The sequence below is a fragment of the Ursidibacter sp. B-7004-1 genome (genome assembly GCF_053654055.1).
Genome location: NZ_JBSIUP010000002.1, coordinates 57672 through 115342, shown reverse-complemented (window position 1 = coordinate 115342; position 57671 = coordinate 57672). Strand labels below are relative to the sequence as shown.

The window sequence follows — 57671 nt, the reverse complement described above, 5'->3', positions numbered from 1 at the left end:
CTATCAGTTTTCAGGTGGTTTAGAGCGTGAAGATCAGAATGATACCAAATTCACAGGGGCACATTTAGGTTTTCAACGTTTTTGGAATCACGAAACAGGTTGGGCTTTTTCCTTAGGGTTAAAAGCACGTTATGACGCTTTTGAGCAAGCTAGTCAGCCTAAAATTAAAACATTATTGCTTTATCCAACAGCATCGTTGAATCGCACTCGTAGTGATGGAAATCGTTTTCCACTTTGGGGGGACTCACAAAAAGTAACACTAAATTGGGGAAGTAAAATGTGGGGTTCTGATGTGAATTTTTACAGTGCGAAAGCCTCAACTGCGTGGGTAAGAACTTATTTTACAAACCACCGTTTTTACTTTAGAGCGGAAGTCGGCTATTTAAATGCCAGTGAATTTAAGCGTATTACACCTGCATTACGTTATTTTGCTGGGGGAGATATGAGTGTTCGGGGCTTTGGCTATAAAGATATTTCACCTAGAGATGAGCAAGGTAAATTGACAGGGGCATCGCATTTAATGACAGCCAGTGCAGAGTATCAATATCAAGTTTATCCGAATTGGTGGGCGGCAGCTTTTTATGATACAGGACTTGCAGCACGTCATTACAAAGGAAAAGAGTTACATTCAGGTGCAGGCGTTGGGGTTCGATGGGCATCACCAATCGGAGCGATTAAATTAGATATTGCAACCCCAGTAAGATCGCCAAATAATCAAAAAGGCATTCAATTTTATATTGGTTTAGGTTCAGAACTTTAAGAATTAAAACAAAATGGACGACAAAAAATTTGAAAAGCCCGATGTGGCAGAACAGACAGAAAATGTAGAACATCAGCCGAAAAAGCGTAAATGTCGAATTTTCGCTTGGTTTTTTGCAATTGTATTTCTCATCATTGCAATTCCAGTGGCATTGTTAGCAACAGGAAAAGGTCAGCAGATGGCATTGGAGTTTGTTGCAAAACAGCTTCAAGGGCTATCGTTTAGTAAGGTAGAAGGCTCGTTACAAGAAGGGCTACGTTTATCTGACGCTCATTATCAAATGGACGGCGTTGATGTGCAATTAGGGCAAGCAGATTTACATATTGGCTTTCAATGCCTGCTAGATAGAAAAGCCTGTTTAGAAAATCTAGCGGTTAAAAATGCAATTATTGCAATTGATACGAGTAAACTTCCCGCTTCTCAGCCTAAAGAAAGTGAGCCTTTGGGCAAGATTGAGTTGCCTATTTCAGTTTCATTGAAACAAATTAGTTTGGATAATGTACAAGTTAAAGTAGATGAAATGGATATTGCATTGGAGCATTTCCACTCTGGGCTTAACGGGGAAGGCTCGAACTTGACACTCTCTCCAACTTTAGTAAAAGGGCTAACACTTTCCTTGCCAGCACAACAAGCGGTGGGTTCTGAACAAAAAAATACAAAAAAAGAGAATGAACCAACACAGCCTATAGATTGGCAAGAGATTAAGCAGAAACTCTCTCAACCATTATTAACTAAATTAGATCCTATTCAATTACCGATTGATCTGAATATTCCTGAATTTAACGCAGAAAATATTCATATTGAGCAGAAAACGAAAGAGCTTGATGGCAAGATACAAGAGCCAACTTCATTAGTTCATATCTCAGATGTTGAGCTTGTCGCTAAATCAGATAGTACTTCCGTAGATTTAACAACGCTTTCGGTAAAAACAGATAAAGGAAATATTTCAGGAAAGGGAATATTAACCTTATCAGAAAACTACCCATTATCTTGGCAACTTAATGCAAATTCTCCAGTACTAAAGGAGTATGGTTTACCAGCAAGTAAAGTCAGTGCAACTGTATCAGGGGAGTTATTTGGTAAAACAGAACTTGATATTCAAACTGAAGGTGCTGTTAATGCCAAAATCAATGGCTTTGTGAAACTAGCAGAGCCAAAAACGCCTTTGCAATTGCAGCTCCAAAGTGAACAGGTTACTTATCCGTTTATTCAAGAGAAAGGGAGTGAGCCTTTAAAACTTAAAAATGTCGCCCTGTTATTATCTGGAGATTTATTAGATTATCAGTTAGAAACTAGCCTAGCAATGAGCGGAATGAATTTACCTGCGGGGGATCTTGCTTTGAAAGGCAAGGGAGGATTAACGGAATTTACTTTGCAAGATCTGAATCTCAATGCTTTACAAGGCAAGGCTAATTTGAACGGTAAAGTTGATTGGTCGAATGGGGTTGAATGGCAATCGGCACTTAATCTGAATAATATCAATACGAAAACATTGTTACCTGAATGGGCGGCTGTATTATCGGGCGATCTTATTTCATCTGGTTATGCGGTAAGAGGTGAGAATGGTAAGGAATGGGCGGTTCAGCTCTCTGATATGAATATTCAAGGTAATTTGTTCCAAAAAACATTACAACTAAAAGGACAAATTACTTCAGATAACCAAACCTTGTTAAATATACCTAATGCCACGCTAGTTTATGGTGAGAATAACATTGCGTTAAAAGGTATATTAGGCGAAAAATCAGATTTTATTGCTGAGATTAAAGCCCCTAATTTACAAGGGTTAGTGCCAAATTTAAAAGCGAGTGTGAATGGTAATGTCAAATTACAAGGTAAAGTCACTGAGCCAGAGATAAATTTAGATTTAACCGCAAATAATGTGAGCTACGAGCAATTCGGTTTACAACATTTGACTGCCAAAGGAAAGGTTACGACTGAACAAACAATTCAAGGCGATGTTGAGATTGGTTTTCGAGGTTTTAAACAAGGCGATATTCGTATTGATGATGCAACGTTAGTTGCAAGTGGTAGTGAAGCAAATCATAGTCTAAAACTGACCGCTAAGGGCGAACCTGTTGGGGCAGCATTACAGCTCACAGGTAAATTTGATCGAACAGCACAACAGTGGCAAGGGCAATTAGCGGATATCGCAATTCAATCTCCTGTGGGCGAATGGAAGAACGATAAATCGTTACAAATTAGCTATGATAATCGCAAAATTCAAGCAGATATTTCTGCACATTGTTGGCATAATCTTAAAGTGAATATCTGTTTCCCACAACGTTTCCAAGCGGGTAAAGAGGGGAAAGTACCTTTTGAAATTAAGCAATTTGATTTAGCGACATTGCAGGAATTTTTAGAAAAAGAGAGCCAAATTTCGGGTATTGTTGCTGCAAAAGGCGATGCAGCTTGGTTTACGAATAAAGCACCACAGGTGAATGTAGAATTAACATCTAATGCGGTGAAATTTAGTCAAAAAATGGATTATCGAATTTTCCCGATTACGTTATCGCCAGTGAAAATTGTTGCGAATTTGGCGGATAACAATTTAAAGCTGAATACGGATATTAAAATTGAAAATAATGGGCGTATTGACAGTGAATTATTGATGAAAGATATTGCCAATGCTCGTTCTTTATCAGGAAAAATCAATATTGATCATCTTAATTTGTCTTTAGTTAAACCACTTTTGACCAATGGAGAAACGGTAACAGGAGATATCAATGCTAATTTAACTCTTGGTGGTAATGCGTTATCGCCATTGTTGTATGGTAATTTGAATTTAACAGGTTTGACTGCTCGTTCCGCAATGATGCCATTTGATGTAACGGGCGGGAATTTAGCCTTAAATTTCAATGGTGCATCTTCAAGTTTAAAAGGTAATGTTCAAACTAAAGAAAGTAACTTGCTTTTAGAAGGCGATGCAAATTGGAAAAAACTTGATGCGTGGCATACGCGTGTTACCGCTAAAGCGAATAAATTCCGCGTTGATATTCCAAGTATCGCAAAAGTAGATGTTAGCCCAAATATTGAAGTAAAAGCGACTCCTAAAGAGCTTACTCTAAGTGGTAATGTCGATATTCCTTGGGCAAGGATTGAAGTTGAAGAATTACCAGAAAGTGCGGTAAGCGTGAGTGCAGATGAAGTGATTATGGACGGTTCTGCTAGAAATAAACTCGCTAACAAAGTTGCTACTTTACCTAAAAATGTGCCACAAACAGGCTCAGGTATGGCAATTAAAGCTGATGTTACAATCAATATTGGTGATGATGTTAGACTAGACGCTTATGGCTTAAAAACAGCTTTATACGGTATTCTAAAAGTACGTCAAGGTAGCAAAGGGCTTGGTTTGTATGGGCAGGTAAATTTGAAAAATGGAACATTTGCTTCATTTGGACAAGATTTAGTGGTGCGTAAAGGGTTAATTTCCTTTACGGGATTACCTTCTCAGCCAACTTTGGATATTGAAGCAATTCGTAATCCTGAAGCAATGGAAGATTCTGGTATTATTGCAGGGGTTAAGGTAACTGGTATTGCAGACTCTCCAGATGTAAAATTATTTTCAACACCATCAATGTCACAAGATCAAATCCTCTCCTATATTTTAAGTGGGCGTAGTTTAGATAGTGAGGGGGGAAATGCGGGTAACTCCATTGCAGCTGCATTGATAGGTATGAGCTTATCAAAAAGTAGCAAAGTAGTTGGCGGTGTAGGGAGTGCCTTTGGGATCAGTGATCTTAATGTTACAACTGCAGGGATTGGTGATAACACAAAAGTTGTTGTCAGTGGTAGCCTTACGCCTAAATTTAAAGTCAAATATGGTGTGGGTATTTTCGCACCATTGACTGAATTAACGTTACGCTATCGTTTAGCTCCAAGCCTTTATTTGCAATGGGTATCAAGTGTTAATCAAGCAGTTGATCTGCTTTATCGTTTTGAATTTGACTAAACCGAACCTTTTCCAAAGGTAACAGATTTTATAGGAACATAAATTTTAATTATGGATAAGCAACGGCAAAAACAGCTACAAAAGTGGCTTAGACAACAACAAAAAATTGTCAAAAAATGGCTTTACTTAAATGTACTATTTGGAACATTTAGTGCATTGCTTATTGTGGGGCAGATGTGGTTTTTAGCATCAATGTTGCACAAGATGATTATGGAACAGCAATCGCCTACTGATTTTATCGGGGAGTTAGTTTTATTACTGGCTTGCTTTGTTGGTAGAGCATTGCTGTTTTGGTTGCGTGAGCGAACTGGTTTCCAAGCAGGGAAAACTCTACGAATCCATTTACGTCAGCAAATTTTAGATAAACTTGCTCAAGTAGGCCCAATGACTATTCAACAAAAACCAGCGGGAAGTTGGGCAGCATTAATGCTAGAGCAAGTCGAAAATATTCATAATTTCTATGCTCGTTATCTACCTCAGCAATTTTTATCGTTGATCTCACCGCTTGTTATTCTTTGCTTTGTTTTTCCATTAAATTGGGCGGCTGGTTTCATTTTATTTATTACCCTGCCACTACTACCGATTTTTATGGCTCTGGCAGGTTTTAAAGCAGCTGATGCTAATCAACGAAACATTGGGGTGCTTTCTCGTTTAAGTGGACAATTCTTAGATAGTTTAAAAGGGCTTGAAACCATTCGCCTGTTTGGGCAAGCTGAAGCTCAAACAGAGCAAATTTTCAAACGTACCGAAGAATTTCGTATCAGTACAATGGACGTGCTTAAAATGGCATTCCTTTCATCAGCAGTACTGGAATTTTTCACCGCAATTTCCATTGCGGTTATGGCGGTCTATTTTGGTTTTATCTATTTGGGTGAGTTAGATTTTGGCTATTATGATGTGGGTGTGAGCCTGTTTATTGGGTTCTTTTGCTTGATGTTAGCACCAGAATTTTACCAACCATTAAGAGAATTAGGCGTTTATTATCACGATAAAGCGGCTGCAATAGGGGCTGCTGATAGTATTGAAACATTCTTAACAAGTGATGTATCAACACAAACTAATGGCGCTGTTTCATTACCAAATCAGCCATTAAGTATAATTGCGACCGATTGTCAAATCTTATCACCGCAAGGGCAACCTTTAACAGCACCTTTAACTTTCTCTATTTTATCAGGACAACATATTGCGTTAGTTGGGCAGAGTGGGGCAGGTAAAAGTTCTTTAATGAATATGTTACTTGGTTTTTTACCTTATCAGGGAAGTATTAAAATTAATGGTGTTGAATTACGAGAGTTAGACATCACACAATGGCGAGCTTTACTGGCGTGGGTTGGGCAAAACCCTCAGTTGATAAAAGGGAGCTTACGAGACAACATTATTCTTGGTAATCCGCAAGCCACAGATGAACAAATTAGCGAAGCTCTGCGTTTATCTAAAGCGGATGAATTTGTTTATCGCTTAGGGCTAGAGCGTGAAATTCAAGATGCTAATATGGGGATTTCAGGTGGACAAGCACAGCGTATTGCGATTGCTAGAGCATTACTTCGCCCTTATCAATTTTTGTTGCTTGATGAGCCGACAGCAAGTTTAGATATGCAATCAGAACAACAAGTATTAGCTACATTGCATCATCTAAGCCAACAACAAACTACCCTAATGATTACTCACCGTATTGAAGACCTAAGACAATGCGATGAAATTTGGGTAATGAAACAAGGACAAATTATTCAGAAAGGTAAATTCTCAGAGCTTGAGAAAAAAGGTTTCTTTGCAGAATTATTAGGAAACCAAGAGCTGCTTGGAAATTAAGAAATAAGGTAAAATAGATGCGTTCACTTTTTCCATTTTTAGCGTTATATCGCAATCATTTTGGGCTATTAGCTTTAGGGATTATTTTAGCTATCACCAGTTTAGCCGCTAGTATCGGCTTATTAAGTTTATCAGGTTGGTTTCTTGCTGCATCTGCATTGGTAGGCTCAAGCCTATTTTTTAATTTTTTCTACCCTTCTGCAGGGGTGCGTGGATTGGCGATAGGACGAACGGTTTCTCGCTATTTTGAACGTTTAGTTACCCACGATGGCACCTTTAGGGTATTAGCTAATTTACGAGTAGAAATTTTCCGTAAGCTCATTCCGCTTAGCCCAGCTAAACTCAGTCGTTATCGCCATAGTGAGCTGTTAAATCGACTTGTGGCAGATGTTGATACACTTGATACCTTATATTTAAACTTACTATCGCCATTTATTAGTGCGGTAATGGTTATTCTTTTTATGGGGATCGGGCTTTCGTTTATTTCGACTTTATTAGCCTTAGTTATTTGCGGCACATTGACCGCTTTATTATTTGTATTACCTACCTTGTTTTATCATTTAGGACAAAAATTAGGCAAGGTTGCAATCTATTCACGAGCGAATTACCGTAGTCAATTTATTGAGTGGATACAGCTAAATGCAGAATTTTTACTTTTTGGTACGCAATCCCAAGCTAGTGAGAGGTTACGTCAAACAGAACAGCAATGGTTAAATGCACAGAGTAAAGAGAGCCAATTAAGTGGTTTATCAAATGCTATTTTAATTATCGCTAATGGTATTTTAATGACAGTGGTTATTTATCTTTCAGCCACTGCAATTAGTGTGCCAAGTGCAGAGCAACCAAAGGCTTTGATAGCACTTGTGGTATTTTGTGTTCTTGCATCGTTAGAAATTTTAATGCCGATAGGCATTGCTTTCTTGCATTTAGGGCAAGTGATTGCCTCGGCTGAACGCTTAACAGAAATTACGACTCAGCAACCGTTAGTCAAATTTACAGGTAATGCAAAATGGCAAAATATAGCAGAAAACCAACCGCTTATTCGTTTTGAACAAGTCGATTTTGCTTATCCTGAACAGGACGAACAAGTCTTACGACAAGTCTCATTTAGCATTGAAAAAGGGAAAAAGGTTGCGATTTTAGGCAAAACTGGCAGTGGGAAATCAACGATTTTCCAACTATTAGTTCGTAATTATGATGTAACAAGCGGTCAGATTTGGCTTAATCATTGCAAATTAAGCGAATTTTCAGAAAATACTTTAAGAGAAAAACTGGTGGTACTAAGCCAAAGAGTGCATATTTTTAGTAATACCTTGCGAGAAAATCTATTGATGGGAAACCCACAAGCAGATGATCAACAACTCACAGCAGTATTGGAGAAAGTCGGCTTGGTTTATTTGCTGGAGCAAGAAGGGCTAAATTTATGGCTTGGCGAAGGTGGGCGGCCATTATCAGGTGGCGAACAGCGGCGATTAGGGTTAGCTCGTTTACTTCTGAGCAAGGCAGAAATTGTATTGTTAGATGAGCCAACGGAAGGATTGGATCGAGAAACCGAGCAACAGATTTTACAAATTATCCTTACACATTGCCAACATAAAACGCTATTGATGATTACGCATCGCCTAAATGGTTTAACGCATTTTGATCACATTTATAAAATTGATAATGGGCGATTGTTATAACCATTTTCTAAGATAGAGTGGTATTTATCCACTCTATAAACCTTATTCCACTAATTATTAAGATTTAGCCATTTTCCTAATATATTTCGGTATAATGAGCCTAAATTGTTATTATAAAAAGAGATCTAAATGGCTACTATCGCACAAAACCCACTCGTTTTAGTGGACGGTTCGTCCTACCTTTATCGTGCATTTCACGCATTTCCACCATTAACCAATAAACAAGGTGAGCCAACAGGGGCAATGTATGGTGTATTGAATATGTTAAAAAGTTTAATTGCACAGGTTGAACCTAGCCATATTGCTGTCGTTTTTGATGCGAAAGGGAAAACATTTCGTGATGAATTATTTGAGCAATATAAATCCCATCGACCACCAATGCCTGATGAATTACGTTCCCAAATTCAACCTTTACACGCAATGATCAAAGCGTTAGGCATTCCTTTACTTTCAATTGAAGGTGTTGAAGCTGACGATGTTATCGGGACATTGGCGGTACAAGCCGCTCAAGCAGGTAAGAATGTGTTAATCAGCACAGGCGATAAGGATATGGCACAACTGGTGAACGATCATATTATGCTGATCAACACAATGAATAATACCTTACTTGATAGAGATGGCGTTATTGAAAAATATGGTATTCCACCAGAGTTAATTATTGATTACTTAGCCTTACTTGGTGATTCATCAGATAATATTCCTGGTGTAAAAGGGGTGGGCGAAAAAACCGCTATTGCTTTACTGCAAGGAATCGGCTCAATGCAATCAATCTATGCCAATTTAGATAAGGTTGCAGAACTCTCTTTTCGTGGTGCTAAAACCTTTGCACCGAAGTTAGCCGCAGAAAAAGAGACAGCAGATCTCTCATATCTATTGGCTACGATTAAAACTGATGTTCCCCTTGATGTTACTCACGATCAATTACTCACACAGCCACAACAGCGAGATCAACTTGTGGAATTGTTTGGTCGTTACGAATTTAAGCGTTGGCTAAATGAAGTAATGGATAATACTAACCCTGTTACCCAAACAGCACCCGAAAAAATACCGAATCAATATCAGGCAACACAGTTAGAGCAAGCGGTGAGTTCTGAACAGAAATTTGCAAAAATCGAGATTGATCGTACCGCTTATCAATGTGTCAAGACAGAAACACAGTTTGCTCAATGGCTTGAAAAGTTACAACAAGCGAAACTCATTGCAGTCGATACCGAAACCAATAGTTTAGATCCAATGTCAGCCGAATTAGTCGGGATCTCTTTTGGGCTAGAAAATGGCGAGGCTTGCTACATTCCCCTTGCCCATAAAGGTATTAGCACGCCAGCACAAACTGATTTATTTGGTGATGAAAGCCAATCCGAGCAGAGTGAATTTATTTTATTGCCTGAACAGCTTGATAAAAAACAGTGTCTTGCTCAGTTAAAGCCGATCTTAGAAAATCCAGCGATACAAAAAGTGGGACAAAATATTAAATATGATTTAACTATTTTTGCACGCAATGGTATCGAACTACAAGGTATCGCATTCGATACAATGTTAGAATCCTACACCTTAAATAGCACTGGCAGACATAATATGGACGCACTTTCCGAACGTTATTTAGGGCATCAAACCATTCCTTTTGAAGAGATTGCTGGTAAGGGCAAAAATCAGAAAACCTTTGATCTGATTTCGTTAGAGCAAGCCACAGAATATGCCGCCGAAGATGCGGATATTACAATGAAATTACATCAAGTACTTCATCAAGAACTGAGCAAAGAACCTGAATTACTGAAACTATTTGAACAGATTGAAATGCCATTAGTTGCGGTATTATCTCGTGTTGAACGTAATGGTGTACTGATTGATCCTCAATTACTTCACACACATTCTATTGAAATTGAACAACGTTTAGCCGAATTAGAACAACAAGTACATACGGAAGCTGGCGAAACTTTCAACCTAGCTTCAACCAAACAGCTACAAGAAATTCTGTTTACTAAGCTAGGCTTGCCGGTATTGAAGAAAACCCCGAAAGGTGCACCATCGACTAATGAAGAAGTGCTTGAAGAATTAGCACAAATGGGGCATCAAGTGCCAGTATTATTGATGGAGCATCGTGGTTTAAGTAAATTGAAATCAACTTATACCGACAAATTGCCACAAATGATTAACTCTACTACAGGACGAGTACATACTTCTTATCATCAAGCGGTAACAGCAACAGGGCGACTTTCTTCTAGTGATCCGAATTTACAAAACATTCCTATCCGTAATGAACAAGGCAGACGTATTCGCCAAGCCTTTATCGCTCGAGAAGGCTATGTAATTTTAGCCGCAGACTACTCACAAATTGAATTACGCATAATGGCTCATTTAGCAAAAGATGCCAATATGATTAAAGCCTTTGCGGAAGGTAAAGATATTCACCGTTCCACTGCAGCAGAAATTTTTGATGTACCATTAGAACAAGTAACAAGTGAACAACGCCGTAGTGCTAAAGCGATCAACTTCGGTTTGATCTATGGAATGAGTGATTTTGGTTTATCTAACCAACTGGGTATTGGGCGAGCAGAAGCGAAAAAATATATGGAACGCTATTTCCAACGCTATCCTGCTGTACAGCAATTTATGATGGATATTCGTGAAAAAGCTGCTGAAAAAGGCTATGTCGAAACCTTATTTGGACGCCGTTTATATTTACCCGATATTCAATCGAGTAACCAAATCCGCCGTAAAGCTGCCGAACGTGTGGCAATTAACGCTCCAATGCAAGGAACCGCAGCAGATATTATCAAAGTGGCAATGATCGGCATTGATAACGCAATTCGACACTGTGATGATATAAAAATGATTATGCAAGTACACGATGAACTTGTATTTGAAGTCAAAGCAGACAGAGTAGAGCATTACAGCGAGCTTATTAAAACTGAAATGGAAAAAGCGATTGTTTTAGAAGTCCCTTTAATCGCAGAAGTTGGCATCGGGAAAAACTGGGACGAAGCACATTAAGCCTTAAATAGCGGTAAGATTGTAAGAAATTAAGTTGAACTTACCGCTTTTATGATTAAAAAATTCAGTTTGATTTACGATGCAGTCTTAAATTAAACTGAATTTTTCTTTACTTTTACCAATTTTTCTAGTTTAATTTACGATGTTATCTGAAATTGAACTGGAAAATAGAATGTTTTATGCTCGTCAAATGCAACCACTGCTGCAAAATCTCATTACACAATTTCCTGCGATATTGATTACTGGTCCTCGGCAAGTTGGAAAATCAACTTTGTTGCAGCATATTGGGGAAAATTATCAATATGTTACTTTTGATGATCCTATTTTATTGGCTCAGGCTCGCAATGATCCGACCTTATTTATGTTAAACCACAATGGCAGATTGATTTTAGATGAAGTGCAATACGTTCCTGAACTATTTTCTAGCTTGAAATTAGCCATAGACAAACAAAAAACATCAGGGTTATTTTTGCTGTCAGGTTCTCAAGCATTTCAGTTAATGCAAAATGTGACGGAAAGTTTGGCAGGTAGAGTTGCCGTATTGAAATTACAAGGTTTCTCTCTGCGAGAAATTCAGCAAATTGATTTTTATTTGCCTTTTATTCCAACACAAGATTACATCATTGAAAGAACGAAGCAGAGTAAACCTCTTGATGATATTTGGAAAATTATTCATCAAGGTTATATGCCACGCTTGTATGAACAAGAAGTGAACTGGGAAATTTATTATGCGTCTTATGTTTCCACTTATATTGAGCGAGATGTGAGAGCATTAACAAATATCAGTAATATTAGTGATTTTACACGCTTTATGGTGGCGATTGCTGCTCGAAGTGGGGAACTATTGAATTATAGTAATGTTGCACAAGAAGTTGGTGTTTCAGTAGATACGATTAAACGTTGGACGACAATTTTAGAAACATCAGGGATTATTTATTTGCTTAAACCATATAGTAATAATCACTTAAAACGAGCAATAAAAACCCCGAAAGTTTATATGCTTGATACAGGTTTAATGGCTTGGCTAACTAAGTGGCTAACACCAGAAACGATTTCACAAGGGGCGAAAAATGGTCAGTTTTTTGAGACCTTTGTCGTGAGTGAAATTATTAAATCGTTCTACAACAATGGTCTTGAGCCACCGCTCTATTTTTATCGAGATACCAATCAAAAAGAGATTGATTTATTGATTGAATACGATCGTACACTTTACCCGATTGAAATTAAAACCAGTGCAGCTCCTGATAAAAAAATGGCAAAATCTTTTTCGATTTTGAAAGATAATTTGCCCGAACAAGAGATTAAATTGGGTAATGGAGTCATTCTAAATCAATATCCGCAACCATTATGGTTGGCAGAAGACTTAATTGCATTACCCATTTCAATGATTTAATGTTGTGTCGGATTAACTAAACTCGTAGAAAAAATGGCTAAATTAACAATCAATGATATTGCTCGCTTAAGTGGGGTTGGGAAATCGACCGTTTCTCGTGTATTAAATAATGACCCTAAAGTGCGTGAAGAAACAAGGCAGAGAGTTGAACAAATTATTCAGCAATATGGCTTTCAACCGTCTAAATCAGCAAGAGCAATGCGTGGTGTCGGTTCTCGTACCATTGGGATCATTGTTACTCGCTTGACATCAAGTGCAGAAAATCAAGCATTATCTAGCATTTTGCCATTGCTTTATGCTGCACAATGCGAACCGATTATTGTAGAAAGCCAGTTTAAACCGCAGTTAGTTCAGGAACATTTAGATTTTTTTCAGAAACGCGGTGTTGATGGGGTAATTTTATTTGCCTTTACGGAATTAGAAGAGCAAACATTGCTTGCGTGGCAGCATAAAATGGTAGTTATTGCTAAAGATTATCCAAGTCTTTCTTCTGTCTATTATCACGATCATAAAGCGGTTACGTTGTTAATGGATTATCTCTATCAGCAAGGACATCACAATATCTACTATCTTGGTGTAAAGGATAATGACCGTACAACAGGCTACATTCGCCATCAAGCCTATTTAGAATTTTGTCAAAAATATCAATTGGTTGCACATTCTATTCAAGGGGAGCTTGGTTATGATTGGGCTTATCATAATGCACAAGCGGTCATTTCAGCCCAAACTTCTGCAATTATTTGTGCCACAGATACCCAAGCAATCGGTGTGGTGAAGTATTTACAGGAGAAACAGTATCAGCATATTCAAGTATGCGGCGTAGGTAATAATCCGTTGTTGCACTTTCTATTTCCAAGTGTGATCAGTGTCGATCTTGGTTTCTCAAAAATTGGGAATATAGTGGTAGAACAGCTGTTTGCCGTATTAGATGGAATGCCGATTAAGCATATTATGGTGGAATGTGAGCTAGTATGAAATTTACAAGATCCGACCGCTTGTTACACTATTCTCATTGGAAATAAGTAATATCGGAGATTTGATTGCATATACAATTGCTACACACTATAATTTGTATATCAATTGTATATGTCAAGTAAGGAGATAATTATGCGTACTGCCGCAATTAACCTACGGGTTGAGCCAACACAACGTGATCTGATTGATTATGCAGCGTCATTACTTGGAAAAACACGCTCTGATTTTATGTTAGATGCTGCTTGTAGTTATGCACAAAATGTGATTTTGGATAGAACTGTATTCCAATTAGATGAGAATAACTTCAATCGTTTTATCCAAGTACTAGAACAACCTAACTTATCGAACCAAGGGCTAGAAAAATTGATGGCGGTAAATGCACCTTGGGAGTCATAAGATGTATTCAGCCCCTGAATTATTAGCTGCTCATCATAATGTAGATTTATTTGATTGTGGTGAAGATATATTGAACACTTGGCTTAAGCGAAATGCACTTAAAAATCAGCAAAACCAAGCTAGCAGAACATTTGTCATTTGCCAAGAAAACCAAGTTGTTGGTTTTTATGCTTTGGCTGCTGGTTCTGTCAGTCATCAATTTACATCAGGTGCGTTGAGACGAAATATGCCAGATCCAATACCCGTTATTATTTTGGGGCGACTAGCGATAGATAAGCAACATCAAGGAAAAAAATTAGGAGCAGCTTTACTTAAAGATGTTGTATTACGAGCAAAAGCAGTGTCTGATCAAGTTGGTGTACGAGCCTTGTTAGTACACGCACTTAACGAGAAAGCAAAACAATTCTATTTGAATTATGGTTTTCAGCCCTCTCCAATTGATGATATGTTGCTAATGCTAAAATTATGATTACATAGAACATTTTTTATCAGCAATAAGTCTGAAATCCAAACTAGAAATTTGTAAAAATAATCATAGATCCGACCGCTTATAAGCGGTCAGATATTAAGATCATTTTGCAAGTTTATTTATTCCAAGGCATTTTGGCTAACAAACGAGCCATTCCGCAAAATCCTGTTACTCCTGCAAAGATTAAACCAGCTCCAATAAATGCTGAAATAGAATAGAACAAAGGGTGGATAAATGTACCGAGTATCGTACCCAACAATACGAATGAACCTGCCGTAATCTGTACTTGTCGCATTAAACCAATAGGTTGAGAACGATCTATTATGGTTTCTAGTCCAGCTTGTTTCCAGCCATCAATACCGTTTTCAAGCAGATACACATCAAAATTATTTGTTTGAGCAAACTCATTGAGTTGTGCTTCTGCCTGTTTGGTTCTTACACCAGATTTACAGTGAAAAATAACTGTTGTATTTGGGGTTAAATCAAACTGATTCTTTTCTTGTAATTGTGATAGGGGAATAGAAATAGCATTAGATATATGTTCACGTCTATATTCGGCGGTTTCACGAATATCAATCAATATTGCTCCTTGCACACACATTTCTTTTGCTTCTTGCGGTGAGATAATTTTCATATTTATTCCTATATATTAACTTGTTATTTAAGGTGTATTTTATTTGTTATTTTGGAATAAGAAAGGTTAAATGTTGGTTAGGTGGCTTATTATTTTTCTGTTTTGTGATCTTCTTCACATTTTTCTTTTATTTTATGGGAACGTTCCCATTGATTAGATAATAGACCTATTTATAATACGCAATAAATTTATTCCTTCATTTTATAAAGAGGCTATTTATGGCAAAGAAAATTGATCCGAGCAGTGTAACTCAGTTGATCGAATTACTCGGTGGTAAAGAAAATATCGCAACCTTAACACATTGTATTACTCGTTTGCGTTTTGTACTAAATGATGAAAGTAAAGTTGATGGCAAAGCAATTGAAGAGCTACCAATGGTAAAAGCTAACTTTTCAACAGGTGGGCAATATCAAGTCGTTATCGGACAAGAAGTTGGCGATTACTATAAATTAGTATTAGAGCAAGCGGGCTTAGAAGGTGGCGTAAGTAAAGATCAAGTGAAAGCTGCTGCTCGTAAAAATCAAAAATGGTATGAAAGTGCCATTTCGCATATGGCGGATATTTTTATTCCATTATTGCCTGCACTTATCAGTGGCGGTTTGATTTTAGGTTTCCGCAATGTGATTGGCGACATCAAAATGTTTGAAGAGGGTACTAAAACCTTAGTGGAAGTGAGTGCTTTTTGGGCAAGTATGCACTCATTTTTATGGCTAATTGGGGAAGCGATTTTCTTCTTTTTACCTGTTGGGATCTGTTGGTCTATCGCGCGTAAAATGGGAACATCACAAATACTCGCTATTGTACTTGGGGTTACGCTTGTATCGGGGCAATTGATGAACTCCTACGCATTGGGTTCACAAACGCCAGAAGTTTGGGATTTTGGAATGTTCTCTATTGAGAAGGTAGGCTATCAAGCACAGGTTATCCCTGCAATTATGGCTGGACTAGTACTCTCTTACATTGAACGTATCTTAACCAAGATTGTGCCTGATTTCTTAAATCTGATCATTGTTCCAGTAACATCAATTATCTTAGCTGTGTTCTTGGCTCACGCAATTATTGGACCGATTGGGCGTGAGATTGGTAATGGTGTGGCTTTTGTTGTAAAAGCAGCAATGACAGGTGAATTTGCTCCTATCGGTGCGGCGTTATTCGGTTTCTTATATGCACCGCTTGTGGTAACTGGCGTACATCAAACCACCCTTGCAGTTGATTTCCAAATGATTGGCAGCATTGGTGGAACACCTGTTTGGCCTTTAATTGCACTCTCAAATATCGCACAAGCATCGGCAGTAGTGGCAATTTTAATTATGGCGAAAAAAGCGAAAGTGCGTGAGGTAGCATTACCTGCAGCTCTTTCTGCTTACTTAGGGGTAACAGAGCCTGCAATGTACGGTATCAACTTGAAATACCGTTTCCCAATGCTATGTGCAATGATCGGCTCAGCATCAGCGGCATTAGTTTGTGGTTTTGCTGGCGTACTTGCAAGTAGCGTTGGTGTGGGTGGTTTACCTGGTATTCTTTCTATTCAACATCAATTCTGGGGCGTGTTTGCCATTGCAATGTTGATTGCGATTGTTGTACCAGTTTTACTCACAATGGCAGTATATAGACGTAAAGTATTAAAAGGCGAAATTGAATAAATCGCTTTAACAAATCTGCCCCACTTGAAAGAGGGGCAGGCAAGCGGTCAGATTTTCAAAATTTTTTGCAAATCAAAAAAATCAAATTTTCCCTAAATTTATGCTTGACCTTGTAGTAACTACAACCTTTATCTTTTCACCATATTCAATTTCAAATGATGGAGAAAAAATGGCTTGTTGTTCACATACAATCACTCACAAAAAGGGTAAATATCGTAATGCATTATGGGCGGTGCTTTGGCTTAATCTGATAATGTTTATTGTCGAAGTTTTTAATGGCGTAGAAGCTGAGTCCGTTTCGTTGTTAGCTGATAGTGTTGATTTTTTCAGCGATGCAGCAAATTATCTGATTAGCATTGTGGTGCTGAATAAAGCCTTGCAATATCGAGCGAAAGCCTCGTTACTCAAAGGCTACTCAATGATTTTACTGGGCGTGGTAACTTGTGTGGTTACGCTTTATCAGTTTTGGCAAGGGGAGTTGCCGAATTATATGCAGATGAGCGTTATTGGGTTGTTAGCATTGTTGGCAAATGTGCTTTCTGCGGTGATTTTATATCGCTTTAGAGAAGGCGATAGCAATATGCGTAGTGTTTGGCTATGCTCTCGCAATGATGCTTTAGGCAATATTGCCGTAGTGATTGCAGCGATTGCAGTCTATTTTAGCCAAAATCACTACCCTGATTTGTTCGTTGCATCAATAATGGCATATCTCGCCATTCAAGCGGGGCGACAAATTAACCGACAAGCAAAAGCAGAACTGAAAGGTGAAAACAATGCAAACATTCAGCAAAAATGCACTCTGTAAAGCGCTAGGGCTAAACCCTGAAACCTTACGCTATTATGAAAAAATTGGCTTACTCACGGCACCAAAACGATCAGCAAATGGCTATCGGCTCTTTACTGAGCAAAATCGCCAAGAGCTTAATTTCATCAAAACTTGCCGTTCTTTAGGTTTTAGCCTTGATGAGATCAAACAGCTTAAAGCGTTACAACAAAACCCTGAAAACAGTTGCCACAATGCAGATGACTTAGTTGAACAGCATTTGGCGTTGGTCGAGCAAAAAATTCAACAACTGATAGAAATTAAGCAGAGCCTGCAAGTATTAACAGGCTGTCAAAGGCAACAGATAGAGCAGTGCAAAGTAATCCGCACGCTGACGAATGCGGAGAATGCAAGCGGTTAGATTTGAGTAGAAATTTGCAAATCTGGTTGCTCTTAAAATTAAGGAAATAAAATGAACGATAATAACTGGTGGAAAAACGGGGTCATTTATCAAATCTACCCAAAATCATTCCAAGATACCACAGGCTCAGGGACGGGTGATATTCAAGGCATTATTAAACGCCTTGATTATCTGCAAACATTAGGTGTAGATGGCATCTGGATTACACCAATGTACGTTTCACCACAAATTGATAATGGCTACGATATTGCCGATTATCGCAATATTGATCCAAGCTACGGCACAATGGCAGATTTTGAGCAACTGATTGCTGAGGCTCACAAACGCAATATTAAAATTGTGATGGATATGGTGTTCAACCACAGTTCTACTTTTCATCAATGGTTTGTGGAAGGGGAAGATCCAAGTAGCGAGTATCACAACTATTACATTTGGCGAGAAGAGCCGACTAACTGGCAATCAAAATTTGGCGGTTCGGCGTGGAAATGGTCGGACAAAGCACAGAAATACTACTTGCATTTATTCGCCCCTGAACAAGCAGATTTAAACTGGGAAAACCCTAAATTGCGTGCAGAATTATTCTCAATCTGTCAATTTTGGGCGGAAAAAGGCATTGATGGCTTACGTTTAGATGTGGTGAATTTAATCTCTAAACCTGAGCATTTCGAAAATGATGAGATTGGTGATGGTCGCCGTTTTTATACGGACGGCCCTAAAATTCATCAGTATTTACAAGAGCTTAATCAAAAAGCATTAACACCTTTTGGGTTAATGACTGTCGGTGAAATGTCATCGACACAATTAAGCCATTGTCAGCAATATGCAAATTTAGCAGGCACAGAGCTTTCAATGACCTTCAATTTCCATCACTTAAAAGTGGATTATCCGAATGGTGAAAAATGGACTTATGCTCAACCTGATTATGTCGAGCTAAAGTCTATCTTCAATTACTGGCAAAATGGAATGCACAACCGAGCGTGGAATGCGTTATTTTGGTGCAACCACGACCAACCTAGAATTGTTTCTCGTTTTGGTGATGAAGGCGAATATCGCACAATCTCGGCAAAAATGTTAGCAATGTTGTTACACGGAATGCAAGGTACACCGTATATTTATCAAGGCGAAGAAATTGGAATGACTAACCCGAATTTCCCCACCATTGAAGCATATCGAGATGTCGAAAGCCTAAATGCTTACCAAGCGTTATTAGACAAGCGGTATGAACCGAGCAAGATTTTGCAAATACTTGGGCAGAAATCAAGGGATAATTCCAGAACGCCAGTACAGTGGGATAGTTCATTAAATGCGGGCTTTAGTGCGGGAACACCTTGGATTGATGTTGCTAAAAACTATCCGCAAATCAATGTAGAACAAGCCATTGCAGATAAGAATTCGGTATTTTATACCTACCAAACTTTAATTGCATTGCGTAAACAGTTGGCAATATTTACAGACGGTAATTATCACGATTATCTACCTGAGCATCCAAGTATTTGGGTTTATCAACGCCAAACAGCAACAGAAAAACTATTGGTTGTCGCCAATTTAGCTAAACAAAGCCAACAAATTGAATTACCAACAGAATGGCAAAATCAGTCTGTAACTACGTTACTAAATAACTATTCTGAAGTAATAGATAAAACATCGGATAAATTGGCATTACAACCATATCAAGCGGTTTATTTTTATCAAGGATAAATACATATAAAAGTAAGTATATTATCTATGTAACGTATAATGGATAAATGTTCCGCTATTTTGTCCATTATACCAATATAAAATTATATACAAATGGAAAGTAATTAGAATATTAAGTTGGTGCCAGTGGTCGGACTCGAACCGACACGCTTTTAAGGGCGGCGGATTTTGAATCATCCGTCCAAGATACCAGGCTATATTAAAAAAAGGGATCGTGTTCAGAGTATTTTTCACTCTAAACAGGATCCATTCTACTCAGAAAAAACTTCGTGTAAAGCCTAGAAGACTAGAAAATTTTCGTTATGTGAATATTATCTCAATTTAATTAGGTGTTGTTGTTACAATATTTGTATTGTTAAAGATAAATAAAAGATATTTCTTTATATCTCTTGAAATAGTACTAAGAAATAGATATATTACATCCAAGGGCGTAAGCTGCCATAAGTGCTACTTAATTAGGTGTAAGCTACCAAAAGTGCTGAAGAAAAGATGCCTAAAGGCATCTCAGACCGCTGACAAACCTCTAGACATCGCTCTAGAGGTTTGATCTAATAGGTATATCGAAAAAATGTAGAAGGCTAACTCCCATTTAATCTCCTACATTTTGCTATAACCATCTATAATTTATCTACGCAAGATCTAAGCATATCACTATGATATTCAATATAGCTTAGCGTTACTTTGAGATCAGAATGACCTAATAATTGCTTTGTTATATATAAATTATCAGGATTCTTCATTAATTTAGTAGCTATGGTATGTCGAAAACGGTGAGATGAAACACGAAACCCTACTATCTTTGAGATATGCCTGAAGATGTTTTCTAATTGATGAACTGACATATTTCGTTTACGGTTTAATGTTCTACGAGAAACAACATTTAGATTAAATAACTGATCTGTGCCAACCCGCTTACGTATTTTCATTTCATAAACCATTTTTTCCAAAAAAGGATATAAATGAGTGGATATAGGAATTTCGTGATAATTGTGATTTTTATTTGTTGTTGCGGAAATACAGATAACTCGTCTAGATAAGTCAATGTCTTGAATTTTTAAATTTACTAGCTGACTTTGACGCATACCTGTATATCGAAATACTTTAATTATTGCAGCTATAAACCACCTAGGGGAGAGATACCGATCAAGCCAGTACTCATTATCAAATAGACCGTCTATAACTTCTAATTCTGCATCAGTATACGTTTTCTTTTTCTCTTTACCCTCTCTCACAAAAAAGACTTTGAAAGGATTCTTTCTAAATATCAATAGTTCATTTTCAATGCCAAAATTATAGATACTTCTCAGGTGACGAGCATAATTATTCCAACTAATAGGTTTTGCTTTCTGAAGCATAATATTTCGCCACTCAATGATATGTTCATCTGTAATTTCTTGCGGTTTTAAATTTGGATATTGATTCAATAATTGAGCAACTACATTTTTATAGCTTCTCACGGTATTAGGTCGCAAGTTCTTATATTTTAAAAAACACTTCTAGAAATTGGTCAAAAGTCATTTCAATTCTCCTTGTAATGTCAACCATTGGTTGTTTAAAAATAGCTTGTCCCCAATAAGTAATTTAGGATCCTGAATCAAAAAACCACTTAATTCTGATTTCTTATTAGGTCCAATCACTGAACATTTCCAAATATTTCGGCTATCCCCTTCAAGGTGCTGTCTGCGGTGTATGCCTAGAGTTTGGAAACGCTTCTGTAGTAACTCCCACGATGCCGTATCAGTGCGCTTCACTACATCTCTCAAATATATCTTAAATATACTTGGCGTAACAAGAAATAGATGATCCTCTACCTTATGTATTACTGCATTTGGACGGTTCACAAAAAGGCTACCTGAAATAATTCCAGCCTTAATCCAATCAATGAATTTTAATGGATCTAACTCTGGGCTAATATCATATTGCTCATTCGATATGTCTATATCTGTGTTTGTTTTAGGTGTTTTGGTTTTTGTTACTTTAGTTTTCTTTGAGCTATTCTCTGATTTTAATTCTTTTTTGGGCTTCTGTTGCTCTGCTACAGTCTCATTATTAATAGCTGACTCAGTTATTACTGAGGTCTGCCTTACTGGCTCAGTATTTATACTTTCAACACCTGACACAGGGAACATATCTAGGACAAATTCTAAGGATGTATCTGTATTGATATTTTCTACTGGTTGTGATGGATGTTTAATCGCTATTCCACTCAACATCTCTAAATTTTCTACTATGGGCAATTCAAAATCTGCCCCAGTGGATTCGGCTTGTGGAATATCTTCCGTAATTGAAACTGATTGATTAATATTTGGGGCAACCTCACTATTATTTTGTGTTGTTAAAGACGAGAATGTTATATCCATATGAAGTGGCTCATTAACCCCTTGTGAGTCAACGTTACTATTAAATTCAACTCTACCTTCAAATAGCACTGGACGATCATCAATACTTTCCCAAACAATATGGGCAGGTATTCGCAACAATGAAAAAGGCTTATCGTGTGTCCAACCTTGGCTAGAGGTCACTTTACAGCTCCAAATCGCTTTTCCATCAGAGGTAATATCAATTAACTTATGTGTTTGTAGCTCGTCAAACAACTTCCCATTTTGACTAGGCACTGCAATACCTTGTTTTATCAAAATAGCTCGAATATTATCAGCAGTACTTTTACTCATTACCCATAGTCCATCATTCGTCAGCCAACCATCACATCCTCCTTGTTGGGCATTGAATTTGTAGTTCTCAATAACCTGGCGTAAAGCAATTAATAATTGTTTGGCGAAAGACATTTGAGGTTTTTCTGCTAGCTTATTAGGATCACCGCCTAAAGCCATCGTAACACTAATTTGATCTGCTTTTTGTATAATTTCAGAAAGAATCCCTGCTTTATCAGTATGACCAGCAACAAAATACATTAGATCGGAGAAAGCCTTAGGAAACGGGGCAATCCAATCAAATGCTGATTTAGGGATAAGTAAGTTGGCAAAAAAACCACCTAACGCAGGATGTAAATCATAATTTCTACCTTTTATATAACGAAAATTATATGGCTGCGTTGGTATTCCTTGCCAGGGAAACCATCTGCTTCCATCTCTTAAAAAAACTTCAATATCAACAGCACATTTGCCAATATCGTGTAGTAGTGCTGCATAAATAACGACTGCAGTCCATACATCTCGTTGCTTAGATTGTTCTTCGGGAATCGCATTCTGAGGCAGAATATAACTTTGTCTTAATTTTGCAGCGATAGATATGACTTCTAGACCGTGATCGAGCATTCCACCTATATGAGAATGATGGTGAGATTCTGATGCGGGTAATAGTTGCACCATTTCTGCATATTTTTCAATAGGCTTACGATAAAGCGTATTGAACATCTCTGGTGTCATTGAGACATTCTGCCAAATCGTGGAGAGATATTGTTGGCGTAGTGGTGTATCAAGTAATTCTGAGCCAGTTTTAGGGCGATGGTAGCCATCCTCTACTGAAACAGGTGTGAAAACTTGCTGGTTTTGATGTTTTGTTGTTCTGAAGGTACGTAAAAATTTTTGTAGCATCGTTTATTACACTTGGGGTTTTTATTGTATTAGAACAATATGCAGAAATTTTGGGAACAGGAAAGTAAATTTGAATTGGAAGAGTTTAAAAAAGTGATGGGAAACCGAAGTTTCCCACTGTGTTAGCCGCTGCCTAACATACCAATATTGCTCATTATAAGCTGGTCTTGGTAAGCTCTTACGGGCCTCTGCTTTGTTTTATGACCGAGGAGACATTTACCCTGTCAGATTGAAAAGTAAACCCCAACATAATGCTGGGGTTTTAGTCTTATGCAAAGAGGGGTCTGAGCCTACTAATGTTTCTCTTCTTCACATCCTCTAAGTCGTTGGTTATCCTATAATAGGATAAGTTTAGTATCAAGAGAATTTATTTTGAACATTACAAATATACAACTATTTATCTCTCAAAAGCGTAATTTAGAAGCCAAAGGGTACAATAAGCTCTAATTGTAATTGCATCCACAAAAAATGAACATTATAATTTACAAAAAATAGATAAATGGCAATTATAATGGTCAGTAAATCAAAATCACCGAAACTCTTCCCTAAATATCAAGAGCCGTTATCGCAGTTTGGTGAGAATATCAGGCTAGCATCAAAAAGACGGAAATTCACTCAAGTATTGCTATCCCAAAGAACAGGGCTTAGCCGTATGACGATTCGTAAAATTATGAATGGCGATCCTAATGTTTCTATTGGATATTATTCAATGGTGCTTGGTGTATTAGGATTAGAACAGGATTTTAGGAATGTAGCTATAGACGATGAGCTTGGGCGTAAATTGCAGGATATTGAACTATTAAGGAAACGATAATGAGTAAGCAAATTTATGTATTTGCCGACTGGGATACTCTTTTAAAACCTGAGCTTGTCGGTATATTGTCTTCTGATATCGTTAGAGGGAAAGAAAACTTTCGCTTTAGTTACGATCGTGATTGGTTAATCTCCCCATTTGTACAACAAATTGACCCCAATTTGCATTTGTACAGTGGAGAGCAATATAGTTCCAACGATCAAAATTTTCATATTTTTCTAGATTCTTGCCCTGATAGATGGGGGCGGTTACTAATGAAAAGAAGGGAGGCTGCATTAGCAAATCAGGAAGATCGTAAACCCAAACTACTTACCGAAAGTGACTATTTACTTGGCGTACACGATATGAATAGGATGGGGGCATTAAGATTTAAAACTGACCTAGACGGAGCGTTTTTAGATAATAACGATCGCCTTGCCTCCCCCCCAATATCCTCTTTAAGAGAATTGGAATTTGCAGCAAATCAAGTGGAAAATAACAATATAGATGATCCTGATTATTTAAAGTGGCTTTATATGCTAATTTCACCAGGTTCTTCGCTAGGTGGGGCTAGACCTAAAGCGTCAGTTGTTGATGAGCATAATCAGTTATGGATTGCCAAGTTTCCTAGTCGATATGATGATTATGATATAGCATTATGGGAATATTTGGCATATCGACTGGCGATTCAATCTGGAATTGAAATGTCTTATTGTAGAGTAGAGAAGTTTAACAACCATCACCATACTTTTCTTACTCAACGATTCGATAGAACAAATAATAGACGTAAACATTTCACTTCAGCACTGACTCAACTCGGATATTATGATGGAGCTTACGAAGCAAGTTATCTCGAAATTGCGGAGTTTCTAACGAAAAATGGGACTCAGGTTCGCAATGATCTTGCACAATTATGGAAACGGATCATATTTAATATAGCTATATCCAATACAGATGACCATCTACGTAATCACGGTTTCATTTACAACTCTGATAGTAGCTCTAAGGGATGGATTTTATCGCCTGCTTATGATTTAAATCCTACACGCTCATCTCAAGGATTACATCTAAATATCACTGACCGAGATAATAGGTTGGACTATCGCTTAGCTTTTGATGTTGCAGAGTTTTTCCAATTAACGCCAGCTCAAGCAACAACAATTTATGATGAAGTACTCAAAACAGTTTCAAATTGGGAAAATATTGCAACAGAAATCGGCATATCTAGACAAGAGCAAAAACAAATGAAATTTGCATTTAACATTTAGCCCTTAGCCCTTTAGCCCTTTTATAAGACCATTTCGGGTAGGGCCGCTCCGCCCCTGCGGAGCGGTTTACCCTTGCCCCTTCTCCCCTTATAAAGCCTTTTCCCTTTATGAGCTTCCAGTTTTATTCATCGGATAAATCTGAGTCACCATAATCATAATATTCAATGACTTCATCCGCATCATTGTTTTCGGGCGTAATGTAAAAATCACTTTCTTCGCTTTCTTCTGACCCGATTATTGTAGTTGGACGCTCATTTTCCCCATCTGGTAGAAATTGCCAAAAGTTACAAACCAACTTACCATCTTCATCACGCTCCCAAATACCACCATAGTTATATTCAGAATACATCGGATCTGCGTGGCATAACGGCGACATATTTGCTTCAGCCAATATAAAATCTGCCCATAACATTACAGAAAATATACGTAGGATTTTTCGAATCATTTTTTTACAGCCATTAGAAATTTGCTTCAGTGTTTTTAAATTCACTATTTGCTTCAACTAAAAACTATAAATATTTCCTAAAGACTTAATTCTTCTGAATGCATATGAAGTGTTGCAGAATAGGTACTGTCATTAGGGTATAGATAAATAACCCTATCAGATAAGTACTAAATGCTAGGGGCATATAGAAAGAATATAGACTTAAATGCCAGTGGCACAATTCACAGAGTTAAATGAAGGTAGTAAATGCTGACAGCAAGAATTTATATGAGAGTCTCTACGGATCAGCAAGATTTACAGCGACAGGAAAAACTTATCGAGGATACTCGAACTAAGGGATTTTATGTTGCAGCTGTTTATAGAGAAAAAATTTCTGGTGTGACTGAATGGGAGCAACGACCCGAATTGTATAGATTGATTGGTGATTTACAGCCAAACGATATTGTTGTTGCAGAAAGTATTGACAGACTAACAAGGTTGGAGCCGAAGAAAGCATTGGAGCTTATTGATGCTATTAGATCTAAAGGGGCAAAAATACAAGTGCCAGAGGTATTTGATTTTGAAACAATATCAAAGGATTTAGGTCACTCATCGGAGAATTTTGACCCTGGCTTTCTTATGTCAGATTTATTCATAGCAATGCAAAATATGTTTTTTAAGTTAGCAGTTAGTATTGCACACGATGACTATCGCAAAAGAAGAATAAGGCAGCACCAAGGAATTGAATTAGCTAAACAGCAAGGGCGATATCGTGGTCGGCAGCCAAATGTAGAAGTGCATAAGTCGATTATCCAGCATCGTAAGAATGGTATTTCAATAACTAAAACAGCAAAGGCTTTGAATGTTAGCGAAAGTACGGTTCAGCGTGTGTGGAAAAAGTTTAAAGATAACCAAAAGTATTAACTTTTGAATAGGAGTAAAAATGGAAATGCCTAATCACATTAAAAATATAGCCGTATTATTTTCCGTTTTAATCGGTGGAATAGGTGGGTTTACATTAACCAAAATTATTTTTTCACTAGACACAATGGCACTTCTAAATTCCCTTGATGAAATACCTGTATTTTTTACGTTTATCATTTCATTCCTTGTTATCAGCTATATACTATTAGTTGCATTTGCGTATGTAATATATATTGCTGATAAATAAACTTTAACTTTTGAATAAGGGTAAATTATGAGTAAACAAACTTTTTTAGATGAATTTCATATCGCAAAGAAAAGAACTCGTATAGCATTCTTAGAGCTTGAGATACAGAAAATTAAGAATGGAGTAACAAAAGCCAGCTCACAAGAAATTCTGAATGATGTACTTTCAAAATATGAAAAAGAGCTTGCTGAATTAAAAAAATCAGAGTAATAGCATTAACTTTTGAATAGGAGTATTTTATGAACAAACTATTAGATAAAGCAGTTACTAAAAGTGTCGATGGTGCAATCTCTGTTACATTAAAAGCGGGTAAATCTGAAAAAATCGGTCTTTCATTACTAGAGAATAATAGAATTAGAATCCTTTTAAACTCTAACCAAGCAATACAATTTGAACTTCGACGAGGAGAATATGGTCATTCCCCATATTCTGATGATAGTTTTGTTGGGATTGAAATTACAGATAATTCAGAACAACAAAAAATCATTGAACTAGCAACAAAATATGCGACCAAAGACTTTGGTGTTCAATCTTTATTTCAAAATGGAGAGGGAAAAAACACAATCCAATATGAAAGCTGTGAGATAGATTTTACGCCAGAGTGTGTAGATAAAAATGTATTTCTGAATGAAATTTTTTTCCTTAATCAACTTAATGATGATTTGATTGAAAAAATTAAGTCAGAAAAATGTACGCAAATAATGATTAGCTTTCCAATGAACTATCCTGATAGGTATTTAGAAGAAAAGTTAGAGCAACTAAAGAATCTAATATCTAATAATAGTTAAGCTTTGATATAGGTGAATGAAATGAAAAAAGACTAACGTGGGAAGAATATGCGTCTGGTTCGTGGCACACCGTCATAGCTAACCGTCATTTTTATATTTTCAATAATTATACGGATAACGGGGATTCTGTTTTACAAAGTAACTATTTTCTAGCTATAAACTATATTGAATATAAGTAGGTATTTATGCCATTAAATATGAGTAAACTCGAAATAAACCAGGAACAATTAAGTAAATTGCTTAGATTGGAAGATGAAATAAAACAAATAACACAAAAAAAACCAAATTATTTCAGTTTTGGTTATATTCAAATATATTTAACCAATTTAATGTATTTCCCTATACTGTTTTTGGTTTTTTATTATTCAACTTTTAAAATTAACCAATTATTGATATTGTCGATGTGTTATATTTGTTTTTTTCTTTTCTTTATTATTTCTGTTCTTAAATTTTTCATACATCCTTTTAGAAAAGAAAGTAATTTAAATAGACAAGGAAGTAAAAAAAAGAATAGAATAAATAAGTATCTACTATTGTCATATTTTAATAAAAGTGATGAGTTTACTCGTTCAATAATTGAACATCACTCAATTAACAATGAATTTCTTATTGAACAATTTAATTCAAACTTACAGGTTATAAAAAGAAGAATAGGGATAGACTATGAGCCGAACACGATTAACAGTAAGAATTGATATGATTGCTCCCATAAGTAATGACGAATACCCTTTACCTAGCAACAAAGGAGAAGTAGTATTTAGTAATAATAGCTATATTGAAGTTTATGAAATAATGAACCTGATAACAAATTTAATAGCAGTTATTGCTTCATTATATTTAACTTTATCAACTGTAAAAAAGCGGCACTCCGACCGCTTTCTGTATAGTTAATAAAAAATAACATCATCGTCATCAATTTCAAGTATTTGAACCGTCTCTTGCTTTTCAGCATCCTGTTCTTTTATAAATTCAACTCCATTACTATGATTGATTTGTTCCGATGTCATATTCTCTAAAATTACATCTATTATATCTGTTTCAGATTGAGAACGCATTTCTGTATTCTTTTTCTGCTCCAGTTTATGCTCCCAATTACCTATTAAATGAGCCAATGTATACATCTGAATTTTTGTTTCATTTAATAGTGTATCTCCAACAACAACACTTGCAGGAATATGCAGTAGTGAGAGCTGAATATAACACATCATCGCAGCAGTAAAATCAATATCTTGACATTGTGCCCAAAGGCATTGCTGAGGGTTGATTTTAGCCTCAAACATTGCATTAATACACCCGATAACCATTACTCCAGAGCCGCACGTAGGCTCATACAAGGTAATAAATCCTTGTTTAGCAATAATGTTTTCGCATCCCTGTAGAGTAACTTTTGCCATCAAATCTGCTATATGGGACGGTGTAAAATACTGCCCCTTATAGCCATCTCCAAGATCTAGGCTCATAAATACTGAGCCAAGGAAATCATAGCGTTTTTGTGTCAAGGCATTAACGGTTATTGATAGCAATTCAACCAACTGAATGAACTCAGCCTCTGAATATCTCGCTTTAGAATGAGAAAATCTTTCTCGTAAAGCTGGAGCTGCGTGTTCTCGGTAGGTTACCAGGTACATATCGAGTGCTGATAGTGTAATAAAGTCATAGAACACTTCTGAACGTCGATAATGTGGTGCTATCCGTTGAAACAAGCCGATAAACTGTTTTTCAAAATTTTCCATTGGATTACTCCTAACATATAAATGGAGTAATCCCCCTAGGGAATTACCCCTAGGGTGAAATAGGATTAACCTATAATGAGTTTAGTTTTTAGCTGAAAAGTTATTGCTTTTTCATTAAATTAGTCTGTTTCATCTAAGTCATCCTCATCGAATTTCTCATAAAAAACATCTTTAGCAAATGCTTTAATATCCCAATCTTCCACATAGAGTTCACTAAATGAACCATCTTGGTTAGCGATATATTCACCAGCAAACCACATCCCAGACTCAAAAAATGAGAGTTTAAACTCTATTTGTGGGAAGGCTTCGCATAGAACCCTAAACCAAGCATCAGGAGGTCCCCAAGGACTATCAAACCAACAATCTATAGTTCCATCTTCATTCAAGCATACTTCACAATTTTCAGAGCAAACATTCCATTTACATCCCCAATTAGCTATAGACCAATCATACCAATCTTTATGTCCATACTGGGACAAATTGGTAAGATATTGTCGCCCTATTGCTAAATTTAGATATAAATTTTCCTGTTCATCTGGGCGTTTTGATAGCCAATGGATAAAATTGCTGACCCTCCACTTATGGTGTTTTGCTTTTGTATAAATCCGATTAAGTTCAGAATTCGACCGTATGAACCTTTTGAGTAAGGCTCGAGTGATCTTTTTACTTTGAGACAGGCTCAAAAGCTCCATAGCTCTGTCACCAACACTACTTGATTCAATCCAAAGCGATTTTGGCATTGCTACAAGTAAATCAAAGTTTAGGGTTAATTCTCCTGTTTTCGATGGTTCAAATAGTTTAGGCTTGATTAATTCAGCTTGTTTTAAATCACAAATGATTTCTAGTTTATTTTGACACCAATTTGGCATAATGTACTCCTGAATAAAAGGGATACATTACGCCCATAGGGTAAATGTACCCCAAGGGTTAAAAGATAATGCGACACTAATGTGCCGCATTGAGTTTAAAAGGTGCTATTTTTTCGATTCTTTCAATGCTTTATGGCGCTCTTCTTGCTCTTTTAATAAGCTATTAGCCCAAATAACAAGTGCAACACCGACAAAAGCAATAAACCAAAGACCTATTGTTAATCCCATTTTGTTTTCTCCTTATCAATAAATTGACGGATTTTTCTAGCTGCTAGTAAGAAGCCATAGGTTATCACCAATAAAGCGATAATATTCCCAACTTTGATACTAAGTGCGTAATTACTGTAAATCATCGGTGGAATTGCAATAAATGCAACTTTACCGACATCATCACAGAATTTAGACCAAGATTCAAGTGTTGAAAGCTCAATGGGTCGTTTAAACAAGTTTAAGTTAAACATTGTGTTCTCCATTTAAGTGAATAAAAGGGATACACAATGCCCATAGGGATTGAATATCCCTATGGGAAGACTGATTAATACCAGCCAAATTGTGGAATCACAGTTTCAATTGCTCCGTGTTTACCAACACAACTGTGTTTTTCCCGAAACAATCGAATGGCATCACGACGAGAATAGAATAAAAAACGCTCTTTATGTCGTTTCCCATTATTATCTCTACCGATAATAAGCCAATTATTATGTCTGCGAGGTATAGTATTCATAGTATTCTCCAAAATGAGGGAGATACACTATGCCCTAGGGGAATAGGTATCCCCTAGGAAATGCCTTTCGGCAATGATTAGTTATGCTGCATTAAGGCGTTCATATTGTTGCATCACTTTAAGTGTATCCAACATATAATCACACGCTTCACGAGCTTTTCCCGACGCACGGAATATCGCTCGTTTATCCTCTTTTAATACCTTAATCCAGCTTTCAATATAACTTGCATTTTGTGGTACTGTATCAAAGCCAAGATAAGCACACAAAAATGCACCGCCCATTTCAGCAACAAGTTCTTCAAATGCATAAATATCGTTACCGAATTTGGCTTTACCTGAAGTAATGCCTTCTCGATTGAGACGATCTTTATGCCCTGTCGAATGGGTCATCTCGTGTAAAAGGACACTGTAAAATCCCTCTTCTGAGTTGAATTGTTTCATCTCAGGCATCACTACAGTATCTACTTTGGGATGATAAAACGCTTTATTGCTCGGTTTCACCTCAACGGTTAAATTAATACCTTCAACAATTTGTCTAATCTCTGCAAATTTTTGATATTGCTGTTCAGGCTGAGATTGTGTTTCGTCAATTACATCATAATACTGAGCAGGTAAATTTTCACACTGTTCAATATTGAAGAGATAATGGTTTTTGATAAATGAAAAACGCACCATTTCTGGATTGCCCTGATCATCTAAGACAACATTACCATCTTCATCGAGTTTTTCTTTCTCAACAGGATTGTAATTAACTACTAGTGTAGCTTTCTCACCTTTGCGAATACGAGCCCCTAGATCGTTTGCCGCTTTCATCGTAATCCATTTAGATTGACGATATCCATTTTCAGCCGCAGCAAGCCACAGTAATAGCACATTTACACCATTATAATAACGGTTAGAAATCGCATTACGAGGTAAAGTTAATTTACTCTCTGTATTCGACCACGGTTTTAACCAAGGTGCAGTTCCTGCCTCAAGAGCCATAACGATTCTATCGGTTATGTTTTGGTATAGATCAAATTTAGTATTTTGTTGTGTAGTTTGATTATTCATAACGTGTTCTCCAAAGAAAAAGGGAACACGCATTCCCCATTAGGGATGGTATTCCCTATGGGGGTACAAACTGTTGCCTAGCAACCAGTCAATTGCTTGTATAAGTTTGTGAATTTTGAGTTTTCTTCATCAATTGTGCTTGACGACTAATTAAACCATCGTCTGCTCTCGCTGCTTTAATAGCTTCTCGAATAAGAATTTGGCGATAGCCTCCTAGGGATTTATCCTTGGGATCATAGGTTAATGAACCCAAATAATCTTCGCCTAGAGCAATACCTGTTTTTTTATCCAATACCTGAGCATAGACATTGACGAAACGAGCTTGTCCTTTTAAGGCTTCGCTACAAAGGGTTTCAATATTTTCAAAATCACAATCGTACATATAGGTTTCAAAATGATGATCGTAAAATGGAAGTGGGTCAGTTATTAATTCGATTCGATAATTCTTCGTTTCAAATTTATAAGCCACCTCTGATTCATAAGGCGTAGCCTCAATAATTCGATATCCCTCACTTTCTAAGCGTTTAGATAAGTCTCGAATATATTCTTCTAAATCAGTGATAAAATCATTCCATAGAGCTTGGTATTTATACACATTATCTGCAGAAAAATACCATTCTTTTTTAGCCTCTACATCATAAAAGAAACTGAGATTTTCAGCTTGTGGGGCATCAATCTCCATCGTGTTGAAATGGGCGTAACGATATCCAAATTGATTGCGATAGATTACAATCTTATGGTAATAATTTTCCCAATCTAAAATAGATTTCAATAGTCTCTCAAACATACGTTGTTTACGTTTTTGCCCTGGGTAGATTTTTTTAAATAAATCATTCCAATAGCTAGAATACAACGTACCATAAAATGCTACGCCATCGCCTTGACAATAACTCAGAGACCAATTGATCTCAAGGTTATCAGGCAAGCCCGCATTAACTAATTGAGAGTTGAAATAAGCGGTTAAAATTTTCATTGTGTTTCTCCAAATAAAAATGGGGAAACACGTCCACGAGGAAATGTTTCCCCGTGGGATGATGAAAAACCTAATCAAATAATCAGATTGATTAGGTTTTTAGTGTAAAAATGAATGGTTAGTTATCTTTTAGTCTCTTTTTTCCAGTCCCTAGTGATAATGTCCCAGTTTGCCCAATAGACAAGACCGACAAAGATCCCTGCAACTAAAGCTAATGAGCCTAATACAGCAATAACAAACTGTACTGGTGTCATAAGTTTTTCTCCTCTCCTATGTTATGTTCTTCTAGATGTATTACTGGTTAATACACTCAATCTTTTCTGCAGCATAGATACATAGATGTCCCATTATCCACATAAATAGACCTATTGCAATAATGACCCCACCCTCAGATGCCGAGACATCGTCAGATAAAATAATCATACCAGTCACACCTGCACCAACCAGTGATCCCCCTTGCCGTAAGTCATCACCAATACGTGATAGCACTTTATATTTACCCATTATTACCTCCTCTAGAAACTAATAATGAGCCATTTTCCTGCTCGGTGACTGTAAAGAATCGAAAATGTAAACCGTTCTGTTTTGGCATTTTATGCAAAAACCTTACCGTTTTTTCAAGCGGTTCACGATTTTTCCAAGCATTTAATGCACTCTCTGTTAATTCAGATAAACAATCAGGTCTTTCTTTCCAGTTCTTCGGAAGAACATCTCCAATAGCGGAGAATAAAATGTTAATTTTTTTTGGCATTTTTCATTCCTTTAAATAAAAAGGGGAAATGCCACCCCATCGGGAAAAACATTTCCCCAATGGGTTAATAATTATTATGTTAAAAGGAAGAATACTCCCATTGCACCGATACAAAACGATATCAGTATGAGAATAAACGAAATCCAAAACCAACGTTTTTGACGTTGACTAAGTTCTTGTTCAAATTCTTCCGCTTGTGCTTCAAGGTGAGAAAATATTTCAGCTTGAAGTTGCTCATCTTCTTCTGCAATACGTTGATTGATACCTTGGGTCATCTCTAGGTATTTTTTCGTTGCGAATTTTTTTGTCGAAACCGCAATACCGCCGAGTTTATTTCCCAATTTATTGAAGATAGATTTTGGTTGAGATTCAAATGGATCAAATAAATCCAAATTTTGAGTACGTGAATTGCTCATAAAGAGTTCTCCATTGATGTTAAAAAAACGCTCAAGGAGAAATTACCCACAGGGAATAATTTTTCCCTGAACAGGTCATCAGAAATGTAAAGTATGCGTTCCCGAATACACGGAGTCCTTTTCAGAACGCTGAGGAACATTTGAGAGTTTGAGTCACTTTACCACCGTAAAGCGTAGTCTTATAGACTCAGACTACCTACTTTGCTATCCACGATAGCTAAAGATAGGTCAATTATCACTATTATGATTAGTAAAACAACAGAAAACTCAAAAAATGTTTTAGAGAGTTTTCTATCGTGATCTATTAAATTTATATCTACCATAATGTTATTTTCAATTCGTTAAATTACTTTATGGTCGATAACTTAGTAGAAAAAATTAATAATAAAAAAACGTATCCGTTTAATACATTATATGCCTATGTAAAAGACTGTGAATTTTTAGCCCTTCTTTTTGCTGACCAACCGAGTTTAGGTTATTACTATGCTCACATTGCAAAACACCCCAATAAAAATTGTTGGGTAAGCTGCTTAGTTTATTCGCCCAAATTTATTATTGGTCAAACAGAACAACAATGGTTAAAGAACTTTTCGTATTGGATGCGTATTAGACTTTCATACGAACCTGTATCAAATTCCATTGCACCATATGGCTACGCAGAGTGTCATAACATCAATAATGCAATAGCAGAATTAGACAAAATGCTTGAGCTATTTAATCCCGATGCTATTTATGTTGAACACGAGAATGAATCCCCAAGTAATATAGAAATACTCTCTTTTTATGGTACGAAGAATTATCGTAATCAGAATGGTGAATACCCACCTATCCCACAATATTTTCGTAGAGTCTTGCACTAAATTCAGGGTTTCTATAGAAATATGAATTTTGAACTAGAGTTAAATAGTTTTCCTTTGTGATAGATAAAGGGTTATTAGGTGTGATCTGCCCCCCAAAAGTTGGACTAAACAACCAATGAATTAAGGTGCAGATTTTTTACTTCTCAAGCTACATATTTCTATGGATTCGCCATCAATAGAGACATTTAAATCGTAATGCTTATAGAATGTTGATTTTAAAATATTTGATGGATTAACTAATATCAGCTTTTCATCACATTCTGGGCAATAAGGAAATAGACCTTTATTTTTATAATCATTCCCTGCCTTCTTTAAAAAATCCTCAGGGGTACATAAACAGGCATTTGGATGAGCAAAACACGCTTTTGGTATTAAATGTTCATTCATTTTATTCTCCTTGAGATTTGATGTTTTATTCTATAAAAAACTATCTAAATTTTAAACAGATTTATCGCTACCATTTTCCCCATCAAATTTTTAAGGTAACACTGAAGAATTCTCATTAGGAGAGATTTATGCGTTATACAAAAATTCTCGCTCTAACATTATTCTCGCCAATGATTTGGGCAGATTCATTACCATCTGATGTTAGTGTGACCGTATTCACTACACAAAATTACCCTATTCAAGATTCTACTCTTGCTCATCATATTTATTACTTGGATGCCGTAGAAAATATTGAAGAAGGACAAGGTGATGTATTTAGTACTGTTCCTGAAAAAGCAGCTGAACAAGCTAAAAAATGGTTACATAGCCCCCAAGGTAAAAAATTTCAGGGTGATTTACAACAAGCATACATAGGAATTATTGAGGGATGGAAACTAGGGGTAATGAAAGTACCAGCGATAGTCTTTCAGCATAGTCGTAGAGAGCCAATGGTTGTATATGGAAGTACTGACATAAATAAAGCCATTCTGATTTATAAAAATGCTTCGGAGTAGATATGTTTTCTAAAAAGATTCATCACTTTTATTCTTATCTTATATTAAGTTGTTCACTCCCACTATATCTCACACCTAGTACTACGCAAGCCATCGGAAATGAGATAAATGGAGCAACAATAGCTAGTGCAATTGGTGATAACTCGTGTATGAACTATCAAGCGGTTGGCGTGTGTTTTTGGCTCAAATGTACCTATTGGAAATGTAGCGTAAAAACCTCGACTAAAATTTCTCACTTCATTCCCGAAGTGGTTGTGTCTACATATAATCACGATAATCATAGCCCCTGGACAGAAGTACAACAGCTAAATAAGGGAGCAATGGGAGGGCAACATCAAACACCAAGTAAGATGTATACACAATATACATTCAAAAATGGGGAGGCTATTGGTCATCCAGGCGGATTTGTTTTACAAGCAATTGGTAGTAGTGGATACACTTGTGAAAGTCAAACAACAGGATATGTACCTTATTTTCTGAGCAGTTTAGATTTCTTTGCTTGGAACCTCGGTATGCCTGAAATGTTTTATCCTGAATCAACTACTCCTACAATGAGGGAGGTTAAAGCAAATGGAGACTTATGGGGAAACATCTATCCAAGATCAGGTAGTGTTACTCAAACTCACGACTATAAAGCAGCGGCAGTCGTAGCACAACGCATCGCTGATATTATCAGTCGTAATGGTCAATTACATATTTACTACCCACTGACAAAGAAAAATAGTCGTGATGGTAAGTGGTATCCTAAAGAGGTTGAGGAAGGTGATAAAAAGACACATAGATGGCAAATGTTAAGTCCTAAAACAGAAAATAGTTGTTCTATTTTCCCTGATGGAGGCACATCTAGTACCTATAGTGACAAACTCTCAACTACAGAAAATTACAGCTGGGCACTATGGAGACCTTACGCTTGTTGTAAAAAACGTGGCCAGGTCTTTCTAGGTAATACTGATTGGATTAGCACACATACTCAATAGATATAAAGTAACGAGGAATACTATGAAATTAAAGACAAAATTACATACGCTCACAGTTTGTCTGACAATTGGTTTTGCTTGTACATACAGCCAAGCTAATACAGATTACGTTCAAGGTACCGTCCTTTCTGACAAAGTGTTCTACCAAATCGGGGGTGGTTCAGCAATTATGCCTCCTCCTTCACGTAAAAGACCAAACGAACTAGCTCTAGGCTTTGGTTGGAAATCGAATTTAACTTGCGGTAATTTCGATATCAAAACAACGGTAAAAAACCAGTTAAATGGAATTACAGAGGGATTTAAAGATCTCTATAGCAACGTTATTCAATCAGCAACGGGAGCTGTAGCAAGCCTGCCAGCAATGATTATCCAGCGAGCTAATCCTCAATTATACGATTTACTATCTAATGGTATGTATCAAGCCAAACTTGATTTTGACTCACTTAAAACCAGCTGTGAAGAAATGTCTGAAAAGCTGGCTGACTATGCAATGGATAGTAAATGGGCAAAAATGGCAGGTTTAGAAAATTACAAAGATATAGCTGAAAATGAACCTGATGCTAAAAAAGCCAAAAAGAAAATGGAAGAAGATCAAGGCGAGAAAGGTATATCTTGGATAGGTGGTGAAAAACGTGGTGGTAAAGGACAAAAACCTATTGAGATTCTTAAAGATGTTATTAGTGCTGGATTTAATATGTCTGTTGGGCGTTCAGTCACTGAGAAAAGTGCTATAACACAATCCCAATGTGATGGGCGTTTATGTACAGAATGGACATCACCAGAAGATGCCGCAGAATATGGACGTAAAATCCTAGGCGATAAAACATTAAGGACCTGTGATAATTGCGGAACACCGACTAAATCACAACCAGGTACAGGACTTGCTCCAGAGATAGAAGCTAGAACCATTGAAAAAATGAAAAAACTGGAAGAAACCCTTAATGCTAATACTATTACCGCAGAACAACTAAATTCATTAAGTACCTCGAGTATTGCAGTAACTCGAGGTTTAATCGAATCGTTACGAGAATCTCCTGATGTTGCAATTTTAGGTGCTCGTTTAGCACAAGAATTGGCAATTTCCCACGAGCTTGAAAAAGCCTTAGTTCTACGTCGAGTTCTTCTCGTTGGAATGAAAGAGCCTAATGTAGCCTCTAATGAAGAAGCTCAAAAAGATCTTGAAGTTTCATTAAAAAGGCTTGATCAAGAGATTGAACAAATTAGAATGGAAATGGATCTGCAAAAGGCTATTTCAACAAATACTGCTGTAGCAATTATTAACAACAGAATCAATGAGCATCAACAGTCACTAGATAGTAATGCCTCTGATAATGGAAAACGGTTAGGGCATTTATCTGAGCTTGCAGGTAGCGATGCTCTAGATAATAGTAATCACGGTGGATTTAGTGCCAAAGATACTTATATTTACTTACCTATTCCCGACTCATCTAGTGGTCTAGGACATCTGAATGGCAAGTATTCCGCTGGAAATAATATATCTAATACAAACCTATCTCCATCATTACAAAAATTCCAATCTAAAGACGCATATGCTGATGGAAGAGCTACAATATACCGAACTTCAGATGGTAAACTTGTTAAAAGAGAAGGCGGTACTTTAGCTTGGAGAAATAATAACCCTGGCAATATCAGAATGAGCGATTGGGCAAAAGCTAATGGCGCTATTGGAGTTGGTCCTAGCGGCTTCGCTATATTCCCTACTCCCGAAATAGGTAAGCAAGCAATAGTTAATTTATTGAAAGAAGGCAAGTATTATCGTAATAATACTATTGAAGGAGCAATATCTAGATATGCACCTCCATCCGAAAATAATACCGCCGCTTATATTTCGTTTGTTACAAATAAATTAGGCTTGCCTGCTAGTACAAAAATGAGTAGTCTAACTGACAATCAACGAGCAATTATTGTTGATGCAATAACCAAAAAAGAGGGTTGGAAAGAAGGTACAACAACTAATATTAATTAGGAGAATACACTATGAAAAAATTACTAGTTTCTCTATTTTTACTGGGTTCATTCAGTACAGTATCATTTGCAATGAATCCCAGTAAGGTAGAATACGATACTCCAGTAATGCTGCAAGGTACAATTCAAAAAGAAAATGGCTATCCTATGCTTCTACTTACCAAGCCTATTTCTACTGTGTTAGGGGCTGATTCAGATGGAACCTATAGCCCCGTAGAACGAGCACAGAAAATACAAATTGTATGGACAAAAGAAAAACTTCCACTTGGTTGCGTTGAAGTGAAAGGGCAACTGTTTGGAGCTCATACAGCACATCATAAAACAGATGTGTTAATTGAGTTAGAGTCCTATAAAAAGTGTAAGTAAATAGCCTAGGTTATGATAGGTAATCACTACTTCTAGTTATTGCCTATCACTAAAATTATACTTTATGAGGTGAGATATGCCAATTAAGGATAGATTAACTAAATTAAAAAATCGTTATAGTGAGCTTCTTGCAGAAACTCAAGAAAGTAATAACACTTGGGGAGATGAATTTTACGATAAGGAGGCGGCTCAAGAATCTTGGAAGTGTGCTAAAACATTTATGGTGACCTGTGTCTCCAAAGCAACTTTTGAACTGGCGTCAAGACTTTTAAGCCGTAATTCCACTCGGCACGAAGATGGTTATACATCTGGCTGGCAAGGATTAGGAGACTACAGTGGTGGAATTAGACTTGATGATGACAGGGTCGATTATGATGATTAAGATGGCATAATTTATTAACTATGCCATCCCTAATGCTCTTTACTTAACAACCTTATCTGTTGTTTTCTGAGTAGCATTCTGAGCAGATTTAACCCCATCTCCAATAATATTGCTCAATCCTTGCCCCGCCTTCAACCCAGCCCAGCCCAGCATTAAAAACCATAATGTAGGTAATACAAGAAACATTGTAGCAACAACTAGCTTTAAAATACCATCATCGGCATCATTCATTATGCCTGCAAAATTAAATTTTGAATGCGTTTCACTGTTATAGAGTGTTTCCAACATCCAAGTATCAATCCAACGAGCCAATTCCCACCAGAATGAGAGGAAGAAAAATGAAAATTGAACAAAAGTAAGCGTCACAATCGCTTTCACACTGTATCCACTGAATATTGTGACTAATGGAATACCGATGACCACTGCAAGTAATATCAATCCTTGTACCATTGGTAACGCTTGTTTTATCGTATCAAATGCGGGAGCTAATAATGCACCACCTGCTGTTGCCCCTAAAGCACTGGCTCCAAAAGTAACAAATCCTGGTACATTATCTAATAAGTCTGGGCTACTCCAAAATTGACTACTAGAACCATACCCACCATATACACGTCCAGAAGAAACTAAAATATTCTGAGGACTTACCAATCGACGTACCACTAAATCGGTATAATCATCATTACTCTTCCATAGCTTTTGGATTTTAGTAAGTGTATCAGGATTAACCTGTTCTAGTACTCGAGATTTAAGCCCAACACTGCTGTCTGCCCACCATTCTCGACACGATGGAAACCCTCCATTTCCTGTATTTGGTAATCCTGAGTCTCGATGAGGATCATATGCCCAATGTGTTCTTGGTAATTTTGAGCGATAAATATCATAGAATCCTGGAGTATTTAGAAATAAATTAGACCCAATCCAATCCACATCCCTAGACTGTACTTCATCAAGTTCAATTTGCTGACGTTTTACTTTGGCTCTTGCAGGAATAAAGCATTGCTCAACAAAATCTTGTACTTCTCTTCGTAACACAGGATTTGTAATTTGAGTATTTTGCACTTCAAAACGAATCTGACGTAAGTCAGGTTTACAAGGTATTGCCGCTATCGCACCGTGGGTGATTCCTTTACCTAAACTATATGTAAATGCCCACCAAATGGGTAATACTGCATTTTTTCCGCTTAGTTCTGACGATATTCCCGCAATGGTTGTATCTTGAGGTTTATAAACAGATACTCCACACTCTTTCATTCGCTCTGTATTGAGTTGCAAGGTGGAATAAGAGACTTTGAATACAGGTAAGCAAGTGAAGATAATAACTAATAAGCTGAGATAAATACTGTTCTCAATTCTTGTCGCTAGTAATCGCCCTTTATTACCTTCATCATCACCTTCTTCTCGAACTTTGAGGAACAAACTAGCAATATTAAATAAGAATGGTAATGCAAAGACTCCTGTGTGCGTCAATAAATCCCATAATTCATTATGGATAACCCAAGCTGATAGCGTGAGAAAAAACTCAAAATAGGTATCTACGGTCAATGAAATATCCATTATTCCCCCAGTAATTGTGCAAGGTTAATTGATTCAATGACTAACACACTAATAATTGTAGCCTTAACCAATCTTTTATATTCAGACGGTATGTTACCTTTGGTATGTCGATAAATATGGAACAATAAGAAAGCGCCTAAGCCATAAATAACAAAGCGAATGAATAGCCAAATGAGCCAATGAGTACGAACACTACTTACTAAACTTTCGATTTTTACTCCATATTGCAATGCAATATAAGCAAACAAGAATATGATCAAAAGAAATAACACTGACATAGTGATAACTTTAATACTGGATAATAATACCTTTATCACATTACTGTTCGTTTTTTCAACGCCACTCAAAATAGCCACCTATAATAAATAAAATCAATACACTAGCTAATTCATTCAACAGTTTCACACTGACTTATCCACAACAGACGTGCATAATTTATGTTTAACATATTGAACGAACCAATAAGCATCGGTTGCATCACTCAAATTAATGTGTAATCGAGAAAGTATTTCTGGAATTTCAGGGAATTCAGTATATCCTGAAAGTTCAATCGTAAGGTAAAACTGTCCTAGCTCCCCATCAAAACGTACTTTAAGATAGTTAACTCGATTTACCCGATAAGGATGCAAATGAAAGGATTGTACCTGTCCTAATTTCTGCTTTAGTGCCATAATAATCATCTGCATAGGCTCGTTATAGACCGATGACAGATATTTTTGGATTTCATCCACTTCGATAGATGAAGATGAAATCGTAAATAAGGAATGTTGTTTCATTAATACCTCTTTTGCTTTACAACAGTGATCATAGAGAACATTTTTAAGCTGCAATACCTCTTGCTTGATCAATATTCGCAGCAACTTTAATTGCAGCATCAAGCTCAGAGATATTAAACTCTCTCATCAATGCTGCTCGCTCCGCTTTTTCCTCTGGCTCAGTCATTGCTAATGCTAAATATAAACTCGGTGGCACAACTCTAAATAATGCTTCCATTTTGCTTGATAACACAACGCCTTCAGTATATTTACGGTTTTCTTTACGGACAGATGTCACTAAAAATATCTGCTCTGGTGTAAGTTGTTTAAATCGGCTGACTTGTTCAACCTCATCTTTTTCAAGACATAGCAACTCCCACCATTCAAGCATTGAAAGCAATTTCGAAGCATCACCAGGGAAGTCTTTCAAGTTTTGGGTAGCCAACCATAACCAAATACCCAATTTACGCCACATCTTACATGCCTTAGTCAAGAAACGAGCAAGCATTGCATTGACTGTAATAATGTGAGCCTCATCGGTAATATTCACAATCGGTCGTCCCGAGAATTGGTGCTTCTCACCTAGTGAATTGATATGGTTGATTAATGAAATATACGCAATAGCCAACTGAGCTTCATATCCCTCTCGAGCTAAAGTTGCTAAGTCGACAAGGGTAATATCTGCATCTGGCCAAATTTCACCCTCTCGGTTAAAAAGTTCAGCTTCAAAACTACCAGGCAAACAAAACATTCCGATGGCTTCACCCATTTCATAAGCTCGAGTACGACGAGCCTCTGGTAATGATTCATCTCGACTTAAATCATAGAATGCATCACGAATATCCTGAGTAAGTGTGGTACGGCCAGCTTCATATGTCTTTTGTGCGGCTAATAAAATCGCTTTACGGATCATTGCCTTATCAGGACGAGTAAGTTTTTCATCTTCCTTAACTTCCCCACCTGTAATCATTAAGCGAGCGGCAATCTCCATTTCCCCAAGAATATCACGTTGATCATCACCTTCCTCTTCATCTACATTTTCTGTGATAGGGGGTTCTTCTAAATTGTTACTTTGAATTTCTTTTAATAACTCACTTTGTGTTTTAGACAACTCAGGATCTGCAACTAGGCGATGACAATCAGCAAATAAAGGTAGTGACACGCCTCCACCAGGTTTCAATGTAATTCGATTAACCGTCAAACCGTAACGTTCAGCGTATTCTGACATTAAACCAAAAGAATTCCCTGCTTCAATAACGAATAGCCTTGGGCGATGTATAGCCATTAGCTGTGCAATTTTACCATTCAGCGTTGCAGACTTACCTGCTCCTGTTGGTCCAAGGATTAAGCAATGACCACTTTTAGCCCTATCATCTTTATTAAGAGGATCGAAATCTAAAGGGGCACCACCTCGATTAAAATAAGTGATACCAGGATGACGAGTACCTGTTGCACGTCCAAATACAGGTAATAAATTTGCAATATGTTGTACAAAATTGAATTTTGTATAAAGATTATTGCGATCTTCAGCAGGATTAAAACACATTGGCAACCAACGGATATAACTACTTAATGGAGCTATTTCCATTCCTTCTTTAACCGCAATTAGCCCTGTAGATTGTAATGTTGTACGTAAACGACGAGAGCGTCTTTTTAATTCATCAGGCGTTTTAGCTCTCACATAAAAGGCAAGTGAGGAGCGATATAACTTATGTTTATCTTTCAAATATTCTTTGACTCGTTCACAGTCTTTTTTGGCATAGATGGATTCTGTATTTTCCCCTAAAGCACCATCACTAATTCCTTGAATATGAGTTTCAAGTAAGTCCTGTGGATAGACTACAATAGTGGATACCATCACAGTATTCTCAGGTAATAAATCAAATAAACTATTAACATTGTCACCACGTTTCACTTCCCCTGTAAGATGACCAACTTCGGGAGCTCGGCGTAATGAATCAACAACGATGACTTCGTGCGGGCAGTCATCAAAATACCAATAACTCCCCTCTGTTTTGGGTGTATCAACCAATAGTGTTTCAGAAAAATCATTCATTAAGTAGAGATCATCGGGTTTGCCTGTTTCTTTAATTGTATAATGGCAAGTCTTATAGAACTCCTCGGGGTTTTCATAATCTCTGGGAGAGGGATTGAACCAACGTAAAAGCCACTGATGGATTGTATTGCCATCTAATCGTTTAGAGCGAATACCTGCACCTAAAAGAGAATTAGTGACACTATCACAGGTTGCATTTAGATCTTCTAATGCTTGATCTAAAGCGATATGTTTTTCAACATAACGGTAAACTACCATTCGAGTACGACGCTGTTGACCTCTCCATTGTGTCCCTGTTACTGCCTTATCTTCAAATAATCCACCTGGTTTAGATACATCTTTTAAATGCTTGCTCATAATACTGAGCCACTGTTCTGTGAATTCTGAGCCTTGAGCATTGGGTTTTACATAACTACGTAAAATATCTTCATACTCCATAGACATCTCATCATCTTGACAATAAAACTGCACAACCCAAGGTGAGCTATCTAATTCAGCAAAACTGTCTTGAATAGCATTACAAACTTGTGTTCTGACGTTCGCTAAGTAGTCAGCGGAACGACCTTCTGTCCCGATAACGCCTAATTCAAACACTGCACCAACAGAACGACCATCTTCAAGTAGTAAGGCTTTATGATCATCTAAAAACTCGACCCAAGGTAATCTGTCAACAAATGATGGTTGAGCTTGATACTGGTATAAATGTTCTTTACGAGTGTAATTACCTTGTCGTTTTAAGAACATTGGAGTAGATTTTTCCTCCATAGCCTTGTTCTCATTCAACAATACGACACTTTCAGATAAAGGCTCTTTTATTGCTGTTCTAGACTTCCCGAATAATCGTCCAAACATACTACCTCCTTGTTAATAATCTCGAGTTCGCTCACCAGGTTGAGCATATTGTACTCGCCCATAAAAAGGAAATACGGTAGTATATCCAGGGACTGGAACAGGTTCTAATGTATCGGTAAGATGTGGAAATACATACATTACTAAGTCAGGATTTGGCAAACGAGGAAACAAATTTGTTGCTTCATTTGCAGCAGTTCTAGTGTAATGTTTATTTTCTGCTCCATTTGCAAATGCACTATTGATGGGACGAACAAATTGCAATGCATTTCTAGCTTCCATAATGGATGATTGGCCACCATTACCACCTTGCTCCCAAATTTCCTTCATAGAAAGATCACCTAGAGGCAGAAGTTTATCTTGTGAGGTTGAACACGCAGTCAATGCAAGGGTGAATGGCAATAGCAGCATTAATGTTTTAAATTTCATTTTGAACTCCTTAATCTAAGCGACGAGTAGCACTAGAATGTTGATATTTCACCTTACGTCCGCTCGGGTTATAGTCAATCTTCAATTCTTGAGAGATATTCACTACAACTGCTTGACCTGGTGGAACATAGACAGCATCAAAGGCTTGACCATAACGCTGTCTAAACCAATCTGCTGTTTCTTGTAAGCCTCCTCCCAGTGCCTGGCCAAGAATAAATTTACCCTGATTCCCCGTTACTGCTCCAATTACCGAGCCATTGTCAACGACAGTTGTTGTTTGACCTTGTGCTAAACCTTGTGCTGCAGCACCAGCACCAGATAATAAAAACTGACTTGCTAAGTATTCAGGTGCATTAGTTTTACGCTCTCCCGAAATACACGGAACACCATTTGGATTTGATAACCAACCAATCCCAACTTTACTATTTTGTCCATCTTTGGTATTTTGAGCATTAGCAATACGTCCGTCACTGAATACAAAAGTGATACTTTCCACATTTCCTTTCACGCAAGATAACGTCCAATCACCCGTTGCCGTTCCTGATACAATAGCACCTTCAACATCAGGTAATTCGATTCCATTTGCAATCAAATTATCTTGACCAATTTTTATTTTGAATGGGTAAGGATCTGTGACGTTACCATTAATAGGTACACGACCAATCAATGCCGTCATTGATATTGAACCAAGTAAGGTTGAATTTTGGGGTATAGTGAAAAATGGCGTGACATTACTTTTTCTCTCTGAGTTAGGATTAGTCTGAATTTGTTTAGCGGACTCACCAACAACTGATTCATCTAATACCTTGAAAGGATTAGGAAAAGCAGATGTCGCTCCAGGCTCAGCAGAATCAATAATTTTACCATTTCTATCTTTATAAATAGCATCACTTGGATCAACCCATTTTGTATCCTGCTCTTTATGTGAAGGTAATAGCGTATTGCCTGTACCTTGGGTTGATTTTGACGATGAATCCGAACCAAATCCAATAGGATAAGCCTGTTCTTGTGTTGTCGTTGCATTGACATCACTTTGGCTAGATGAATTAGCAATGTCTCGACGCATTGCTTCAATTCTTTGTTCAAATTCAAATTGTTTTTGTTCTAATGCCTCAGAAATTTGCTGCGAAATGTTACTAGCATTATTCTTTAACGCATTATTTTCCTGCTTTAATTTTTCATTTTGCTCTCTAACGGCTTTTACCTCTGCTCGAGTATCTTTTACTGCACCTAATAAGGTTTTAAGTGTATCGTGAGGCGTATCTCCAGCAGTTAGACCAAGCTCCTGTTGTTCTGATTCTGTTAAATCATATACAACGGTTGATGGCTGTGTATTAAGTAGTTCAGCATTTTGTTGCTTACCTTTTAATGCATAGACCCCGACAAAGATTGCTAACCCTACAATAATAAGTACAATGAATTTAGTCATTCCATTCGCTTTTACTGCGGCCATTTTCACCTCCTAACGTTTGGATTTATCGTTTGATTTAGCCTGCTTTACAGCGGGTACAATGGCTTTATTTGGAGAACCTAAAGTCACTAAATAAACTGTTGTTGTATCTTCAGGTGTACCATACTCACCCAACCAATTGTGTTGGAAGGTCGCTGAGTAGAAATTACCCTGTAAATATCTCGGATCTAGGTTTACTCTCCGTTTTTCTAAATGTCTAATACGAACTGCTGTCACTACATATCCATCCATTCCCCAACTTTCAAGTGGAGTAGCTTGAACTGATAAATTAGGGAGCAATGTGGGCAGTGACTTTGGTAATTTCATCGCAACACGTTGAATTCCTGGTAACGGCTCAACTGTACGAAGTGGGGCATACAGAGATTGAGCTGCATAGCGAGTAATGGCAGCTGGAACAGGTAATGCATTTTTAATTGGTGCAACGTCTTCATCAGACACAGAAGTTTGATCGACTTTTTCTGCATTATTTGCGACTTTCTCATCAAAAATAATACGAATTGCCTCTAACTTTTCTTTTCCTGCCTTACTTTTTAAATCAATTAGGATAATTTGCCCTGTTTCGATATCTCGTAACTGCAAACGATTTACCGAAAACTCTTTTTTAGCTTTAAGATAAACTGCACCGCCGACACTTTGAACATCTAATTTATTATCTAACTCTGACGGTACACCGACTTGTACATTCTTATCTAGGAACAAAATTCGTTCCTGACCAGTATGTAGATCGATTCTTAAAGGAATGCGTTGCCACTGCATTAATAGTTCGGCTGAACTGATTGAGCTAATACATAACGCAAGAGAGCTAATTAAATACTTTGTGAGATTATTCATACTTACCTACTTATGTTCTGATTCTGCTTTTGATTGAAGTTCTAAACGTTGTGGCGTTGAACGATAACAATTGAGAGCCAATCCCCAAGGGTTAGCTTCTGGATTAACATCATAACGAACCACGTGCAATGGATAACGAACCAAGACCCGTTTTACTGGATTATCTAAATAATATTCGTCCGTACTTAAATCTAAAGTGACATCCCAATCATCTTGGCTATTGACCTTAACTCTATCTTGACTAAAACCACGACCAGGAATTTCATACACACCACGGACACGGTCACGGAGTTCACCCAATAAATCACGTTGATCATAGTCTTTAAGTAAAAATTGATAACATTGAGGTGTTAAGTATGGAGACAGTGCTTCAATATTGCGTTTATAGTCCTTCTCACCATCCTGAGGCCAGCGATTTAATTGCTGGAATATATAAAAAGTAAAACCATAAACAGAAGATGTTGGAACTTCCCACCACGCTCGAGTTGACCCAGTGCGAAGATCGGGTGGGTTATGAATAGTGAGATATTTTGGAGCAGAATACCAACCATAGCCTAAAATGGCACAAATAATAGTTAGTAAAAAAATAACAATTCTGAGGCTTTGGATGTGAAAGCGGTCACTTCGTAGTGCATTATTGTATTTACTCATTTTCTTTTTGCCTTTTTAACCGTACGTTTAATTGACCAATAATGTGACGTAGTAATGAATTTAGAGGGGTGAGTTTTAAATTCGACAAAACGGTCTAACCAGGTATCTGGCTTACCACGTTTTAGGCGAGAAATGTAAGCACCGCCGAATCGCATTGCTAAATAGCCAATAGCTAACATCCCCATTGGAATTGCATACCAATCAACAGGAAAAAGGAGTATCACCAACAACCCTAATAGCGCACCTAATACGGCACCAATAAACATCACTAAAACTAACTCAAAAAAGGTCATTCCTCTAAATACCGCTGGACGACGATTAAGTCGTTCAGGGATGAACGTAATAGTTTCTGTTGTTGATGCTCCTTCTTTCATAAAACTGTCCTTTCTTATAGAATTTTGCTTGCTTCGGTCACTAACCAAATGATGACAACTAATAAAATAGCACCCACTAATGCAAGCATTCCTAAATCACCCCATTTCTTACGTCCAGCTTGAACTTCACCAAATTCAGAAATGAGAGATCCAGCGACTTTCATAAATGCAAATGCACCAAGTAACAACCCACCTAAAATTAATGCATCATATGCGTGGTTTTTAATCGTATCCATAATACCCGAACCTTCACCACGACTAGGTGCCTGCATTTTGGGTAAATCAGCAAATGCAGGGGCAGATAAAACAAAAATAATGGTCGCTGAAACAGCAGTTTTGATTGTGTTTTTAAGATTGGAAATCATCTTTTTCATAACAAGATCCTTTAAATATGAAGATTAAGTACTTAATGCAATAAGAAATAGCTTAGAATACAGATGAAACAGAAAACCCGAACGCAAATCATTAGAAATTTATTCAGCTTTAGATTGCCTGATTTAACTTCCTCAAATAGCTTGAGTAAAATATATGCACAGACTAAAAATAGAAATGCAAATACCCCAGCAACAACTAAGTTACTCACATCAGCAGCATTACTATTGGAACCAATATTAAATGCTTCCGTTGTTTTAGCTATACTCATTTTTGTCCAGTCCTAGTTCTTTCATACTCCCCCGTTAATGTACGCACATCCCCAGGATTACGAGGTTGAGCTCTATCATTATTAAGATAGTAATGAATGCCTGAACGAACCATATCAATCTCTTTTCTTGCTTTGGCATAATCAAAGTAGAAACGAGTTTTAATGTTTGTGGATTTAGCTTGACTTTGAGCTCTCACTAAGGCTTGCTTTGCTGATTCTAGTTGCCGAATAGCTTGCTCAAGCTCTGCTTGCTCATCAGCAAAGGTATTAGCTGATAGCAAACCTGCAGACAAAAAAAGAAAAATCGGGAAATGTTTTAGCATCGTCTTCTCCAAGATAATTATTTACTTACTGCGAAGAAATAATGCAAAAATCGGCTTTGAAATGTAATGAAAAAGTCTATGTAAAAATAAGAGAGTTTTATGAAAAGCCGATATAGGACTCGGCTTAGTAAAGAAACAAAAAGGGAGGATACAAGGAGTTATAAAAACATAACGATAGATTTTATTAAGTCACCAAATCATTAACTTTTAATGACAGGAGTAAAGTCAGACCATTGTTCAATTCGGAACGCTCTAATATCACGCACAGAATGTGGAAACCACTCCATCGCTTTTAAAGCGTTCATTGCGAGGAATAGATTTGCCATATTTTCTTCCATATCAGCAACCACTAAATCAAACGAAATTGCGTACATCTAATTTACTCCGCATTTGGGTCATTGAGTAATTTTGATAGGCGATATTTTTCCTGCTCACCGCTTTGAATAAGCGTGATATTTACCAATATATCGCCATCAGGCAATTGTTTATCTGGCTCACCGACTTGATATGGGATACCTAAATCGCCAAACGTCTTGATCATTCCCGTTGGAACTTGAGTTGCGTGCATAAAATTTACCTTTGAAATATATTATAAGTATTTTTTGAAATTTGATGCAGTAAGTGAAATCATTATCCCGAACAAAAGTGCTGCTGGGATTAATATCAAATTAGGATGAATAGAAAATGGCAATGATAAATAAACTATCCAAGCAATAAACATTACAGGGACAACCGCTCTTTTGGCGTGATGATATTTAAAGGCTGATTCTCGACCAACACCAAACCGACGTAGATCTCGATTAACAAGGCCATCAACTAATCCGACAAGCCCAGCAAGCAGAAACACGGGACTGGTTAACACAATGATCATTAATCGAATAACAAAGACGATGATGACATATAAAGTCGATTCTATGTAGGCTCTTACATAAAACATCGTATAGGCTAACCAATCCGTATTTTTGATTGTATCCCAGTTCATTTGACGGAAATTAATATCGGCAACGTGATTGGTTGGGCTATTTAATAACTGCTGAATACCTGTCTTAACAAATAACCAGTGATGAAGAAACTGAATAATCTGCTCAGCAAGTGTCACAGGATAACTATAAATGAGGCTTTGCTGGAACTCAGCTGAAAGCCACCCTAACTCATCTTGCATTACTTGCTTACTGTGTAAATGTCCTTGTTCAGGCCATACAAACGTAATACATAACCATTCAACAATGATGCTTAAAATAAGTGAGATAATCAATGTAGTCACAATACGACAAGGCAAACTTGATTCTTTTCTCGCTGGGGACGAATTTTCTTGTTGATTTTGAGCCATTAATGCACACTCTCTTTACGAAATAATTCACATTGTACTAAGATCCTACCTGGGTATTTGCTATTGAACCTGATGTCAAAGGCAAACTCCATATTTTTAGAGAGCTGAACATCATTAGCCGTCCATAACTCGATATCAAATTGTGTCAAATACTCAGATAGTCCGTGCAATGAACAACGAGTTTCATCCCAGTATGGATAAATAGTACTGGCAAAGAAGTTCAATCTTTCCTGAGCGAATTTACCCGTACTCGAACATAAGAAGTTCTCGCTATCAAGTAATACATACATATCTGGAATTTGAGTTAATAATACGTTAGTTATTTTCGGGTTCATCTTGTAGTTTTCCTATTGGGAATCGAGATTTATTTAATTCATCAAAACTTGCCATTACTTCTGCGTTAGGTTGATAATTATTCACACCCTCCCACCAGTTTTCACCAGTGCGATAGTTTGCTCGCATATTATTGGCTAATTCTTGTAAACTTGCTGGCATCATATCATCTTTATCTTCTACTGGGAGCGGCATACGAATTTTCCATAATTGACCACCTTCAATCATTGCAAATGCTTGCCCCTTAGGTAAGTTCATAATCGTCGCTACCGAAAGCATCTCAGCATCTTTCACAATAACACGATCTCCCGTATTAGAGCCAAAGTCTTTATCTGATGTCGGGTCATTACTATCCGTCGTACTTGAGATGGCCATCACTTCTAAAATACTTGTTTTGGGTAAATTTTTAGTCAGTAATTCAGCCGTAGCGGGTTCTTTTACTCTCAGCATTACCATCGTATTAAAGTTCCCGACAATCTGTCCTGCTTTTGATGCATCCTGAGTACGAGCTTGGATATCAGAAACCGTCTGTGTATAGGCGGTAATCTGCATACCTGCACCGCCCCCTTTATTGATAAGTGGGATAAACTCATCACCGATCAACTCGTTGAACTCATCACAATGTACATTAATCGAAATTTTAGATTGTTTTGTCCCAGGTTGATGAGGTAAACCGTCATTAATACCAAATTTATAAATATGGCCAGCCATCGAAACTAAGTCAGCAAACATTGAATTACCCACAGCAGATGCCACGGTCAAATCAGACAGTGCATCTAAACCGACATAAACAATCCCTTTTTTACGAATCACTTCTTCCCAATCAAAAATAGGGCGAGTATCCGTAATATCTGCATAATTAGGCGATAATAACTCAGCAACTTTACCTGATGTTAATTTTTCTAATAACGGTAAAAGCGAGGCCACGATTTTATCAAAGTATGTTTTGTCGTAACGCACCGCACTACACAACCCATCTAGTACGGGGTCGAAAATCTTTTCGTCTCGAATATATTGCTCAACAGCAACAACCATTGGATTTCGACCTTTCATCGCAAAAGACAAATTTTTCTGATCGATATTAGCAGCCGCTTGTGCAATAGCTCCCCACAGGTCGGGATTTTGCCTGTCGAAATAGACTTTAGCATATTCTAAAAAGAGCGAATCAATGCTTCGTACATATCTAGCAATCTGTTCATAATCAGGTCGATAGCCTAGTTCGACCAAAGCTCTAGCAATGATATTCACAAATCGCCAAGCAAATTCTTTAAATGCTGCTGAATTACCTGCACCACTTAATTGTCCCGAAATACGAGAAGCAACCTCAGTAATTTTATTAAAGCGGCCAACGGCATTATAACGAGCTGAAATATCGGGCCATCCTAAATGGAAACAGTAGAATTCATTTTCTCGCCCCGCTCGTTTTGCCTCTGCATACATTCTTTTCAGAATATCGGCATCGCCCTTAGGATCGAAGAAAATAACCACTTCTCGTTCTTCAAATGTCTTTCCACGATTAATATCTTGAGTAATAAGCAGTTCCGCTAATCGGGTTTTACCAACACGAGTTGTACCGAGCACTAGCATATGTCCAACACGGCTAGATAGCGGTACAGTCACATTTTCCTCATTGAGTTCTACACCGTGGATAGCAGGATTGCCTTCAACAGGTGGCAAAGGACGAAATGGATTTAGAGGGTGATCTTTAGAGGTTAAACGACTTAAAAAATGATCTTCGTGTTTTTTCTCAAATGCTTTGACCCAAGAATAAAGTGCAGATGGTGTCACATATTTTTCACCGTAGAGTTGAAAGCAATCGTGCAAACGCTGCGTATGACGAGGAGTCCAGCGGAAACCTTGTCCCAAGAATAGGTATTTTTTGCCTACTGGTACTTGTTTACTAGACATTGTATAGCGAGATAATCGCTTTAAATTACGCTGATAGCGAATAATTTTCCAACCTTGCCTAGCTCGAACTAGAGCTAATATCGCAAACCCAGCCCCAAGTCCGTGACCAACAGTTGGATTTAATGCTAATGCCCAAGGGGCACCAATGCATAAAGTGGCAGCACTAGCACTGGCAATTGAGGTATAAAATTCAACAGGGGGTCTAAGTAATGATTCAATCAGATATTTATTACTCATTGTGAAATGCCCTCCGCTGTCAATAACAGTGGATAATGAAAGATACCTAATCGTTCTGCTAAGGTATCTGCAGGTGATGGCATCAACGTTAATTCAGGTACAATGTTTCGTAAGATATTCATTTCATCAACGGTATTCACGTTAATCACCAATCCCATTGCATTCATTTTGACTAAATCATCTCGATGTTGGCTAAGCCACTGGCGAGATGTTTCATCTGCACCAATTAAGAACATTGGTAATGCACCAGGTAAATTCAACGATTTTGCTTGCACTTTTCCTACCGACCATTTATGAGAAACCACAGGTAATAACTGTTCTTCAGTCACTTGTGATGGAATAGCATTAGGATGTTTGGGTGCAGTTTCTGAATGGACAGGTTGAATAGGTTCATAAAAACGCACTGCACTTTCACCCCCGAGATCAGCGATGACTTTTAATTCAGCGGAGATATTTATAGAGAAAATCCCCAGACAAAGTAATGTAAATACATTCTGTTTCATTATTTATCTATTCCTTTAAAGTTTCTGCACTGGATTAACCCAAACCACTTGCTTATCACTAGGTTGGATCCAACGCAATTTAGGTTGTTCTCGTTTAATATAAGATTGACTCGCCGAAGAGATAACATTTTGAATAGGTAATTTTGTAGCAGTCAGAGCATCATCCATCCTAGACTTTGTTTTTTTAGGAATGTCTCTTTTTACCTCATTTTGAGCAGTAAAAGTCTTGTTATCGTTTGAATAAAGTGATTTAGAGGGAATCGCATTAGCAATCTGTTTATGGCTGTTATAGCGATTTTTTTGATAAGTGAGGAAATCGTTCACACTCATCCATCGTTTCATACCATTACGTCTCATATTACGAATATCATCAGCATTTGCTCGACCTTGTAATGCACGGTGAAAGCCATCTAGCCCAATATTATGAGCCATATATAAATTCTCATCTGAGCTTTTAATCCCTCGTTCTGCAAATTGTTGAATATGTAATCTAGCGAGTAATCCTGTCGCTAAAGTATTGACTCTTTTATTTAGTCTAGGATCTGCATAAGTACCACGAGTTTGTTGAGAAATAGGTTTCATTCCAATCGCTTTTCCCTCGGGCATAGTAGCTAGCCAATTCCAAGTGCGGAAAGTAAATTGTCCAACCCCTGTAGCACCAGTTGGAGAAATATTATTTGTCCAACCATTTTCCATTTTAACTAATCCTCGTAGCATCTCCCTAGGGATTTGATAACGTTTAGCCGCTTCATCAATATAAGTATCTACATCAAAACCGAATCCATTGAATGCAATTGCTGAATGGACTGAGCCTAATAGGATAGCTGAAATTAATAGACGAGAGATTGCCATTCACCATTTCCTTGAATAATAAATGCAGCTGGCATTTTACCATTCGCATAATGTAGCCAATATCCACTATCGTGATTTAGGGTAATTTGGCGATTTTTAACTTTATTAATATCAATTCGGTTTTTTACTGCCCATTGCTGAATCTTATTGTCATCTTGCATACTATCGACGATATAAATATCAACAGGATTATTCCCTGCACGACTCCATAATCGAGTGAGATGATCTACGCATTTATCACAATCTGTGCGAGTAAAATAGATGATACGACCTACCGCAGCTGAAGTAGTAGATACACTTTCGGATTTAAACGGTAAAACATTAGGATATAAGCGTTCAAATGCTCTGTTGTAAGCGATTTGAAAAGCAAATTCTTTTTCTACTCTTTGGAATTCTTTTTTAGCAAGTAGTTCTGCGTAGCGATCACGCTCAGCATCACTACGAGCTTCAATACCTAGCGTTGTTAAGGGATCTAAACTAGGAGACCAAATGCCACGAACCCCTTTTTTCAAGAGTTCATAACGACTCCAATCATCACGAGTTAATCCCCATTCTGACCATTTATCTTCTGAATTTGAAACATTAAGATTTTGCTCCACAGATTGTTGCATCGTATTGGATTGATTTAAGGTATTGACTATAGAAGATTGGGAGGTGTTTGCCAAAATAGATGGGCTTGGAAATACCAGTATCATTCCAAGCATCATCGGAAGAATTTTAGAAGTCATAACATAGCCTATTAAGATAATAAACAATGAAATGACTATGCCAAAAAACAAAATTGAGAGTAATGAAAAAGTCTATTATTTTTTAATATGATTTAGAAATAGATTTTTTCAGCTTTATTATAATTGTCCTTCTGATTGACTGGTTTCGACTTGAATCATCGGTGCAGTCATTTTCGGTACTGAATTCCTACGTTCAAAACAAACCTGGCGAAGAGTATCATTAACCGTTAGCTCATACGCCTCGCCTGATAGCATTTGTAGTGCTTCTCTTAAACGCATCGGTCCAAACTCATAATGTACTTTAGGTAATTGATGATTAAAGAGACTTCTTACTTCTGGGCTGGGTACACTGCATAATGTGAATCCAGTGTCTTTCAATGTATTCCAAATTCCTTGTTCGACAGTAAGCGTATGCTGTTTCTTTTTTCCTTTCATATTCACTTGGACTAGCTGTTCAAGGAGATATTTTTTCCCACCGATAGGAGAACTACTGACTAGTGTATAGCGACCATAACGAACGACATCGGGATGCTCTTGATAAGTTGAAGTATAAATATCTTCTTCTATTTTACGTCCGTGTTCAATTGGAAGTGGCTTTAATACGGTTGTATTAACTTCCGATGGGTTAAGCTCGCCAATTTGCATATCTTTAGGCAATGGATTACCTGGTGGTAAAGAATTTTCCGCATTATCCATATTTTGTTTTGAATGGTTAACACATCCCAAAAGCCCTAGGCTAAAAAATACAGAAAAGAGAAGTGATTTTTTCATAATTTTTCCTTAGTACAATTAAACGCTAGAAAGACGGAATAACTATGCAAAAAATCGCCTTAATTTGTAATAAAAAACACAATCTTGAAATTGAATAATTTTTATCAAAAAAATAGGCATTCCTATATTGCGATAGGAATGCCTTTGAGAAAATTAATATTCATAAGCCATCATAATTGTGGTGTAACTGCGATCTGACTCAGTAATCACAAATACAGTTTCATTTTCAATGCGATAACTCGAAATAACTCGCTCTCCCATCAATAATGCCTGTTCGTTTTGATACCAATCCAGTTCGTCAATATCTCCCCAATCTTTACGCATATGTCGTCGAAGTAGGTTAAGCACATTATCTTTCCCTAATATCGACAATACGGTTGAGGTTGCATTCACTTGACCTAACTCTACCGTTTTTTTCATACCATAAATAGCTTGATTTTGTCGAATGTGTGCCAAATGCTCAGCACTAAGTTTAGTTTCTAACATATGAAAATATCTCCTAAGAGGGATACTTTCACCATACAGGGAAGTATCCCTATATGGGTTAATCATTACAATATAAAATTTTCTACAAAACTAAATGTATCCTTCAGCGTGACAACAAAATGGTCTAATACACGAATATCAAATAATTCTGCAGCTTGCTTAATTTTAAATGTAATATTTTTGTCTGCTTCACTTGGTGTTGATTTTCCTGATGGGTGATTATGTGCAAGAATCAATGCTCCCGCATTTAATTCTAAAGCACGTTTTATAATCTCTCTAGGATAAACCGCACTAGTATTAAAGGTACCTTGAAACAAAACCTCAGATGAAATCAGTTTATGTTGGTTATCTAAAAATAGCACAACAAAATTCTCTCTATCATCTGTAGCGATTTTCATCCGTAGGTAATCTCGCACAATCTCAGGATTTGAAAATTGTGGGGTGTCACCATAACTCGGATGTTGTTCCATAATTTTCTCTAACAATAATAGTGCTTGTTCTAATACCAAATTTTCAGACGACGTTAAAAAATTACACATAACAAGTTTCTCCTAAAAGAAAGGGAAACCTGCTCCCCCTAGAGAAAACAATGTTTCCCTAAGGGGGTAATTAATCGGGCAAATATAGGTTATGCCCAAAGTACAGTTATTCATTTATAAGCTTTATTTGCTTCCACAATACAATTAAAAACATTGTTTTTAGCACAGAAAGCAATAATGAATGGGTTGTAGAGTCATTTAAATACCAGAGTGTTATAATTTTGATAATATTTGCCAAAATTATCACTCCAAATAAGATATACAACGTTTTGAATGAAAATAAAGTGTTGAAAGAAAACATAGTATTTCTCCAAATAAGATGGGGAAATACTATCCCCTTGGAGATCGTATTTCCCCCTTAGGGTTTAAATATTAAAGTTACTGTGTATAGGTTATACGATGTTTTTCGACACAACCCCAATAATCTTCTTCTGTA

Annotated in this window: 66 protein-coding genes (2 of these 66 cut by a window edge); 26 read left to right on the top strand and 40 right to left on the bottom strand. The window is 37.1% G+C overall.

Features of this window, described 5'->3' with window-relative positions:
* From tamA to ACWIW0_RS01350, 9 genes are all read left to right on the top strand, one after another.
* Positions 1-760 carry the end of an autotransporter assembly complex protein TamA gene (tamA, locus tag ACWIW0_RS01390; protein WP_454451893.1) on the top strand. 977 nt of this gene lie to the left of the window's left edge, so only the last 760 of its 1737 coding nucleotides appear in the window; its start codon lies off the left edge, out of view; its stop codon occupies positions 758-760.
* 13 nt (positions 761-773) lie between these two features.
* Complete coding sequence (tamB, locus tag ACWIW0_RS01385) at positions 774-4709, top strand: autotransporter assembly complex protein TamB (protein ID WP_454451892.1); 3936 nt, start codon at positions 774-776, stop codon at positions 4707-4709.
* A 51-nt stretch (positions 4710-4760) separates the two neighbouring features.
* Positions 4761-6518: a heme ABC transporter permease/ATP-binding protein CydD gene (gene cydD / locus ACWIW0_RS01380; RefSeq protein WP_454451891.1), complete on the top strand. Its 1758-nt coding sequence runs from the start codon at positions 4761-4763 to the stop codon at positions 6516-6518.
* 17 nt (positions 6519-6535) lie between these two features.
* On the top strand, positions 6536-8200 hold the full coding sequence (cydC, locus tag ACWIW0_RS01375) for a heme ABC transporter ATP-binding protein/permease CydC (RefSeq protein WP_454451890.1): 1665 nt from the start codon (positions 6536-6538) through the stop codon (positions 8198-8200).
* A gap of 129 nt (positions 8201-8329) precedes the next feature.
* Positions 8330-11191: a DNA polymerase I gene (gene polA / locus ACWIW0_RS01370; protein WP_454446354.1), complete on the top strand. Its 2862-nt coding sequence runs from the start codon at positions 8330-8332 to the stop codon at positions 11189-11191.
* Positions 11192-11363: 172 nt separating this feature from the next.
* A complete protein-coding gene (locus ACWIW0_RS01365) occupies positions 11364-12584 on the top strand; it encodes an ATP-binding protein (protein ID WP_454451905.1) in 1221 nt (406 codons plus the stop codon).
* A 33-nt stretch (positions 12585-12617) separates the two neighbouring features.
* Positions 12618-13559, top strand: a complete 942-nt coding sequence (treR, locus tag ACWIW0_RS01360) for a trehalose operon repressor TreR (RefSeq protein ID WP_454451889.1) — start codon at positions 12618-12620, stop codon at positions 13557-13559.
* 132 nt (positions 13560-13691) lie between these two features.
* Positions 13692-13955 carry a type II toxin-antitoxin system TacA family antitoxin gene (locus ACWIW0_RS01355; protein ID WP_454451888.1) on the top strand — a complete coding sequence of 88 codons (264 nt, stop codon included), beginning with the start codon at positions 13692-13694 and terminating at the stop codon, positions 13953-13955.
* A 1-nt stretch (position 13956) separates the two neighbouring features.
* Positions 13957-14424: a GNAT family N-acetyltransferase gene (locus ACWIW0_RS01350; protein ID WP_454451887.1), complete on the top strand. Its 468-nt coding sequence runs from the start codon at positions 13957-13959 to the stop codon at positions 14422-14424.
* 115 nt (positions 14425-14539) lie between these two features.
* On the opposite strand, the gene ACWIW0_RS01345 is transcribed toward ACWIW0_RS01350, so the two are convergent.
* Positions 14540-15058, bottom strand: a complete 519-nt coding sequence (locus tag ACWIW0_RS01345; RefSeq protein ID WP_454451886.1) for a rhodanese family protein — start codon at positions 15056-15058, stop codon at positions 14540-14542.
* A gap of 218 nt (positions 15059-15276) precedes the next feature.
* Here ACWIW0_RS01345 and treB point away from each other — a divergent pair, with 218 nt between their 5' ends.
* The 4 genes from treB (at position 15277) to treC (ending at position 19583) form a co-directional block, all read left to right on the top strand.
* Entirely contained in the window at positions 15277-16701 is a 1425-nt protein-coding gene (treB, locus tag ACWIW0_RS01340) for a PTS trehalose transporter subunit IIBC (protein WP_454451885.1), read from the top strand.
* A 100-nt stretch (positions 16702-16801) separates the two neighbouring features.
* Entirely contained in the window at positions 16802-17506 is a 705-nt protein-coding gene (locus tag ACWIW0_RS01335; protein WP_454451884.1) for a cation transporter, read from the top strand.
* A complete protein-coding gene (locus ACWIW0_RS01330; RefSeq protein ID WP_454451883.1) occupies positions 17475-17885 on the top strand; it encodes a MerR family DNA-binding protein in 411 nt (136 codons plus the stop codon). Before ACWIW0_RS01335 ends, ACWIW0_RS01330 begins: the two co-directional genes overlap by 32 nt.
* Before the next feature lie 51 nt (positions 17886-17936).
* On the top strand, positions 17937-19583 hold the full coding sequence (treC, locus tag ACWIW0_RS01325) for an alpha,alpha-phosphotrehalase (protein WP_454451882.1): 1647 nt from the start codon (positions 17937-17939) through the stop codon (positions 19581-19583).
* A 617-nt stretch (positions 19584-20200) separates the two neighbouring features.
* Here treC and ACWIW0_RS01320 read toward each other — a convergent pair.
* Together ACWIW0_RS01320 and mobH are read right to left on the bottom strand one after the other, a co-directional pair.
* Positions 20201-21007 carry a tyrosine-type recombinase/integrase gene (locus ACWIW0_RS01320; protein ID WP_454451881.1) on the bottom strand — a complete coding sequence of 269 codons (807 nt, stop codon included), beginning with the start codon at positions 21005-21007 and terminating at the stop codon, positions 20201-20203.
* A gap of 90 nt (positions 21008-21097) precedes the next feature.
* Positions 21098-23137 (bottom strand): MobH family relaxase, encoded by a 2040-nt coding sequence (mobH, locus tag ACWIW0_RS01315; protein ID WP_454451880.1) that lies wholly within the window; start codon positions 23135-23137, stop codon positions 21098-21100.
* Between the two features lie 499 nt (positions 23138-23636).
* On the opposite strand from mobH, the gene ACWIW0_RS01310 reads away from it, so the two are divergent.
* Both ACWIW0_RS01310 and ACWIW0_RS01305 read left to right on the top strand, forming a co-directional pair.
* Positions 23637-23951 carry a helix-turn-helix domain-containing protein gene (locus tag ACWIW0_RS01310; protein WP_454451879.1) on the top strand — a complete coding sequence of 105 codons (315 nt, stop codon included), beginning with the start codon at positions 23637-23639 and terminating at the stop codon, positions 23949-23951.
* On the top strand, positions 23951-25198 hold the full coding sequence (locus tag ACWIW0_RS01305; RefSeq protein ID WP_454451878.1) for a type II toxin-antitoxin system HipA family toxin: 1248 nt from the start codon (positions 23951-23953) through the stop codon (positions 25196-25198). Before ACWIW0_RS01310 ends, ACWIW0_RS01305 begins: the two co-directional genes overlap by 1 nt.
* A gap of 121 nt (positions 25199-25319) precedes the next feature.
* Here ACWIW0_RS01305 and ACWIW0_RS01300 read toward each other — a convergent pair whose 3' ends face one another.
* Positions 25320-25643: a hypothetical protein gene (locus tag ACWIW0_RS01300; RefSeq protein ID WP_454451877.1), complete on the bottom strand. Its 324-nt coding sequence runs from the start codon at positions 25641-25643 to the stop codon at positions 25320-25322.
* A 246-nt stretch (positions 25644-25889) separates the two neighbouring features.
* On the opposite strand from ACWIW0_RS01300, the gene ACWIW0_RS01295 reads away from it, so the two are divergent.
* From ACWIW0_RS01295 to ACWIW0_RS01275, 5 genes are all read left to right on the top strand, one after another.
* Positions 25890-26546: a recombinase family protein gene (locus ACWIW0_RS01295; RefSeq protein ID WP_218194804.1), complete on the top strand. Its 657-nt coding sequence runs from the start codon at positions 25890-25892 to the stop codon at positions 26544-26546.
* Positions 26547-26565: 19 nt separating this feature from the next.
* Positions 26566-26793 carry a hypothetical protein gene (locus tag ACWIW0_RS01290; RefSeq protein WP_454451876.1) on the top strand — a complete coding sequence of 76 codons (228 nt, stop codon included), beginning with the start codon at positions 26566-26568 and terminating at the stop codon, positions 26791-26793.
* Positions 26794-26820: 27 nt separating this feature from the next.
* The gene (locus tag ACWIW0_RS01285) at positions 26821-27003 is read left to right on the top strand and encodes a hypothetical protein (protein ID WP_454451875.1); all 183 of its coding nucleotides are present in this window, start codon (positions 26821-26823) and stop codon (positions 27001-27003) included.
* Positions 27004-27032: 29 nt separating this feature from the next.
* Positions 27033-27581 carry a hypothetical protein gene (locus ACWIW0_RS01280; protein WP_454451874.1) on the top strand — a complete coding sequence of 183 codons (549 nt, stop codon included), beginning with the start codon at positions 27033-27035 and terminating at the stop codon, positions 27579-27581.
* A gap of 663 nt (positions 27582-28244) precedes the next feature.
* Positions 28245-28472 carry a hypothetical protein gene (locus tag ACWIW0_RS01275; protein ID WP_454451873.1) on the top strand — a complete coding sequence of 76 codons (228 nt, stop codon included), beginning with the start codon at positions 28245-28247 and terminating at the stop codon, positions 28470-28472.
* Here ACWIW0_RS01275 and ACWIW0_RS01270 read toward each other — a convergent pair.
* The 11 genes from ACWIW0_RS01270 to ACWIW0_RS01220 form a co-directional block, all read right to left on the bottom strand.
* Entirely contained in the window at positions 28469-29314 is an 846-nt protein-coding gene (locus ACWIW0_RS01270; protein ID WP_454451872.1) for an N-6 DNA methylase, read from the bottom strand. The genes ACWIW0_RS01275 and ACWIW0_RS01270 overlap by 4 nt on opposite strands.
* 119 nt (positions 29315-29433) lie before the next feature.
* Positions 29434-30183: a DUF1281 family ferredoxin-like fold protein gene (locus ACWIW0_RS01265; protein WP_454451871.1), complete on the bottom strand. Its 750-nt coding sequence runs from the start codon at positions 30181-30183 to the stop codon at positions 29434-29436.
* A gap of 105 nt (positions 30184-30288) precedes the next feature.
* Positions 30289-30411, bottom strand: coding sequence for a hypothetical protein (locus tag ACWIW0_RS01260; protein WP_262508700.1), 123 nt, complete (start codon positions 30409-30411; stop codon positions 30289-30291).
* Positions 30402-30644: a hypothetical protein gene (locus tag ACWIW0_RS01255; RefSeq protein ID WP_218194809.1), complete on the bottom strand. Its 243-nt coding sequence runs from the start codon at positions 30642-30644 to the stop codon at positions 30402-30404. Before ACWIW0_RS01255 ends, ACWIW0_RS01260 begins: the two co-directional genes overlap by 10 nt.
* Before the next feature lie 74 nt (positions 30645-30718).
* The gene (locus tag ACWIW0_RS01250; RefSeq protein WP_454451870.1) at positions 30719-30907 is read right to left on the bottom strand and encodes a hypothetical protein; all 189 of its coding nucleotides are present in this window, start codon (positions 30905-30907) and stop codon (positions 30719-30721) included.
* Between the two features lie 81 nt (positions 30908-30988).
* A complete protein-coding gene (locus ACWIW0_RS01245; RefSeq protein WP_218194811.1) occupies positions 30989-31960 on the bottom strand; it encodes an ArdC family protein in 972 nt (323 codons plus the stop codon).
* Positions 31961-32048: 88 nt separating this feature from the next.
* The gene (locus tag ACWIW0_RS01240; protein WP_454451869.1) at positions 32049-32933 is read right to left on the bottom strand and encodes a hypothetical protein; all 885 of its coding nucleotides are present in this window, start codon (positions 32931-32933) and stop codon (positions 32049-32051) included.
* 122 nt (positions 32934-33055) lie between these two features.
* Positions 33056-33187 carry a hypothetical protein gene (locus tag ACWIW0_RS01235; RefSeq protein WP_262508701.1) on the bottom strand — a complete coding sequence of 44 codons (132 nt, stop codon included), beginning with the start codon at positions 33185-33187 and terminating at the stop codon, positions 33056-33058.
* A 40-nt stretch (positions 33188-33227) separates the two neighbouring features.
* On the bottom strand, positions 33228-33422 hold the full coding sequence (locus tag ACWIW0_RS01230) for a hypothetical protein (RefSeq protein WP_454451868.1): 195 nt from the start codon (positions 33420-33422) through the stop codon (positions 33228-33230).
* A gap of 7 nt (positions 33423-33429) precedes the next feature.
* Positions 33430-33684 (bottom strand): hemophilus-specific protein, encoded by a 255-nt coding sequence (locus ACWIW0_RS01225; protein ID WP_218194813.1) that lies wholly within the window; start codon positions 33682-33684, stop codon positions 33430-33432.
* A gap of 74 nt (positions 33685-33758) precedes the next feature.
* Positions 33759-34100 (bottom strand): hypothetical protein, encoded by a 342-nt coding sequence (locus ACWIW0_RS01220; RefSeq protein WP_454451867.1) that lies wholly within the window; start codon positions 34098-34100, stop codon positions 33759-33761.
* A 353-nt stretch (positions 34101-34453) separates the two neighbouring features.
* On the opposite strand from ACWIW0_RS01220, the gene ACWIW0_RS01215 reads away from it, so the two are divergent.
* The gene (locus tag ACWIW0_RS01215) at positions 34454-34960 is read left to right on the top strand and encodes a hypothetical protein (RefSeq protein WP_454451866.1); all 507 of its coding nucleotides are present in this window, start codon (positions 34454-34456) and stop codon (positions 34958-34960) included.
* Between the two features lie 120 nt (positions 34961-35080).
* On the opposite strand, the gene ACWIW0_RS01210 is transcribed toward ACWIW0_RS01215, so the two are convergent.
* A complete protein-coding gene (locus ACWIW0_RS01210; protein WP_454451865.1) occupies positions 35081-35347 on the bottom strand; it encodes a hypothetical protein in 267 nt (88 codons plus the stop codon).
* Positions 35348-35475: 128 nt separating this feature from the next.
* Between ACWIW0_RS01210 and ACWIW0_RS01205 the strand changes: the two genes are divergently transcribed.
* The 5 genes from ACWIW0_RS01205 to ACWIW0_RS01185 all read left to right on the top strand — a co-directional run bounded on the left by ACWIW0_RS01205 (position 35476) and on the right by ACWIW0_RS01185 (position 39612).
* Positions 35476-35901, top strand: coding sequence for a TIGR03757 family integrating conjugative element protein (locus ACWIW0_RS01205; RefSeq protein WP_454451864.1), 426 nt, complete (start codon positions 35476-35478; stop codon positions 35899-35901).
* Between the two features lie 2 nt (positions 35902-35903).
* Entirely contained in the window at positions 35904-36878 is a 975-nt protein-coding gene (locus tag ACWIW0_RS01200) for a TIGR03756 family integrating conjugative element protein (RefSeq protein ID WP_454451863.1), read from the top strand.
* 22 nt (positions 36879-36900) lie between these two features.
* Positions 36901-38865 (top strand): integrating conjugative element protein, encoded by a 1965-nt coding sequence (locus ACWIW0_RS01195; RefSeq protein WP_454451862.1) that lies wholly within the window; start codon positions 36901-36903, stop codon positions 38863-38865.
* 11 nt (positions 38866-38876) lie between these two features.
* Positions 38877-39230: a DUF4431 domain-containing protein gene (locus ACWIW0_RS01190; protein WP_454451861.1), complete on the top strand. Its 354-nt coding sequence runs from the start codon at positions 38877-38879 to the stop codon at positions 39228-39230.
* A gap of 76 nt (positions 39231-39306) precedes the next feature.
* Positions 39307-39612 carry a hypothetical protein gene (locus ACWIW0_RS01185; RefSeq protein WP_454451860.1) on the top strand — a complete coding sequence of 102 codons (306 nt, stop codon included), beginning with the start codon at positions 39307-39309 and terminating at the stop codon, positions 39610-39612.
* Positions 39613-39651: 39 nt separating this feature from the next.
* On the opposite strand, the gene ACWIW0_RS01180 is transcribed toward ACWIW0_RS01185, so the two are convergent.
* The 24 genes from ACWIW0_RS01180 to ACWIW0_RS01065 form a co-directional block, all read right to left on the bottom strand.
* A complete protein-coding gene (locus ACWIW0_RS01180; RefSeq protein ID WP_454451859.1) occupies positions 39652-41166 on the bottom strand; it encodes a conjugal transfer protein TraG N-terminal domain-containing protein in 1515 nt (504 codons plus the stop codon).
* The gene (locus tag ACWIW0_RS01175; protein WP_454451858.1) at positions 41166-41444 is read right to left on the bottom strand and encodes a hypothetical protein; all 279 of its coding nucleotides are present in this window, start codon (positions 41442-41444) and stop codon (positions 41166-41168) included. Before ACWIW0_RS01175 ends, ACWIW0_RS01180 begins: the two co-directional genes overlap by 1 nt.
* A 123-nt stretch (positions 41445-41567) precedes the next feature.
* The gene (locus ACWIW0_RS01170) at positions 41568-41942 is read right to left on the bottom strand and encodes a hypothetical protein (protein ID WP_454451857.1); all 375 of its coding nucleotides are present in this window, start codon (positions 41940-41942) and stop codon (positions 41568-41570) included.
* A 43-nt stretch (positions 41943-41985) separates the two neighbouring features.
* Positions 41986-44829: a conjugative transfer ATPase gene (locus tag ACWIW0_RS01165; protein ID WP_454451856.1), complete on the bottom strand. Its 2844-nt coding sequence runs from the start codon at positions 44827-44829 to the stop codon at positions 41986-41988.
* 12 nt (positions 44830-44841) lie between these two features.
* The gene (locus tag ACWIW0_RS01160; RefSeq protein WP_454451855.1) at positions 44842-45255 is read right to left on the bottom strand and encodes a TIGR03751 family conjugal transfer lipoprotein; all 414 of its coding nucleotides are present in this window, start codon (positions 45253-45255) and stop codon (positions 44842-44844) included.
* A 10-nt stretch (positions 45256-45265) separates the two neighbouring features.
* Positions 45266-46708 (bottom strand): TIGR03752 family integrating conjugative element protein, encoded by a 1443-nt coding sequence (locus ACWIW0_RS01155; protein WP_454451854.1) that lies wholly within the window; start codon positions 46706-46708, stop codon positions 45266-45268.
* 9 nt (positions 46709-46717) lie between these two features.
* Positions 46718-47557: a TIGR03749 family integrating conjugative element protein gene (locus ACWIW0_RS01150; RefSeq protein ID WP_454451853.1), complete on the bottom strand. Its 840-nt coding sequence runs from the start codon at positions 47555-47557 to the stop codon at positions 46718-46720.
* Positions 47558-47563: 6 nt separating this feature from the next.
* Positions 47564-48208: a PFL_4703 family integrating conjugative element protein gene (locus ACWIW0_RS01145; RefSeq protein ID WP_157402546.1), complete on the bottom strand. Its 645-nt coding sequence runs from the start codon at positions 48206-48208 to the stop codon at positions 47564-47566.
* Positions 48205-48582 (bottom strand): TIGR03750 family conjugal transfer protein, encoded by a 378-nt coding sequence (locus ACWIW0_RS01140; RefSeq protein ID WP_454451852.1) that lies wholly within the window; start codon positions 48580-48582, stop codon positions 48205-48207. Before ACWIW0_RS01140 ends, ACWIW0_RS01145 begins: the two co-directional genes overlap by 4 nt.
* A gap of 14 nt (positions 48583-48596) precedes the next feature.
* On the bottom strand, positions 48597-48956 hold the full coding sequence (locus tag ACWIW0_RS01135; RefSeq protein ID WP_198303054.1) for a TIGR03745 family integrating conjugative element membrane protein: 360 nt from the start codon (positions 48954-48956) through the stop codon (positions 48597-48599).
* 32 nt (positions 48957-48988) lie between these two features.
* Positions 48989-49225, bottom strand: coding sequence for a DUF3262 family protein (locus ACWIW0_RS01130; RefSeq protein WP_454451851.1), 237 nt, complete (start codon positions 49223-49225; stop codon positions 48989-48991).
* Positions 49222-49548: an integrative conjugative element protein, RAQPRD family gene (locus ACWIW0_RS01125; protein WP_454451850.1), complete on the bottom strand. Its 327-nt coding sequence runs from the start codon at positions 49546-49548 to the stop codon at positions 49222-49224. The genes ACWIW0_RS01130 and ACWIW0_RS01125 overlap by 4 nt, the downstream gene beginning before the upstream one ends.
* Before the next feature lie 200 nt (positions 49549-49748).
* A complete protein-coding gene (locus tag ACWIW0_RS01120; RefSeq protein ID WP_454451849.1) occupies positions 49749-49922 on the bottom strand; it encodes a virulence-associated protein D in 174 nt (57 codons plus the stop codon).
* 5 nt (positions 49923-49927) lie between these two features.
* Positions 49928-50116 carry a DUF5397 family protein gene (locus tag ACWIW0_RS01115; RefSeq protein WP_454451848.1) on the bottom strand — a complete coding sequence of 63 codons (189 nt, stop codon included), beginning with the start codon at positions 50114-50116 and terminating at the stop codon, positions 49928-49930.
* Between the two features lie 21 nt (positions 50117-50137).
* The gene (locus ACWIW0_RS01110) at positions 50138-50878 is read right to left on the bottom strand and encodes a TIGR03747 family integrating conjugative element membrane protein (protein ID WP_454451847.1); all 741 of its coding nucleotides are present in this window, start codon (positions 50876-50878) and stop codon (positions 50138-50140) included.
* Positions 50878-51213 (bottom strand): hypothetical protein, encoded by a 336-nt coding sequence (locus tag ACWIW0_RS01105; protein ID WP_454451846.1) that lies wholly within the window; start codon positions 51211-51213, stop codon positions 50878-50880. The genes ACWIW0_RS01110 and ACWIW0_RS01105 overlap by 1 nt, the downstream gene beginning before the upstream one ends.
* On the bottom strand, positions 51194-53356 hold the full coding sequence (traD, locus tag ACWIW0_RS01100; RefSeq protein WP_454451845.1) for a type IV conjugative transfer system coupling protein TraD: 2163 nt from the start codon (positions 53354-53356) through the stop codon (positions 51194-51196). Before traD ends, ACWIW0_RS01105 begins: the two co-directional genes overlap by 20 nt.
* Positions 53353-53859, bottom strand: a complete 507-nt coding sequence (locus ACWIW0_RS01095; RefSeq protein WP_218194828.1) for an integrating conjugative element protein — start codon at positions 53857-53859, stop codon at positions 53353-53355. Before ACWIW0_RS01095 ends, traD begins: the two co-directional genes overlap by 4 nt.
* Positions 53860-53874: 15 nt before the next feature.
* Positions 53875-54711, bottom strand: a complete 837-nt coding sequence (locus tag ACWIW0_RS01090) for a lytic transglycosylase domain-containing protein (protein ID WP_262508889.1) — start codon at positions 54709-54711, stop codon at positions 53875-53877.
* Entirely contained in the window at positions 54690-55439 is a 750-nt protein-coding gene (locus ACWIW0_RS01085; protein ID WP_454451844.1) for a TIGR03759 family integrating conjugative element protein, read from the bottom strand. Before ACWIW0_RS01085 ends, ACWIW0_RS01090 begins: the two co-directional genes overlap by 22 nt.
* A 117-nt stretch (positions 55440-55556) precedes the next feature.
* Positions 55557-56135 (bottom strand): PFGI-1 class ICE element type IV pilus protein PilL2, encoded by a 579-nt coding sequence (pilL2, locus tag ACWIW0_RS01080; protein WP_454451843.1) that lies wholly within the window; start codon positions 56133-56135, stop codon positions 55557-55559.
* Positions 56136-56363: 228 nt separating this feature from the next.
* Positions 56364-56696, bottom strand: coding sequence for a hypothetical protein (locus ACWIW0_RS01075; protein ID WP_454451842.1), 333 nt, complete (start codon positions 56694-56696; stop codon positions 56364-56366).
* A gap of 65 nt (positions 56697-56761) precedes the next feature.
* Positions 56762-57235: a RadC family protein gene (radC, locus tag ACWIW0_RS01070; RefSeq protein WP_157402534.1), complete on the bottom strand. Its 474-nt coding sequence runs from the start codon at positions 57233-57235 to the stop codon at positions 56762-56764.
* A gap of 378 nt (positions 57236-57613) precedes the next feature.
* Positions 57614-57671 carry the final stretch of a hypothetical protein gene (locus ACWIW0_RS01065; protein ID WP_454450495.1) on the bottom strand. It continues 281 nt past the right edge of the window, so only the last 58 of its 339 coding nucleotides appear in the window; its start codon lies off the right edge, out of view; the stop codon is at positions 57614-57616.

Coding starts and splice junctions, on each gene's coding strand:
- ACWIW0_RS01165 (WP_454451856.1), bottom strand. CDS start 44,829: ATGTTTGGACGATTATTCGGGAAGTCTAGAACAGCAATAAAAGAGCCT.
- ACWIW0_RS01090 (WP_262508889.1), bottom strand. CDS start 54,711: ATGGCAATCTCTCGTCTATTAATTTCAGCTATCCTATTAGGCTCAGTC.
- mobH (WP_454451880.1), bottom strand. CDS start 23,137: ATGCTACAAAAATTTTTACGTACCTTCAGAACAACAAAACATCAAAAC.
- ACWIW0_RS01240 (WP_454451869.1), bottom strand. CDS start 32,933: ATGAAAATTTTAACCGCTTATTTCAACTCTCAATTAGTTAATGCGGGC.
- treC (WP_454451882.1), top strand. CDS start 17,937: ATGAACGATAATAACTGGTGGAAAAACGGGGTCATTTATCAAATCTAC.
- ACWIW0_RS01160 (WP_454451855.1), bottom strand. CDS start 45,255: ATGAAATTTAAAACATTAATGCTGCTATTGCCATTCACCCTTGCATTG.
- ACWIW0_RS01235 (WP_262508701.1), bottom strand. CDS start 33,187: ATGACACCAGTACAGTTTGTTATTGCTGTATTAGGCTCATTAGCTTTA.
- cydC (WP_454451890.1), top strand. CDS start 6,536: ATGCGTTCACTTTTTCCATTTTTAGCGTTATATCGCAATCATTTTGGG.
- ACWIW0_RS01250 (WP_454451870.1), bottom strand. CDS start 30,907: ATGAATACTATACCTCGCAGACATAATAATTGGCTTATTATCGGTAGA.
- ACWIW0_RS01220 (WP_454451867.1), bottom strand. CDS start 34,100: ATGAGCAATTCACGTACTCAAAATTTGGATTTATTTGATCCATTTGAA.
- ACWIW0_RS01205 (WP_454451864.1), top strand. CDS start 35,476: ATGCGTTATACAAAAATTCTCGCTCTAACATTATTCTCGCCAATGATT.
- ACWIW0_RS01215 (WP_454451866.1), top strand. CDS start 34,454: ATGGTCGATAACTTAGTAGAAAAAATTAATAATAAAAAAACGTATCCG.
- ACWIW0_RS01310 (WP_454451879.1), top strand. CDS start 23,637: ATGGCAATTATAATGGTCAGTAAATCAAAATCACCGAAACTCTTCCCT.
- polA (WP_454446354.1), top strand. CDS start 8,330: ATGGCTACTATCGCACAAAACCCACTCGTTTTAGTGGACGGTTCGTCC.
- ACWIW0_RS01275 (WP_454451873.1), top strand. CDS start 28,245: ATGAGCCGAACACGATTAACAGTAAGAATTGATATGATTGCTCCCATA.
- ACWIW0_RS01345 (WP_454451886.1), bottom strand. CDS start 15,058: ATGAAAATTATCTCACCGCAAGAAGCAAAAGAAATGTGTGTGCAAGGA.
- treR (WP_454451889.1), top strand. CDS start 12,618: ATGGCTAAATTAACAATCAATGATATTGCTCGCTTAAGTGGGGTTGGG.
- ACWIW0_RS01335 (WP_454451884.1), top strand. CDS start 16,802: ATGCTTGACCTTGTAGTAACTACAACCTTTATCTTTTCACCATATTCA.
- ACWIW0_RS01225 (WP_218194813.1), bottom strand. CDS start 33,684: ATGCCAAAAAAAATTAACATTTTATTCTCCGCTATTGGAGATGTTCTT.
- ACWIW0_RS01085 (WP_454451844.1), bottom strand. CDS start 55,439: ATGACTTCTAAAATTCTTCCGATGATGCTTGGAATGATACTGGTATTT.
- ACWIW0_RS01285 (WP_454451875.1), top strand. CDS start 26,821: ATGAGTAAACAAACTTTTTTAGATGAATTTCATATCGCAAAGAAAAGA.
- ACWIW0_RS01140 (WP_454451852.1), bottom strand. CDS start 48,582: ATGAAAGAAGGAGCATCAACAACAGAAACTATTACGTTCATCCCTGAA.
- treB (WP_454451885.1), top strand. CDS start 15,277: ATGGCAAAGAAAATTGATCCGAGCAGTGTAACTCAGTTGATCGAATTA.
- ACWIW0_RS01185 (WP_454451860.1), top strand. CDS start 39,307: ATGCCAATTAAGGATAGATTAACTAAATTAAAAAATCGTTATAGTGAG.
- radC (WP_157402534.1), bottom strand. CDS start 57,235: ATGTGTAATTTTTTAACGTCGTCTGAAAATTTGGTATTAGAACAAGCA.
- ACWIW0_RS01260 (WP_262508700.1), bottom strand. CDS start 30,411: ATGGGATTAACAATAGGTCTTTGGTTTATTGCTTTTGTCGGTGTTGCA.
- ACWIW0_RS01120 (WP_454451849.1), bottom strand. CDS start 49,922: ATGTACGCAATTTCGTTTGATTTAGTGGTTGCTGATATGGAAGAAAAT.
- traD (WP_454451845.1), bottom strand. CDS start 53,356: ATGAGTAATAAATATCTGATTGAATCATTACTTAGACCCCCTGTTGAA.
- ACWIW0_RS01265 (WP_454451871.1), bottom strand. CDS start 30,183: ATGCCAAATTGGTGTCAAAATAAACTAGAAATCATTTGTGATTTAAAA.
- ACWIW0_RS01180 (WP_454451859.1), bottom strand. CDS start 41,166: ATGGATATTTCATTGACCGTAGATACCTATTTTGAGTTTTTTCTCACG.
- ACWIW0_RS01290 (WP_454451876.1), top strand. CDS start 26,566: ATGGAAATGCCTAATCACATTAAAAATATAGCCGTATTATTTTCCGTT.
- ACWIW0_RS01170 (WP_454451857.1), bottom strand. CDS start 41,942: ATGAAACAACATTCCTTATTTACGATTTCATCTTCATCTATCGAAGTG.
- ACWIW0_RS01210 (WP_454451865.1), bottom strand. CDS start 35,347: ATGAATGAACATTTAATACCAAAAGCGTGTTTTGCTCATCCAAATGCC.
- ACWIW0_RS01305 (WP_454451878.1), top strand. CDS start 23,951: ATGAGTAAGCAAATTTATGTATTTGCCGACTGGGATACTCTTTTAAAA.
- ACWIW0_RS01280 (WP_454451874.1), top strand. CDS start 27,033: ATGAACAAACTATTAGATAAAGCAGTTACTAAAAGTGTCGATGGTGCA.
- cydD (WP_454451891.1), top strand. CDS start 4,761: ATGGATAAGCAACGGCAAAAACAGCTACAAAAGTGGCTTAGACAACAA.
- ACWIW0_RS01195 (WP_454451862.1), top strand. CDS start 36,901: ATGAAATTAAAGACAAAATTACATACGCTCACAGTTTGTCTGACAATT.
- ACWIW0_RS01365 (WP_454451905.1), top strand. CDS start 11,364: ATGTTTTATGCTCGTCAAATGCAACCACTGCTGCAAAATCTCATTACA.
- ACWIW0_RS01150 (WP_454451853.1), bottom strand. CDS start 47,557: ATGAATAATCTCACAAAGTATTTAATTAGCTCTCTTGCGTTATGTATT.
- ACWIW0_RS01175 (WP_454451858.1), bottom strand. CDS start 41,444: ATGTCAGTGTTATTTCTTTTGATCATATTCTTGTTTGCTTATATTGCA.
- ACWIW0_RS01125 (WP_454451850.1), bottom strand. CDS start 49,548: ATGCTAAAACATTTCCCGATTTTTCTTTTTTTGTCTGCAGGTTTGCTA.
- ACWIW0_RS01130 (WP_454451851.1), bottom strand. CDS start 49,225: ATGAGTATAGCTAAAACAACGGAAGCATTTAATATTGGTTCCAATAGT.
- ACWIW0_RS01135 (WP_198303054.1), bottom strand. CDS start 48,956: ATGAAAAAGATGATTTCCAATCTTAAAAACACAATCAAAACTGCTGTT.
- ACWIW0_RS01245 (WP_218194811.1), bottom strand. CDS start 31,960: ATGAATAATCAAACTACACAACAAAATACTAAATTTGATCTATACCAA.
- ACWIW0_RS01105 (WP_454451846.1), bottom strand. CDS start 51,213: ATGAACCCGAAAATAACTAACGTATTATTAACTCAAATTCCAGATATG.
- ACWIW0_RS01155 (WP_454451854.1), bottom strand. CDS start 46,708: ATGGCCGCAGTAAAAGCGAATGGAATGACTAAATTCATTGTACTTATT.
- ACWIW0_RS01295 (WP_218194804.1), top strand. CDS start 25,890: ATGCTGACAGCAAGAATTTATATGAGAGTCTCTACGGATCAGCAAGAT.
- ACWIW0_RS01270 (WP_454451872.1), bottom strand. CDS start 29,314: ATGGAAAATTTTGAAAAACAGTTTATCGGCTTGTTTCAACGGATAGCA.
- tamB (WP_454451892.1), top strand. CDS start 774: ATGGACGACAAAAAATTTGAAAAGCCCGATGTGGCAGAACAGACAGAA.
- ACWIW0_RS01110 (WP_454451847.1), bottom strand. CDS start 50,878: ATGGCTCAAAATCAACAAGAAAATTCGTCCCCAGCGAGAAAAGAATCA.
- ACWIW0_RS01145 (WP_157402546.1), bottom strand. CDS start 48,208: ATGAGTAAATACAATAATGCACTACGAAGTGACCGCTTTCACATCCAA.
- ACWIW0_RS01095 (WP_218194828.1), bottom strand. CDS start 53,859: ATGAAACAGAATGTATTTACATTACTTTGTCTGGGGATTTTCTCTATA.
- ACWIW0_RS01200 (WP_454451863.1), top strand. CDS start 35,904: ATGTTTTCTAAAAAGATTCATCACTTTTATTCTTATCTTATATTAAGT.
- ACWIW0_RS01075 (WP_454451842.1), bottom strand. CDS start 56,696: ATGTTAGAAACTAAACTTAGTGCTGAGCATTTGGCACACATTCGACAA.
- ACWIW0_RS01355 (WP_454451888.1), top strand. CDS start 13,692: ATGCGTACTGCCGCAATTAACCTACGGGTTGAGCCAACACAACGTGAT.
- ACWIW0_RS01115 (WP_454451848.1), bottom strand. CDS start 50,116: ATGCACGCAACTCAAGTTCCAACGGGAATGATCAAGACGTTTGGCGAT.
- ACWIW0_RS01350 (WP_454451887.1), top strand. CDS start 13,957: ATGTATTCAGCCCCTGAATTATTAGCTGCTCATCATAATGTAGATTTA.
- ACWIW0_RS01255 (WP_218194809.1), bottom strand. CDS start 30,644: ATGTTTAACTTAAACTTGTTTAAACGACCCATTGAGCTTTCAACACTT.
- ACWIW0_RS01330 (WP_454451883.1), top strand. CDS start 17,475: ATGCAAACATTCAGCAAAAATGCACTCTGTAAAGCGCTAGGGCTAAAC.
- pilL2 (WP_454451843.1), bottom strand. CDS start 56,135: ATGGATAATGCGGAAAATTCTTTACCACCAGGTAATCCATTGCCTAAA.
- ACWIW0_RS01300 (WP_454451877.1), bottom strand. CDS start 25,643: ATGATTCGAAAAATCCTACGTATATTTTCTGTAATGTTATGGGCAGAT.
- ACWIW0_RS01190 (WP_454451861.1), top strand. CDS start 38,877: ATGAAAAAATTACTAGTTTCTCTATTTTTACTGGGTTCATTCAGTACA.